General features: G+C 35.0%; 44 protein-coding genes, 2 tRNA genes and 2 riboswitches (1 of these 48 running past the window's edge). Of the genes, 16 read left to right on the plus strand and 30 right to left on the minus strand.

Annotated features, from left to right (window positions below; translation table 11 throughout):
- The 10 genes from GJV77_RS06210 to polA all read right to left on the minus strand — a co-directional run.
- On the minus strand, window positions 1-490 hold the 5' portion of the coding sequence (locus GJV77_RS06210) for a thiamine phosphate synthase (protein WP_155035517.1). It extends 167 nt beyond the left edge of the window; 490 of the gene's 657 nt are visible here — the first part of the coding sequence; it begins with the start codon at window positions 488-490; the stop codon falls past the left edge of the window.
- 9 nt (window positions 491-499) lie between these two features.
- Window positions 500-2,314, minus strand: a complete 1,815-nt coding sequence (thiC, locus tag GJV77_RS06215) for a phosphomethylpyrimidine synthase ThiC (protein ID WP_155035518.1) — start codon at window positions 2,312-2,314, stop codon at window positions 500-502.
- Window positions 2,315-2,355: 41 nt separating this feature from the next.
- The gene (gene thiS, locus GJV77_RS06220) at window positions 2,356-2,562 is read right to left on the minus strand and encodes a sulfur carrier protein ThiS (protein WP_155035519.1); all 207 of its coding nucleotides are present in this window, start codon (window positions 2,560-2,562) and stop codon (window positions 2,356-2,358) included.
- 67 nt (window positions 2,563-2,629) lie between these two features.
- Window positions 2,630-2,726, minus strand: a riboswitch (TPP riboswitch).
- 111 nt (window positions 2,727-2,837) lie between these two features.
- On the minus strand, window positions 2,838-4,010 hold the full coding sequence (locus GJV77_RS06225) for a dicarboxylate/amino acid:cation symporter (protein WP_155035520.1): 1,173 nt from the start codon (window positions 4,008-4,010) through the stop codon (window positions 2,838-2,840).
- Between the two features lie 89 nt (window positions 4,011-4,099).
- A complete protein-coding gene (tsf, locus tag GJV77_RS06230) occupies window positions 4,100-5,065 on the minus strand; it encodes a translation elongation factor Ts (RefSeq protein WP_155035521.1) in 966 nt (321 codons plus the stop codon).
- A 100-nt stretch (window positions 5,066-5,165) separates the two neighbouring features.
- The gene (gene rpsB / locus GJV77_RS06235; RefSeq protein WP_155035522.1) at window positions 5,166-5,903 is read right to left on the minus strand and encodes a 30S ribosomal protein S2; all 738 of its coding nucleotides are present in this window, start codon (window positions 5,901-5,903) and stop codon (window positions 5,166-5,168) included.
- Window positions 5,904-6,045: 142 nt separating this feature from the next.
- On the minus strand, window positions 6,046-6,432 hold the full coding sequence (gene rpsI / locus GJV77_RS06240; RefSeq protein ID WP_155035523.1) for a 30S ribosomal protein S9: 387 nt from the start codon (window positions 6,430-6,432) through the stop codon (window positions 6,046-6,048).
- Window positions 6,432-6,887 (minus strand): 50S ribosomal protein L13, encoded by a 456-nt coding sequence (gene rplM, locus GJV77_RS06245; protein WP_162521576.1) that lies wholly within the window; start codon window positions 6,885-6,887, stop codon window positions 6,432-6,434. Before rplM ends, rpsI begins: the two co-directional genes overlap by 1 nt.
- A gap of 488 nt (window positions 6,888-7,375) precedes the next feature.
- Window positions 7,376-7,939, minus strand: a complete 564-nt coding sequence (locus tag GJV77_RS06250) for a 1-acyl-sn-glycerol-3-phosphate acyltransferase (RefSeq protein ID WP_155035525.1) — start codon at window positions 7,937-7,939, stop codon at window positions 7,376-7,378.
- A 942-nt stretch (window positions 7,940-8,881) separates the two neighbouring features.
- Entirely contained in the window at window positions 8,882-11,716 is a 2,835-nt protein-coding gene (gene polA / locus GJV77_RS06255; protein ID WP_155035526.1) for a DNA polymerase I, read from the minus strand.
- Window positions 11,717-11,884: 168 nt separating this feature from the next.
- Between polA and GJV77_RS06260 the strand changes: the two genes are divergently transcribed.
- On the plus strand, window positions 11,885-13,156 hold the full coding sequence (locus GJV77_RS06260) for a metallophosphoesterase (RefSeq protein WP_155035527.1): 1,272 nt from the start codon (window positions 11,885-11,887) through the stop codon (window positions 13,154-13,156).
- A gap of 74 nt (window positions 13,157-13,230) precedes the next feature.
- Window positions 13,231-13,527: a thioredoxin family protein gene (locus GJV77_RS06265; RefSeq protein WP_155035528.1), complete on the plus strand. Its 297-nt coding sequence runs from the start codon at window positions 13,231-13,233 to the stop codon at window positions 13,525-13,527.
- On the opposite strand, the gene GJV77_RS06270 is transcribed toward GJV77_RS06265, so the two are convergent.
- The 5 genes from GJV77_RS06270 to GJV77_RS06290 form a co-directional block, all read right to left on the minus strand.
- Complete coding sequence (locus GJV77_RS06270; protein WP_155035529.1) at window positions 13,522-14,145, minus strand: polysaccharide deacetylase family protein; 624 nt, start codon at window positions 14,143-14,145, stop codon at window positions 13,522-13,524. The genes GJV77_RS06265 and GJV77_RS06270 overlap by 6 nt on opposite strands.
- Before the next feature lie 82 nt (window positions 14,146-14,227).
- On the minus strand, window positions 14,228-15,637 hold the full coding sequence (locus GJV77_RS06275; RefSeq protein WP_155035530.1) for an efflux transporter outer membrane subunit: 1,410 nt from the start codon (window positions 15,635-15,637) through the stop codon (window positions 14,228-14,230).
- 3 nt (window positions 15,638-15,640) lie between these two features.
- Entirely contained in the window at window positions 15,641-18,778 is a 3,138-nt protein-coding gene (locus GJV77_RS06280) for an efflux RND transporter permease subunit (RefSeq protein WP_155035531.1), read from the minus strand.
- 3 nt (window positions 18,779-18,781) lie between these two features.
- Window positions 18,782-19,933, minus strand: a complete 1,152-nt coding sequence (locus GJV77_RS06285) for an efflux RND transporter periplasmic adaptor subunit (RefSeq protein WP_155035532.1) — start codon at window positions 19,931-19,933, stop codon at window positions 18,782-18,784.
- A gap of 10 nt (window positions 19,934-19,943) precedes the next feature.
- Window positions 19,944-20,423 carry a transcriptional regulator gene (locus GJV77_RS06290; protein ID WP_155035533.1) on the minus strand — a complete coding sequence of 160 codons (480 nt, stop codon included), beginning with the start codon at window positions 20,421-20,423 and terminating at the stop codon, window positions 19,944-19,946.
- Window positions 20,424-20,670: 247 nt separating this feature from the next.
- Here GJV77_RS06290 and GJV77_RS06295 point away from each other — a divergent pair.
- Together GJV77_RS06295 and GJV77_RS06300 are read left to right on the plus strand one after the other, a co-directional pair.
- Window positions 20,671-20,743: transfer RNA gene (locus GJV77_RS06295), tRNA-Gly, on the plus strand.
- Window positions 20,744-20,780: 37 nt separating this feature from the next.
- A tRNA-Gly gene (locus tag GJV77_RS06300) sits at window positions 20,781-20,853 on the plus strand.
- Window positions 20,854-21,336: 483 nt separating this feature from the next.
- Here GJV77_RS06300 and GJV77_RS06305 read toward each other — a convergent pair.
- The 6 genes from GJV77_RS06305 to GJV77_RS06330 all read right to left on the minus strand — a co-directional run bounded on the left by GJV77_RS06305 (window position 21,337) and on the right by GJV77_RS06330 (window position 28,437).
- The gene (locus tag GJV77_RS06305; protein WP_155035534.1) at window positions 21,337-22,431 is read right to left on the minus strand and encodes a DUF4465 domain-containing protein; all 1,095 of its coding nucleotides are present in this window, start codon (window positions 22,429-22,431) and stop codon (window positions 21,337-21,339) included.
- A gap of 8 nt (window positions 22,432-22,439) precedes the next feature.
- Window positions 22,440-23,666 (minus strand): cell surface protein, encoded by a 1,227-nt coding sequence (locus tag GJV77_RS06310; protein ID WP_155035535.1) that lies wholly within the window; start codon window positions 23,664-23,666, stop codon window positions 22,440-22,442.
- A 15-nt stretch (window positions 23,667-23,681) separates the two neighbouring features.
- Window positions 23,682-24,818: a YncE family protein gene (locus GJV77_RS06315; RefSeq protein ID WP_155035536.1), complete on the minus strand. Its 1,137-nt coding sequence runs from the start codon at window positions 24,816-24,818 to the stop codon at window positions 23,682-23,684.
- Entirely contained in the window at window positions 24,815-26,884 is a 2,070-nt protein-coding gene (locus GJV77_RS06320; RefSeq protein WP_155035537.1) for a TonB-dependent receptor, read from the minus strand. Before GJV77_RS06320 ends, GJV77_RS06315 begins: the two co-directional genes overlap by 4 nt.
- 109 nt (window positions 26,885-26,993) lie before the next feature.
- Window positions 26,994-27,189, minus strand: a riboswitch (cobalamin riboswitch).
- Between the two features lie 184 nt (window positions 27,190-27,373).
- Window positions 27,374-27,577 (minus strand): PLDc N-terminal domain-containing protein, encoded by a 204-nt coding sequence (locus GJV77_RS15065; protein WP_155035538.1) that lies wholly within the window; start codon window positions 27,575-27,577, stop codon window positions 27,374-27,376.
- Window positions 27,578-27,984: 407 nt separating this feature from the next.
- Window positions 27,985-28,437 carry a MepB family protein gene (locus GJV77_RS06330; protein WP_155035539.1) on the minus strand — a complete coding sequence of 151 codons (453 nt, stop codon included), beginning with the start codon at window positions 28,435-28,437 and terminating at the stop codon, window positions 27,985-27,987.
- 102 nt (window positions 28,438-28,539) lie between these two features.
- On the opposite strand from GJV77_RS06330, the gene GJV77_RS06335 reads away from it, so the two are divergent.
- Window positions 28,540-29,412 carry a DMT family transporter gene (locus tag GJV77_RS06335; RefSeq protein ID WP_155035540.1) on the plus strand — a complete coding sequence of 291 codons (873 nt, stop codon included), beginning with the start codon at window positions 28,540-28,542 and terminating at the stop codon, window positions 29,410-29,412.
- A 49-nt stretch (window positions 29,413-29,461) separates the two neighbouring features.
- On the opposite strand, the gene GJV77_RS06340 is transcribed toward GJV77_RS06335, so the two are convergent.
- Complete coding sequence (locus GJV77_RS06340) at window positions 29,462-29,962, minus strand: DUF456 domain-containing protein (protein ID WP_155035541.1); 501 nt, start codon at window positions 29,960-29,962, stop codon at window positions 29,462-29,464.
- Window positions 29,963-30,013: 51 nt separating this feature from the next.
- On the opposite strand from GJV77_RS06340, the gene GJV77_RS06345 reads away from it, so the two are divergent.
- Window positions 30,014-30,496 (plus strand): hypothetical protein, encoded by a 483-nt coding sequence (locus GJV77_RS06345; RefSeq protein WP_155035542.1) that lies wholly within the window; start codon window positions 30,014-30,016, stop codon window positions 30,494-30,496.
- A gap of 6 nt (window positions 30,497-30,502) precedes the next feature.
- On the opposite strand, the gene GJV77_RS06350 is transcribed toward GJV77_RS06345, so the two are convergent.
- Window positions 30,503-31,444 (minus strand): hypothetical protein, encoded by a 942-nt coding sequence (locus tag GJV77_RS06350; RefSeq protein ID WP_155035543.1) that lies wholly within the window; start codon window positions 31,442-31,444, stop codon window positions 30,503-30,505.
- 117 nt (window positions 31,445-31,561) lie between these two features.
- Between GJV77_RS06350 and ruvC the strand changes: the two genes are divergently transcribed.
- The 6 genes from ruvC (at window position 31,562) to GJV77_RS14900 (ending at window position 35,221) form a co-directional block, all read left to right on the plus strand.
- The gene (gene ruvC / locus GJV77_RS06355) at window positions 31,562-32,122 is read left to right on the plus strand and encodes a crossover junction endodeoxyribonuclease RuvC (protein ID WP_155035544.1); all 561 of its coding nucleotides are present in this window, start codon (window positions 31,562-31,564) and stop codon (window positions 32,120-32,122) included.
- A complete protein-coding gene (gene hemW, locus GJV77_RS06360; RefSeq protein ID WP_155035545.1) occupies window positions 32,122-33,255 on the plus strand; it encodes a radical SAM family heme chaperone HemW in 1,134 nt (377 codons plus the stop codon). The genes ruvC and hemW overlap by 1 nt, the downstream gene beginning before the upstream one ends.
- A gap of 4 nt (window positions 33,256-33,259) precedes the next feature.
- A complete protein-coding gene (locus tag GJV77_RS06365) occupies window positions 33,260-34,033 on the plus strand; it encodes a cyclase family protein (RefSeq protein ID WP_162521577.1) in 774 nt (257 codons plus the stop codon).
- Window positions 34,033-34,395, plus strand: coding sequence for an MmcQ/YjbR family DNA-binding protein (locus GJV77_RS06370; protein WP_155035546.1), 363 nt, complete (start codon window positions 34,033-34,035; stop codon window positions 34,393-34,395). Before GJV77_RS06365 ends, GJV77_RS06370 begins: the two co-directional genes overlap by 1 nt.
- Window positions 34,396-34,405: 10 nt before the next feature.
- Window positions 34,406-34,768, plus strand: a complete 363-nt coding sequence (locus GJV77_RS06375) for an MmcQ/YjbR family DNA-binding protein (RefSeq protein ID WP_155035547.1) — start codon at window positions 34,406-34,408, stop codon at window positions 34,766-34,768.
- Between the two features lie 291 nt (window positions 34,769-35,059).
- Window positions 35,060-35,221, plus strand: a complete 162-nt coding sequence (locus GJV77_RS14900; RefSeq protein ID WP_240142828.1) for a GNAT family N-acetyltransferase — start codon at window positions 35,060-35,062, stop codon at window positions 35,219-35,221.
- On the opposite strand, the gene GJV77_RS06385 is transcribed toward GJV77_RS14900, so the two are convergent.
- The 4 genes from GJV77_RS06385 to GJV77_RS06400 form a co-directional block, all read right to left on the minus strand.
- On the minus strand, window positions 35,195-35,698 hold the full coding sequence (locus tag GJV77_RS06385; RefSeq protein ID WP_155035548.1) for a hypothetical protein: 504 nt from the start codon (window positions 35,696-35,698) through the stop codon (window positions 35,195-35,197). The two genes, GJV77_RS14900 and GJV77_RS06385, sit on opposite strands and share 27 nt — an antisense overlap.
- Window positions 35,699-35,777: 79 nt before the next feature.
- Window positions 35,778-36,815: a M56 family metallopeptidase gene (locus GJV77_RS06390; RefSeq protein WP_162521578.1), complete on the minus strand. Its 1,038-nt coding sequence runs from the start codon at window positions 36,813-36,815 to the stop codon at window positions 35,778-35,780.
- Between the two features lie 150 nt (window positions 36,816-36,965).
- Window positions 36,966-37,334 (minus strand): BlaI/MecI/CopY family transcriptional regulator, encoded by a 369-nt coding sequence (locus tag GJV77_RS06395; protein ID WP_155035550.1) that lies wholly within the window; start codon window positions 37,332-37,334, stop codon window positions 36,966-36,968.
- Window positions 37,331-37,753 carry a hypothetical protein gene (locus GJV77_RS06400; RefSeq protein ID WP_155035551.1) on the minus strand — a complete coding sequence of 141 codons (423 nt, stop codon included), beginning with the start codon at window positions 37,751-37,753 and terminating at the stop codon, window positions 37,331-37,333. Before GJV77_RS06400 ends, GJV77_RS06395 begins: the two co-directional genes overlap by 4 nt.
- 295 nt (window positions 37,754-38,048) lie before the next feature.
- On the opposite strand from GJV77_RS06400, the gene GJV77_RS06405 reads away from it, so the two are divergent.
- Both GJV77_RS06405 and GJV77_RS06410 read left to right on the plus strand, forming a co-directional pair.
- Complete coding sequence (locus GJV77_RS06405) at window positions 38,049-38,441, plus strand: hypothetical protein (RefSeq protein WP_155035552.1); 393 nt, start codon at window positions 38,049-38,051, stop codon at window positions 38,439-38,441.
- 55 nt (window positions 38,442-38,496) lie between these two features.
- On the plus strand, window positions 38,497-39,504 hold the full coding sequence (locus GJV77_RS06410) for a TQO small subunit DoxD (protein ID WP_155035553.1): 1,008 nt from the start codon (window positions 38,497-38,499) through the stop codon (window positions 39,502-39,504).
- Window positions 39,505-39,570: 66 nt separating this feature from the next.
- Here GJV77_RS06410 and miaE read toward each other — a convergent pair whose 3' ends face one another.
- A complete protein-coding gene (gene miaE / locus GJV77_RS06415) occupies window positions 39,571-40,152 on the minus strand; it encodes a tRNA-(ms[2]io[6]A)-hydroxylase (protein WP_155035554.1) in 582 nt (193 codons plus the stop codon).
- A gap of 77 nt (window positions 40,153-40,229) precedes the next feature.
- Here miaE and GJV77_RS06420 point away from each other — a divergent pair, with 77 nt between their 5' ends.
- Window positions 40,230-41,480: a glycosyltransferase gene (locus tag GJV77_RS06420; protein ID WP_155035555.1), complete on the plus strand. Its 1,251-nt coding sequence runs from the start codon at window positions 40,230-40,232 to the stop codon at window positions 41,478-41,480.
- Between the two features lie 21 nt (window positions 41,481-41,501).
- Here GJV77_RS06420 and GJV77_RS06425 read toward each other — a convergent pair whose 3' ends face one another.
- Entirely contained in the window at window positions 41,502-42,482 is a 981-nt protein-coding gene (locus GJV77_RS06425; RefSeq protein ID WP_155035556.1) for a helix-turn-helix domain-containing protein, read from the minus strand.
- 122 nt (window positions 42,483-42,604) lie between these two features.
- Between GJV77_RS06425 and GJV77_RS06430 the strand changes: the two genes are divergently transcribed.
- Window positions 42,605-42,931: a cupin domain-containing protein gene (locus tag GJV77_RS06430; protein WP_155035557.1), complete on the plus strand. Its 327-nt coding sequence runs from the start codon at window positions 42,605-42,607 to the stop codon at window positions 42,929-42,931.
- Window positions 42,932-43,046: 115 nt separating this feature from the next.
- Here GJV77_RS06430 and GJV77_RS06435 read toward each other — a convergent pair whose 3' ends face one another.
- A complete protein-coding gene (locus GJV77_RS06435; RefSeq protein ID WP_155035558.1) occupies window positions 43,047-44,435 on the minus strand; it encodes a dipeptidase in 1,389 nt (462 codons plus the stop codon).
- Window positions 44,436-44,602 lie beyond the last annotated feature (167 nt).

The raw sequence follows: 44,602 nt of genomic DNA on the forward strand, positions 1-44,602 counted from the left end.
CTAATGCAATTAAGATGAGTTGATCGTTTGTACGTTTGCGCAATTCAATTGTCCAATCAATTGACGATTGATATCCAGGCTTTGAGATACTCGGATAAATAGGACTGATGAATGATCTGCTTACTTGTGTTGGTAAGTTATTAGCCTCTGATATGTTATGCACAGATGTTGATAACTTTGGTATATAACTGGTAAACATATTTATAAATTCATCTTTCACTGTTGATAAGTGTATATAATCAAGGTTAAAGTTGTTGATAAGTGTTATATATTGTTGATAACTACCTTTTTTATTGTTGATAACCGATTTTGGTATATGGATAACTAATCGTTTCCTGTGGTGCGTTTCGATTGTTTCTATCCAGTGGAATAACTGGTCGATTGACATATCTGGTTTTCGAACATGCAATAAAGACAAGCCTTTATCAAACATTGTATTGATAAGGCTTGCTTCATTTTTGATATCATTTGGATAAGTTATGATAACCATTATTAACTGCTATAAATAGATTTCTTTTCCTGCATCTATAAACTCTTCTGATTTTTGACGCATTCCTTGTTCGGCGGTATCTCTAATTTCTTGGGAAATCTTCATCGAGCAGAATTTTGGTCCACACATCGAGCAGAAATGCGCTACTTTAGCTCCATCGGCCGGCAATGTTTCATCGTGGTACTCTCTTGCTGTATCTGGATCAAGAGAAAGGTTAAATTGGTCTTCCCATCTAAACTCAAAGCGTGCTTTGCTAAGTACATTGTCTCTGTATTGTGCACCAGGGTGTCCTTTTGCTAAGTCTGCTGCATGGGCAGCAAGCTTATAGGTGATCACGCCATCTTTTACATCTTTTTTATTTGGTAAACCTAAGTGTTCTTTTGGTGTAACATAACATAACATTGCTGTTCCGTACCACCCTATCATGGCTGCACCAATAGCAGAAGTGATATGATCATATCCAGGTGCAATGTCTGTAGTTAATGGGCCTAAGGTATAGAAAGGAGCTTCACCACAATCGCGTAATTGCTTTTCCATATTCTCTTTAATCATGTGCATAGGGACATGACCTGGTCCTTCTATCATTACTTGTATATCGTGTTTCCACGCTATTTTAGTTAATTCTCCTAGTGTTTCAAGTTCTGCAAATTGAGCTGCATCATTTGCGTCAGCTATTGATCCTGGTCTTAGTCCATCTCCTAGTGAGAACGCTACATCATATTTCTTCATGATTTCACAAATTTCTTCAAAGTGAGTATAAAGAAAGTTTTCTTTATGGTGAAACAAACACCATTTAGCCATTATTGACCCTCCGCGTGATACGATGCCTGTTACTCGATTAGCTGTTAAGTGGATGTAGCGCAATAGTACCCCTGCGTGAATGGTAAAATAAGAAACACCTTGTTCGGCTTGTTCAATAAGTGTATCTCTAAATATTTCCCAAGTAAGGTCTTCTGCTATTCCTTTTACTTTTTCTAATGCTTGATAGATCGGTACCGTTCCAATTGGTACTGGAGAGTTGCGTATAATCCACTCTCTAGTTTCATGTATATTTTTACCTGTTGATAAGTCCATAATTGTATCAGCTCCCCAGCGACAGGCCCAAACAGCTTTTTCTACTTCCTCTTCTATGGATGAGGTTACAGCACTGTTTCCAATGTTAGCGTTAATTTTAACTAAGAAGTTTCGTCCAATAATCATTGGCTCGCTTTCAGGGTGATTGATATTGTTAGGTATGATAGCACGCCCACTAGCTATTTCGTCTCTTACAAATTCAGGTGTGATATATTTTAATGGGGTATTTGCTCCGAAACTATTTCCGTGATGTTGTTGTCTCATAGCTTCAGGAGCATTGTTTAACTGTTCTATGCGTTGATTTTCACGTATTGCTACATATTCCATCTCTGGAGTAATAATCCCTTTTTTAGCGTAGTGTAGTTGTGTTACATTAGCACCTTGTTTGGCTTCTTTAGGTTTATGTCTAAATTCAAAGCGTAGATGATCGAGTTTTTCATCAGCTAGACGTGCTTTTCCATACTCCGATGTGATGGATGTTAATGTGTTACAATCATTGCGGTCTGTTATCCATTGCGCTCTAATACGAGGGATACCTTTTCGTATATCAATTTGAATATTTGCATCTGTATACGGACCTGAAGTATCATAGATCGTAATAGGAGGGTTTTTTTCTACTTGACCATTGCTTAGCTTGGTGTCACTTAACGTGATTTCTCGCATTGCTACTTTTATTGGAAAGAGTGTTCCTTCGATGTAAACTTTTTTTGAATTTGGAAAAGGCGTTTGTGAAATTTTCTGTTGTCCCATTGTTTTAATTAGTTATTAGAAGTATTAAGTAAAAAATGGAATCAACCACCCTGAGTTGCTGTGATTATAAGTATTGTGTCGTTTTCCTTTAATAGAAATGTAGACCAATTTTTTTTAGCAATAACGACTTGATTAATAGCTACAGCTATTCCGTTCTGCTTGTTTGGTTGTATACTGTCTAATAAGGATTGAATGTTAGTAACATTCGAATCTACATGTACTTGTTGATTGTTGATTTTTAGTTCCATTCCTTTTGTTTAAGTTGCAACTTTAGGAATGGCTACAATAAAGTAGGGTACGGAGGTACCTAACTAGTGAAGTCATCTTACTTTTCCCTACGCTAGTATGAACTAGATCAGGTTCAAAGGGTGAGTCTCAGCCTACAAATGTGTAGACACCCCTAAAGTGTGAGACAAATATAGATAAATATCTTATACTTAAATAGTATTAAGAGAAAAGAATTTGATTCAAAAAAAATGCCGAGTATTTACTCGGCATTATATATAGGTTGATTATAATTGTGTTATGAAGCAGCGACTTTGTTTTGTCCGATTCGATTGACAATTATGGCAATAGCTCCATCTCCCATTACATTACATGCTGTTCCAAAACTATCCATCGCAATGTATAGTGCAATCATTAAACTTTGTTGTTCTGTATTAAATCCTAGAATCGAGCTTAGTACACCTAATGAAGCCATAATGGCTCCTCCGGGAACACCTGGTGCTGCAACCATAGCTACACCTAACATACAAATAAACCCTATCATTTCCCCAAACTCTATAACTTCTCCTTGTACTAACATTAAAGCTATGGCACAGGCTACAATCTTTAATGTACTTCCTGATAGATGTATAGTTGCACATAAAGGAATTGTGAATCCAGCAATTTTAGGATCTACATTATTGGCTAATGTTTGTTTTAGGGTAACTGGAATTGTTGCGGCAGATGATTGTGTACCCAACGCAGTAAAATATGCAGGTAACATATTTTTCATCAGTTTAAAAGGATTCTGCTTTCCAATAATGCCTGCAATAACGTATTGAAAGACTAAAACAAAGATATGAAGGATAAATATAACCCCAATAATCTTGATAAAGGTGTCAAGTACTACGAATACTTGTCCATTATAAGTCATATTTAAAAAGATACCAAAAATAAAAAGTGGTAAGAAAGGTATGATTGCCTTGTTTATTAGTGCCATAATTACCTTTTGGAAATCATTAAATACTCCTTCTAGGTATTGAAGGTTGTTTTTAGAAATACCAATTCCTAAAACAAATGAGATAATTAAAGCACTCATCACATCAAATAATGGTGGCATTTCAATGGAGAAGTACGGTTTTAAGGTTCTTGTAGCTTCTTGTACCTGACTCATTTCTCCTGTATTTAATAAGTTGGGAAATGTGGAAATACTAACTCCATAAGAGATGAGACCTGCAAAAAGTGTAGAACCATAGGCTATGGCTGTTGTGATTAACAATAAACGACCTGCATTTTTGCCAATATTACCAATGGCAGGGACGATAAGCCCGATAATGATCAGAGGAATTGCAAATCCTAAGAAGTCACCAAATATACTATTGAAAGTACTGAATACTCTACCGATTTCTTCCGGTAGATAGTTACCTAACACGCTACCTAATCCGATAGCAATAATAATCTGTATTAACAGATTCTTTTTTAAGAAATTCATAATAAAAATAGTTGTGTTCGGTAAATGTAATAAAAAAAAGCCTCAGTTGGTACTGAGGCTTTAATAAATATTGCTAAATAGTTAGGTGATTATCCTAAGCTAGCTCTTTTGAATCCAGTGATTTCAACATTGAAACCTTTTACATAGTCACCAACTTTTTTAGCCTCATCTTTAATAAAGTTTTGGTCTAATAAAGCTTTTTCTTGATCTAATGTAGTGTTGTCACTGATGAAACGTTGAATTTTTCCAGGAATAATTCTTTCCCAAATATTTTCTGGTTTACCTTCAGCTTTTAATTCAGCTTTAGCATCTTCTTCTGCTTGTTTTAATACTTCGTCAGTGATTTGAGAATAAGAAATGAACTGAGGTACATTTTTAAGTGTTTTACCTAAACGTACTAATTCTTCATTTTCTTTAACGATAGCAGCGATACGAGCTTCAGTTTCTTTAGCTACGAATTCAGGATCAAAATCTTTGTAAGATAATGTCTCGGCACCCATAGAAGCAACTTGCATAGAAATATCTTTTGTTAATTCATCAGCTTTAGCAATAGCTTCTGAAATAGCAGTGATCGCAGCAATTTTATTTCCGTGGATATAAGTACCGATATAAGCTCCTTCTAATACTTCGAAAGAACCGATTTCGATTTTCTCACCAATTACACCTGTTTGCTCAACACATTTTTCAGCAACAGTTAAAGCATCGTTGAATTTAGAAGCTAAGAATTCTTCTTTAGAGTTGAAGTTGATAGCTTTTTGAGCTAATTCTTTTGCTAAAGCAACGAAATCCTCGTTTTTACCTACGAAGTCAGTCTCACAGTTTAATGTGATAACAACTCCTCTAGTTTTATCATCGTTTACGTAAGAAATTGCAACACCTTCACTTGACTCACGGTCAGAACGGTTAGCAGCAACTTTTTGTCCTTTTTTACGTAAAACTTCGATAGCTTTATCGAAATCACCTTCAGCCTCTACTAAAGCTTTTTTACAGTCCATCATTCCGGCACCTGTATGTTGTCTAAGCTTGTTTACTTCTGCAGCAGTAATATTTGCCATTGTTCGTTGTATTAAAAAATTAAAAAAAAAAGTCGTTATCGACAGCTAATACAAATGTAAAAAACTATGCGCATAACGACTTTATGATATTGTTAAAAAATTATGCTTTAGGAGCTTCTACTTTCGCAGTAGCGTCTTCTTTTTCAGACTTTCTTTCTGCATTACCTTCGATAATTGCAGAAGTAACTAAAGATAATATTTTTTCAATTGATTTAGAAGCATCGTCGTTTGATGGTATAACGAAATCAACTTGACGTGGGTCAGAGTTAGTATCTACCATAGCGAAGATCGGAATGTTTAATTTTTGAGCTTCTTTAATCGCAATGTGTTCAGCTTTGATATCAACTACAAATAGAGCTGCTGGTAGACGAGTCATATCAGCGATTGAACCTAAGTTCTTCTCTAATTTTGCACGTAAACGGTCAACTTGTAAACGTTCTTTCTTTGAAAGAGTTAAAAACGTACCGTCTTTTTTCATTCTATCGATTGAAGCCATTTTCTTAACAGCTTTACGAATAGTAACGAAGTTTGTTAACATACCACCTGGCCATCTTTCAGTGATGTAAGGCATGTTAGCTGCAGCTGCTTTTTCAGCTACGATGTCTTTCGCTTGCTTTTTAGTTGCAACGAAAAGAACTTTTCTTCCTGATGCAGCAATTTTTTTCAAAGCTTCATTAGCTTCTTCAATTTTAGCTGCAGTTTTATATAGATTGATAATGTGAATACCATTACGCTCCATATAGATGTAAGGAGCCATATTTGGGTCCCATTTTCTAGTCATGTGTCCGAAGTGAACACCTGCTTCTAGTAATTCTTTAACTTCTACTTTGTTTGCCATTTTTGTAATAGTTTACGTTCTGTTACTTTAGCAATGATAAGGTAGCGAATATATATTCGGTCCCGACCATTTAGATGCTAAACTACCTCTTGCCTCGACAAGTGGGCAACAAAAACTTAGATTTTTTAATAATATGTAAATATTAACGTTTAGAGAATTGGAATCTCTTACGAGCTTTCTTCTGACCGAATTTCTTACGCTCTACCATACGTGGGTCACGTGTTAGTAATCCTTCTGGTTTTAAGATTGCTCTGTTTTCAACTTCTACTTCACACATCGCTCTAGCAATTGCCATACGCACTGCCTCAGCTTGTCCTGTAGTTCCTCCTCCGTATACATTTACTTTGATATCAAAATTCTCAGCATTCTCAGTTAATGTAAGAGGCTGTAAAACTTTGTACTGTAATGTTCCAGTAGGGAAATAAGTTTTAAAATCTTTTTTGTTTACTGTGATGTTTCCTGTTCCTTCTGAAACATAAACACGAGCCACAGCAGTTTTTCTTCTTCCGATTTTGTGAATAACTCCCATTACTTAATTTCGTTTAAATTAACGGTTTTAGGTTGTTGAGCTTCGTGTTTGTGCTCAGCACCTACATTTACATTTAGATTACGGAATAATTGTGATCCTAATTTGTTTTTAGGCAACATTCCTTTTACTGCTTTCTCGATTAATAATGCAGGGTTTTTTTGTTGCATTTCTTTAGCAGTTAATGATCTTTGTCCTCCTGGGTAACCTGTGTGACGGATGTAAGTTTTCTCGTCTAATTTGTTACCTGTTAGGTTGATTTTTTCTGCGTTGATAACGATTACGTTGTCTCCACAGTCCACGTGAGGCGTGTAATTTGTTTTGTGTTTACCTCTTAAAAGTACTGCAACTTTTGAAGCAAGACGTCCCAAATTTTGGCCTTCAGCATCTACTACTAACCACTCTTTTTGAGAAGTTGCTTTGTTAGCCGATACTGTCTTGTAGCTTAAACTTTCCACAATAAATTTGTATTTAATTAAACATTCCATTCCCAATTAAGGGAGTGCAAAATTACATAAATTCTTTTACTATACAAATTTCTACTTTGTTTTTTCAAAAATATTGGTTCTCAATTATTTGAGCTACAACTGTCTCTGTTTTATTTTAGGTCGTTATTTGGGTATTTTTATCTGTATTTGGTTGTGTATTATTTAGTCGCCTTTTTTGGGTTTCAATTCACTAAAATTAAATTACTTAATACAAATTTTCGCTTTTTGTCTTTTGTGTGATTGTTTTCTTTTTTAATTGTACACCTGTCGGAATACGTTGTTGCGTTTGTTGATATTCTTCTTGTATCTCTATCCGTTGTTACTGAGCTATATTGCCCTAAATCGTCTATATTATTTAGTTTGTACAGTGTCTTAAAACAGTAAATGCTAAAGCAGTGAAGCTTTAGCATTTTTATCTTTCTGTTTAAATAATAGACATTGTCTAATAGTGATTTTACTTAATACAATTTTGGATTGTAGTTCTCGGGATACTTTGCCATCTCAGGATAGTAATAAGGACTGATTTTATCTAAAGCTTCTTCGAAACTTAAATCGCGTAAAGACATTAGTGCGAAGATCCCACACTCTTTCTTTCGATAGTCTGCATAACATAATGCGATTGGAACATCTGCTTGTTTTGCTATTTGATAAAATCCTTGTTTCCACTTCTCTGAAAAGGAACGGGTACCTTCTGGTGTATTGACAATTGCTATCTTGTCCGCCTCATTAATTATGTCCACGGCATAAGCCACTAGATTTTGTCTTTTTGTACGATCGACTCCTATGCAGCCTAATGCTTTGAAAAAAAATCCAAACCAAGATTTAGTATAGTAATCTTTTATAAACATTTTGAACGGTACTCCCATGATCCAAAAGCAAGCAAGGCTATAGTAAAAATCCCAATTTGATGTATGTGGGACACAGATTAAGACTGTTTTTTTTGCTTCATCTATAGAAATGCCATTTGTATTTAGTTTCCAACCGGTTACTCCTAACATTATTCGTCCCAGAAGTTTCTTCATTTTGTTTGCTTTACAATTTATACGTGACAAATATAGGATAAAATGATTGTTGTCTAGCTTTAGATGTTTTTTTCTAAAGAAGTGTTCACAATGAAATAACATTTTTTAAAAGATGAGATACTTAAAATCCTTTATGCAATCTGCTTGAGTACAGTGCGTGCTTGTTATTGTTATTTGTGTTTACGAGATTATTATTGAATTATCTTTTTGTTTTACACCATATTGTTTCATTGTGACTTTTTTTCTACATTGGACCATTGTCAAAATAAAGATTAGACAGTATATATGGGAGTATCGGTCTATATTCAACCAAGCTATATGTAGATAGTGACTGGATAATTTATTATCTAGCCTTTGTTTGAAGGTAATATGTAAACGCTATCGGCTATGATGTAAACATACAGCACCCCAAAGGGGTGTCTTAAAAAAGTGTACAGTAAATAGTCGGATTATAAACTAAAACTGTACAGCTATAGTAGGACGAAACATTATTGTTTTTGTATGGTCGGGATATGATCGGGGCTTTTTTTGTAAAAATATCCCGACCATATCCTAATCAATACTCATTCATTTTGAGATAATAGCAATACGGGGTTGGTTTTTACTAATAAGGCGATTGTAGACTATAAGTAGGTTTGTATTGATTTACTAGTGCGTATAAATAAAAAAAGGAGTAGCGAGAGCAACTCCTTTTTTTGGGAAAAGTTTAGGAATATCCTAATCAAACAATTAGGACTTTGGTTTTTTATTGGTGTAAAAATAGTTTTATCCTTATAGGAAATTATATTTTATTTGGTGAAGCCTTGTAAAATCTGAGTAAAGGTAAGTTTTTGATAGTTTTATAGTCAATTTTTGACGTTGATAAAGTAAGTCGGTTTTAAGTATCGAGATAAGTTGAAGTAACAAGGCAGCTTGTAAATTAATACAAACCGCCTTGTTGTTTTAATGGGCTTCTAGCCAATTTTCTCCTATGCCTAAATCAACGATTAAAGGAACACTCAGAGTGAAAGCACTTTCCATTTGCTCTTTGACCATCGTTTTTAAGTTGTCTAGTTCTTCTTTATGTGCGTCAAATACCAGCTCATCATGTACCTGAAGCAATAGTTTTGATTTCCAGTTTTCCGATGTTAGTTTTTTATGAATATTAATCATTGCAATTTTGATAATATCTGCAGCGCTACCTTGTATAGGAGCATTAACGGCATTTCGTTCGGCTGCACTTTTCACAACTGCATTGTGAGAGTTAATGTCTTTTAAATATCTCCTTCTTCCTAATATTGTTTGTACGTAACCATTTTCTCTAGCGAAGTCTATTTGCTTTGCAATATAATCTTTGAGTCTAGGGTATGTAGCATAATAGGTGTCAATTAATTCTTTACTTTCAGAGCGACTTAGATTGGTTTGATTGCTTAATCCAAAAGCAGATACACCATAGATAATTCCAAAGTTCACGGTCTTGGCGTGGCTACGTTGTTCTTTGGTTACCTCATTTAAAGGTACATTAAATACCTTGGCAGCTGTAGAGCGGTGGATATCCTCTCCGTTTTTAAATGATTCAATCATGTTTGGTTCTTGACTAAGTGCCGCGATAATTCTCAATTCAATTTGTGAGTAATCGGCAGCCATGATGACAAAATTTTCATCTCTAGCAATAAAAGCTTTTCTCACTGATCGACCACGTTCGGTGCGAATTGGTATGTTTTGTAAGTTTGGATTATTTGAACTCAGACGTCCAGTAGCAGCTACAGCCTGCATGTACTCTGTATGTACACGATTCGTCTTTGGGTCAACCTGTTTAGGTAATGCATCAACATAGGTATTTTGCAACTTGATCAGTTGTCTCCAATCTAAAATATCTTGTACTACTGTGTGTTTTGGCGCTAGGTCACTTAGGATTTCTTCGCCTGTTGCATATTGTCCTGTTTTTGTTTTTTTAGGTTTACTTCCTCCTATTTTAAGTTTTTCGAATAAAATATCACCTAATTGTTTTGGAGAGGCTAGGTTGAATTCTTCTCCGGCTTCAGTGTAGATATTTTTTTCTAATTGTTTGATGTCTTGATTTAATGTACTTGAAAGTGATGCTAAGAAGTCGATGTCTAAGCGAATACCTTCACTCTCCATATCAGCAAGTACAGATACTAGTGGAACTTCAATGTTTTTGAATAAATCAATTGTATTTGTTGCTTGGAGTTGTGGTTCGAAGCATTCTTTTAGTTGATATGTTATGTCGGCGTCTTCTCCTGCATATTCTTTTACAAGTGTAGGGTCGATATCACGCATACTTTTTTGATTCTTTCCTTTTTTGCCAATTAGTTCTTCAATTGGCTGAGGAGAGTACTTCAGGTAAGTTTCAGCTAGTATATCCATGTTGTGGCGCATATCTGGATTGATTAAGTAATGCGCAATCATGGTATCAAATAAAGGTCCTTTTACAGCAACATTATATTGCTTTAATACTTTGATATCGTATTTTAGGTTTTGGCCTATTTTTTCAATCTGTTCAGCTTCAAAGAAGGGTTTGAATAAGTCAATTACTTCTTGTGCTTCTGTTTTGTCTTCAGGGAAAGGTACGTAGAATGCAGCTCCTTTCTGATAAGAAAAAGCTATTCCTACTAGCTCTGCGTTAAGAGCATCTATTCCTGTAGTCTCTGTGTCAAAGCACACGCTGTGTTGTTGTAGTAAGTTTTGAATCAATAAACGGATACTCATTTTGCTATCGCAAATTTGATACACATGAGTGGTTGTATTCAAATTACAAAAATAGGGAGTCTCTGTGGAAATATCATTATTTGCCTCGCCAAATAACGAAAACTGATCGTCCGTACTGGTAGGTTTTGTAGGTGTAGCTGATACAGGTGTCGTACTTGTATTATTCCCAGGCGCAACATTGTCTACATTAAATATTTTGTCGAATTGCTCTTTCATACGTCTAAACTCTAATTCAATGAATAGAGCTTCTGACTTTTCGATATCAGGACGTTCTAGTTCAAATTGCTTAGCGTTAAATGTAACGGGGCAATCAAGCATGATCGTCGCTAATTGCTTAGATAGTAATCCTTGTGCTTTGTTTTCTTCTATCTTCTCCTTCATTTTTCCTTTAAGCTCATGTGTATTCGCTAAAAGATTTTCTAAACTACCATATTCTTTCAAGAATTTTTTGGCTGTTTTTTCTCCAACTCCAGGAAGTCCAGGAATGTTGTCCACTGAGTCTCCCATCATTCCAAGGAAATCAATTACTTGTAAGGGATCCTCTATCTCGAATTTTTCTTTAACCTCATTAACTCCCCATATTTCTACTCCATTACCCATACGTGCAGGTTTGTACATAAAGATGTTTTCTGATACTAATTGCGCGTAATCTTTATCAGGTGTAACCATGTATACGGTGAAGTTTTCTTTTTCAGCTTGTTTTGATAGTGTTCCAATTAAGTCATCTGCTTCATAACCACTTTCTTCAATAATAGGAATGTGCATAGCATTCAAAATCTCTTTGATATAGGGAACGGCTATTTTTATAGCCTCAGGTGTTTCATCGCGATTAGCTTTGTACGCAGGAAATAATTCCAATCGATCTTTACTTCCTCCTTTGTCAAAGGCAACGGCTAAATGATCTGGTTTCTCTTTTTTAATTACTTCTAAGAGTGAATTCATAAAACCTAATACTGCAGATGTGTCTAGACCTTTAGAGTTAATTCGAGGATTTTTAATAAAAGCGTAATACCCTCTAAAGATTAAGGCATAAGCATCTAGAAGAAATAGACGTTGTTTAGTTTCCATAGGAAGTTGATTTTATTTTTTTATTTTAAGAATTCAAAGATACATAATTTGCGCAAGGGTTTGAAAATTGTATTCTAATAAGTCCGTGGTAAAAAGGGTATTAAATTGTGTTAAAGGTCTTTATTAGACTATTTCAAAAAGCTACATTTGAAGTAAATGCACGAACAGATGTTGAGATTTTTACTATTAGGAATTGTATTATTATTTATTGAATTTTATAGCTATCAGGCATTCAAGTTATATTTTAAGCGATTTTCTACACGACTGATTTATATTATCGTTTCCGTACTACTTGTTGTTTTCATCGCGTATGGCTTCTCAACATTTGATCCCAAGACACCAGATATGCATTGGTCTCTGTGGTCAGGAGCACTGGTTTTACTATTGTATTTACCTAAGTTGATAATCACAGTTTTACTGCTATGTGAGGATATCGTACGCATTGTGCTAGGGGTGAGTAGTTATCTTAAGCGAGAGTATATCAATTGGAATATAAAGGATCCTTCAAAAAAGCTAAAGAGTGATGAAGACGGCTTCTTGCCGAGTAGAAGAAAGTTTGTATCTAATATAGCTTTAGGGATTGCTTCTATACCTTTTATTTCCGTGTTACATGGAATTACTATTGGTCGTTATCGCTTTCAGGTTTATGAGCATATCATTGAGTTTGAAGACTTACCAGTAGCTTTTGATGGTTTTCGATTTACTCAGTTATCCGATATTCACTGCGGAAGTTTTGATAATTTAGAAAAGCTACAGCATGCTGTTGACCTGATAAATAGCCAGCGATCAGATGCTCTTTTGTTTACAGGAGACCTGGTTAATAGCGTAGCAAGTGAAATGAATCCTTGGTTATCAACATTTCAAAATATACGACCTCATACATTTGGTAAATTCTCTATATTGGGCAATCACGATTATGGAACTTATGCTCGTTGGGAAACGAAAGAATTAGAAGAGGAAAACTTTAAGGCGATTTGTAATTTAAGCGATCAGATGGGCTTTCAATTACTCAGAAATGAACATGTTCGCTTAACTAAAGAAGGTCAAAGTATTTGTATTGTCGGTGTTGAAAACTGGGGAACTAATGGTAAGTTTATGAAATATGGTAATCTAGATGCTGCAACAGAAGGGGTAGGAGCTTCAGACTTTAAGATTTTAATGAGCCATGACCCTTCTCATTGGGAAGCAAAAGTATTAGAACATCCTAAGCAATTTCAGTTGACTTTATCAGGGCATACTCATGGTTCTCAGTTTGGTATCGAGATTCCAGGCTTTTTGCGTTGGAGTCCAGTACAATACATCTATAAGCAGTGGGCTGGACTATATGAGCAAATGGGAAAATATTTATATGTGAACAGAGGTTTTGGTTATCATGCTTATAAGGGACGTACAGGTATATGGCCTGAAATTACGGTTATAGAATTACGATTAAAAAAGTAATTTTTCGCAATAAAAAATATATTTTTGTATATCTAGATAAATTAAAAACAGACAAATAATAAAAACAGAAGTTTATGTCAAAATTTGGGGATTTAGTTGAAAAAGAGGTGCCGGTACTCATTTACTTTCATGCTAAATGGAATGAAGGATGTGATAAAATGGAACCAGTGTTGTATGATGTTGCTGCTGCGATGGGAGACCGTATCCAGATAGTGAAAATAGCTGTAGAGAAGAATGTAGAACTAGTAGAAGCGTTGCGTATTAAACAAGTTCCAACGATGTTATTGTATAAGAATAGTACAATGATTTGGAGACAAGCAGATGTAATGGATGCTAATTCATTAATTAATGTAATGCATTCTTTGTTATAGAATATCGAAATGATATCCTTTAGCTAATATTGATTCGATTAATTGAGGCAAACTAGTTTGTAGATTTTTTTGCGCTTTAATGCTATCGTGAAAAACGATAATACTTCCCTTTTTAATATTTTTTAATCCACGTACAAGGCATTGTTTGGGTGTGATTGTTTGATCATAATCTTTTGTAACATTGTGCCACATAATTATTTCATAGCCTTTGTGTTGTAATTCTTTTGCTTGCTTTCTGGTTATCTTACCATAAGGAGGTCTAAGTAAAAAGGTCTTAGTAGGAGAATGGAGTGCTATTTGTTCTTCGCATAGCATAATATTATCTAAGTACACCTCTGTAGGAGTTTTCCATCCATTTAAATGATTGAAAGTATGGTTGCCAATTTGGTGTCCTTCCTTTACGATGCGTTGAAATATTGTAGGATGTTTTCGAATATTATCACCTATACAAAAAAACGTTGCTTTTATTTGATATTGAGCTAGTGTATCTAATACCCATTCTGTTATTTCGGGAATGGGACCATCATCAAAAGTTAGATAAACTTTTTTGTCTTTTGTTTTTCTCAGCCAAGTATAAGTTGGGAAAAGAAAGGGTAGTATGTGGTGAGATAAATTCATAAAAACAAAGATAAAAAAAGAGTGGTTGATAAATTTTCAACCACTCTAAAATAATTATCGAATAAACAATTAACTATAGGCGTTATTTAACTCCACCACCAACAGCTCTATATAAAGAAACTAAGGCATTCAGTTGTGCTACTTCAGTATTGATATAGACAATCTCTGCCGCTAAGGCTCTTTCTCTTGCTGTAAGAACATCAAGATAAGTTGCTAAACCTTGTACTAGTAGTTCTTCTGAATAATCAGTAGCTAGTTGGTATGATTTATATTCTTGTTCTTTAAGCACTAATTTTTCTTTAGCACTCTCATAGTTGTATAAAGCATCTGAAACTTCTTTAGAAGCGTTTAATACAGATTTTTTATAGTTTAAATAAGCTTTCTCTTGATTTGCTTGTGCAACTTGATGTTGAGTTCTTATTTGTCTTCCATTTAATAGAGGTTGCGTTAATCCACCAATAATATTAGCGAATAAAGAGTTTGTATTAAACAAATCGTCAAATTGTAAGCTTTGTAGACCTCCATTAGCTGTAATTCTGAAAGAAGGGTAGAAGTTACTACGTGCTACATTAGTCATTTCAAATGCATTAACTAATCCATATTCAGCTGCTCTTACATCTGGTCTATTGCTCAATAGTTGATAAGGAACACCAATTGTTAATTCTGCATTGATGTTTTGCCCTGCAAGTTTACCTCTTTCAATTTCTGTAGGCGAATCACCTAGTAAAATACTAAAAGTATTTTCTGTAAGTTTAATACTATTATTGATATCAACTAATAAGGCTTGTGCATTGTACAATTGTGCTTGTGTTTGCTTTACAGCAACTTCATTTACTTGCCCTGCTTCTTTTAAAGCTTCGATAGTTTCTACACTTTTTTCTCTGTTGGCAATGGTTTGCTCAGTAATTGCTTTTTGTTGATCAAGTGCTAATAATTGAAAATAGGTACTTGCAACAGTTGAGATTAACTGTGTTTTTACTGTTTGATGAGCGGCAACAGATTGTAAATAACTAGCCGAGCTAGCGCGTTTTCCACTTCTGATTTTCCCCCAGACATCTAACTCCCATGAGAATTGTCCAGTCACATCGTATAAGTCAGTTTTCACACGAGTATTTCCAGCCATGATGCCTTGTGGTCCGTTTTTAGAAACAACTGAATGTGTGTAGTTAGTTCCTAAATTTAATGTAGGAGCATATCCCCATTTCCCTTGCTGCATATATGCTTGTGCAGCATTCATGTTCTCTAAAGCTATACGGATATCTAAGTTGTTCTCTAAAGCTTTGTCAATGTATTGTTTTAAAATATCATCAGAGAATAGCTCTTTCCATGACACGTTGGCCATAGAAAGAGTATCTTGAGATATATTGTCTGTTCTGAAGTATTGCTCGTCGATTACCTCTGGTCTATCGTACTTTTTAGCGACAAAACAAGATTGCATTGTCAATCCTAAAATAGCAATAGGTATAACTCTATATAAAATTTGTCTTTTCATTTCTTAATGCGTTTTTTCTTCAAACTTAATAGGTTTCACTTTTTCTTGAAGATACTGGAAGATTGCATATAAAACTGGTATTACGAACACACCGATAATTGTACCGATTAATAAACCAAATGCTGCTCCTGTACCGATAGAACGGTTACCTACGTCTCCAACACCTTGTGCAAAGACTAATGGCATAAGTCCTAAAATGAAGGCAAATGATGTCATTAAAATAGGTCTTAAACGTGCTTTCGCTCCATTAATTGCTGAATCTATAATCGACTCACCGTGATGTCTTCTTTGTACAGCGAACTCTACAATCAGAATGGCATTTTTCGCGAGTAGTCCAACGAGCATCACCAGGGCAATCTGGAAGTAGATGTTGTTTTCCAACCCCGCTATATTCTGAGCAAAGAAAGCTCCCATTACTCCAGTTGGTAAAGATAGAATTACTGCTAAAGGCAATAAGTAGCTTTCGTATTGTGCTGAAAGTAAGAAGTAAACGAAGATTACACAAAGTGCAAAAATCATTACTGTTTGATTACCTGCATTAATTTCCTCACGTGATAAACCAGTAAAGTCGATACTGTGACTTGTAGTCAATTTTTCTTTAGCTACTTCTTGTACTGCGCGAATTGCATCACCTGAACTATATCCAGGTTTTGGTGCTCCTTGAATGTTAGAAGAAGTAAATAGGTTGTATCTGTTTACAGATTGTGGTCCATATACTTTTTTCAAATCAACAAACTGTGTTACAGGTGTCATTTCTCCAGAAGCGGTTCTTACATAAATTTCATTTAAGCTATTTTTGTCTGAGCGGTATTCTGGAAGAGCCTGAACCATTACACGGTATTGTTTACCAAAACGCGTGAAGTCGGCTGCGTAAATACCTCCAATGTATCCTTGTAATGCAGAGAAAATATCTCCTACTAATACACCAGATTCTTTTGCGCGTGGTATATTTAACTCTAATTCATACTGAGCGAAGTTTGTGTTGAATGATGACTGAGCATACATAATCTCAGGACGTTTCATTAATTCTCCTACAAATTCTTTTGACTTTTGATCAAAATCAGTAAGTGCCCCACCACTTCGGTCTAATAACTTCATTTCAAAACCTGAAGACATACCAAAACCTGGTATACTTGGTGGTTGGAAGAAGATCATACGAGCATCTTGAAATTGAGTTGCTGCTAGACCAAATAATTTACCAATAATAGCATCAGTTGCTAATTCATCTGTTTTTCTTTCTTCAAAGTCTTTCAATTTAATCATGGCCATACCGTAGTTTGATCCTTGTCCATTGATGAATGAGAATCCTGAAACTACAGTAACTGCATCAACACCTGGGATTTGCTCCACAATGGTAGAGAATTCTTTTTGTAAGCTTGTTACACGATCTTGAGAAGCTCCTGCAGGTAACTCAATATTACCCATGATGAATCCACGGTCTTCGTTTGGTACGAAACCTGTTGGCATTGTTTTAGCTGAATAATAAGTAATTCCTAAACATCCAAGTAAGATTATAAAAGTTACCCATTTGTGCTTTAATAAGAATTTAAACGAGTTACCGTAACGGTGTGTTAGGTTGTTGAAAGCAACGTTAAAAGCATCAAAGAAGCGTTGAACAAAGTTGCGTTTCTTACCTTCATGGCTATCGTGTTGTTTCAAGAAAATAGCACATAAAGCTGGACTCAACGTTAAGGCGTTAATTGCTGAAATTAAGATTGCAACAATTAAGGTAATACCAAACTGCTTATAGAATACTCCAGTAGGTCCACTAATAAATGTAACTGGAATAAACACAGCTGCCATTACTAAAGTAATCGATATAATGGCACCAGAGATTTCTCCCATAGTACTAATACTTGCTTGCTTCGCGTCTTCTCCTGTTTCCTCCATCTTGGCGTGTACTGCCTCTACAACTACGATGGCATCATCTACCACAATACCGATGGCGAGTACGAGGGCAAATAGTGTAAGTAAGTTCAATGAGAATCCGAAGACACTCAAGAAGAAGAACGTACCAATAATAGCAACTGGTACCGCAATTAATGGAATTAATGTTGATCTAAAGTCTTGTAAGAAGATATAAACCACTACGAATACTAAGATGAATGCTTCAATCAATGTATGCACTACTTTGCTGATAGACGCATCTAGGAATTCGTTTGTATCCATCAATACTTTATAGTGCATTCCTTCTGGAAGACTAGTACTCATCTTTTCTAAAATCTCGTGTAGGTTTTGAATGATTTCCTGAGCGTTTGATCCAGGAGTTTGGTATACTGCCATAGCTACAGCAGGGTTTCCATTTAATTCTGAATTACCTACATAAGACATTGATCCTAATTCAATTTTAGCAACGTCTTTTAATCTTAATATTTGTCCATTACCCAAAGATTTTACGACAATATTATCGTATTGTTCTTTGGTTTTATATTTACCACTATACTTAATTACGTATTGGAATGCTTGTGCATTATTCTCACCAAGCTGACCCGCAGCAGCTTCCATACTTTGTTCATTTAGTACGCGTACTACGTCAGAAGGTACTAATCCATACGCTTTCATTTTTGCGGGATCAATCCATATACGCATTGAATATGTTCTAGAACCAAAAGCTTGAGCATCTCCAACTCCTGTTACACGTTTAAGTTCTGGAATGATGTTGATATTCATGTAGTTTTGAATGAATATAGCATCATAGTCAGGGTTTGTCGAATAAAATGACAAGAACATTAAAGCACTAGTTTGTTGCTTTTGTGTTGTTACCCCTGAGCGCGTTACTTCGGCAGGAAGTAGGGGAGTAGCACGAGCCACACGGTTTTGCACGTTTACAGCGGCAATGTCTGGGTCAACTCCTTGTTTAAAAATGACTTGGATACTAGCACTACCATCGTTACTAGCCGTAGAAGTAATGTAGTCCATGTTCTCTACCCCATTCACTTGTTCTTCAATAGGGATAATAACTGATTGCATTACTGTCTCAGCATTCGCTCCAGGGTAGCTTGCCGCGATTTGTACCGTCGGCGGTGCAATATCAGGGTATTGCGTTACTGGGAGTGCTGATAGCCCAAGCACTCCAAGTATAACTATAAGGATAGAAATTACTGTAGATAATACAGGTCTTTCAATAAATGTCTTTAACATATTTTAGAATGTTGTTTTGATTGCGTCATTAATTGCGTTGAAATCAACTTTAGCAGGTGTGATGGCAGAGCCATTACGTAGTGTTCCTAATCCAGTACCTACGATAGTTTCACCTTTTTCAACACCGTCTTTTACAATTGCTAGTTTATTAACTCGGTCAACTACTTCGATTTTAGCTGCTTTGGCAGTATCGTTTACTACGCGATAAACGTATACTTGACCTTGTTGTTCGAAGGTTGCTGACTCGGGTACAACTACAACGTCTTTGTATTCTACTGGCAATTGGATTGTTCCACTGTTTCCATTGCTTAAAATACTTTCAGCATTTGGAAAAGAAGCTCTTACTTGGATTGTACCCGTAGCTTGGTTTACTTGTCCTGTCATTGTTTCTATAGTACCTGCGTTTGCATATGTTTTACCATTAGCCAATACTAATTTTACTTCAGGTAGGTGTTTTAGTTTTTCACTAATTGTTTTGCCTTCTATTTTCTCTAAGAAATTGAAATATTCTTTTTCATTCATCGAGAAATAGGCAAACATCTCACTGTTGTCTGAAACAACTGTTAAAGGTTGTGGATCACTTGGGCTAACTAAAGAACCAATACGGAAAGGAATCGCACCTACGATACCATCTATCGGACTTTTAATCACCGCATAATTGATGTTGGCTATGATGCTTTGGTGTTGTGCTTTAGCATTAGCTAATTGACTTTTTGCGCTATTCAATGTCGCTTCTGCTGTGTCTAATTGAATTTTACTGATAATTCCTTTATTTACCAAGGGAACTAACTTGTCGTAGTTTACTTGAGCTACATTCACTTGAGCTTCTGCAGCTTTGACACCAGCAGCAGCAGCAGCAGCATTCTCGTTGAGTGAATTTGTTTCTAGGCGAAACAATGGCTGCCCTTTTCTAACGATAGAGCCTTCATCTACATATTGTTCTTGGATATAACCAGCTATTTTAGCACGTACATTACTAGTTACTTTTCCTTGTAGGGTAGTAGGATAGTTTGTGTGTCCAATTACTGTTTGTGTAGGAATTTGTACTACCTTATAAGGTAGTGGTCCATGAGCTGCTTGCTGTTCTTTTTTACCACAAGAACCAACTGTGATTGCAAGCGATGCTAGGACGATTGTATGGAAATAACGTTTCATATTGAATTACTTAATTTGTACTTTTTAATTTTTCTATAGTATCTGTTAACTGATTTTTGCTCTTATATAGATGGTCTAAATATAGTTTCATCTTCTGTTCGCAGTTCTGTGCGTTTAGCTCTCCCGACTCTAAAAAGTCCTCCATGCGAAGGTTTAAATTGTATTCTCTCTCTAATAAATCTCTAATCAATTGTAATCGAATAGTTAGAAAGTTTGAATTAAGACGAAAGAATCTTTTTCTTTCGTCAATTTTATTGAAGTGTTCAATTTGGTTATTTGAAATCAATAAATTCAAACTAGTTGATACTGAACTTTTACTGGCACTTAGTTTTTCAACTAATTCATCAAAAGTCACACCATCTCTATTATTATTAAACATGATATAAGTATATATCTGCGCGGTCAACGGAGAAAAGTGATATACTAACTCATGATGTGCACAATAGTCTTGAAATAGGTCTATTAGCGCTGGATTGTATTTATGTTGCATAGCTATTTTTAGTAAAAGGATATGCACAAAGATAAAGTTAGTTCGGTTAATACAAAACTAAAGGAACTTAAATGTTCGTTTAATTATTTATACGCCGTCTACATAAAGACGAATAACATTAAACTTTTAAATTAGCTATTTTATTGATTATCTGTGTGTATTAGGAAAGAGGTATAAAAAACTATATTTTTTTTAAAAAAATCTTGCATTGATTCTGAAAATAGCATTATATTTGCCCTCACAAAATGCGGAAGTAGCTCAGTTGGTAGAGCTCCAGCCTTCCAAGCTGGTTGTCGCGAGTTCGAGCCTCGTCTTCCGCTCAAAAAACTAGGTGTAAGTTTTAAAATCGCATCATTTGCGGAAGTAGCTCAGTTGGTAGAGCTCCAGCCTTCCAAGCTGGTTGTCGCGAGTTCGAGCCTCGTCTTCCGCTCAAGTAAAAGAGCTTAGTTAATAGAACTGAGCTCTTTTTTTTTGTATGCTAATTTTAGTATATGACGCACACTATTACAAAAGTGTTGTATCTACATAAAGCTGTATAGTTGACTCCAAAAGATTTTTTATGTATTCTGCTCTGTGCTTATCATGAGTTGAATTTCATTTTATGAATACTATAAGTTGAAACTCTTTTCACTATTGGCAGGGGGGGATGTGTTAGCGTGTTTTTATTAACAATGAGGCATAGGATAGATGGCTTACTTATATGTATCTTTTGTCCTAGCTTTCTTGACCTTTGCTTGCAGTATGCTTGAGGTTTCCTTGCCAAGAAGCTGCCTCTGGGCTAGTAAACTGCACGAATACTGCACGTATATCACTAGCTTGGCAACAGAAAGCGCTTTTTTGTGAAAAAATGGATCAAAAAAAAGCAGCAAGTGCTTTGTTATTATTGCACTTGCTGCTTTGTATAGTGGGTAGTTTACTCTACTTTATCAACAGTTAATTGATCCATTGTGAAATATAGAGCTGTATTCGCACCCCAGTCACCTACATCTGTAGTTTCTAAGAAAAAAACTAAATGTTTTACTTCTCCTAAAGATGACAAGTCAACTTTAGACCAGTCTGTGTTAATCTCATTTACTCCATTTCTGAAATCGACAAAATAATGAGTAACTGGTGTATCTGAAGTTAGCATATTATCAGCATCTACTCCATAGATATGTAGGGCAAAGTAATCTCCTTTTTCAAATTTACGAGCAAAAGCGTCTCCTTTTAAGATACCGTAATATGGCCAAGGGCTAATAGCTACTTGTGTACTAACAGCTTTATAGGTATTTGCCTGATCGTCGATTGTAATCACTGAAGAGAACCTGTCTAAAGGTACTGGTTTAGTAGGGTCAAGTAAATTAGGGTGTGGCTTATGGTCAGCAAATGAAACTAAAAATGGTTTACCCGCTCCATTTACAGCACCTCCTGCCATTGTTCCCCATTGATTTTTCACCCAACCACCTTCTGAGTTAATGTGGTCTGCACTGTCTGTACTATTAGATACAGTAAAGCCCATCCATGTGTGCCACTCATTAATAGCGATGTGTTTTATATTGAAGATACCTGTTTTTAGTTCTGCATCATCCGTAAAGGTGTCTTTCCATATTTTACCACCAGCTGTTGATATGCCATCACTAAGATTAATCTCTGTAAGGTCTGTAACTACGTAATTGTAATCATAATTTTTGTCTACAGTTACAGTATAAGTGTATATATCTAGCGCTCCAGCTTCTTCTACTTTTAACGATAGGTTATATTTACCGGGTTTTGCAAATGTGTGTTTTAGGATCTCCTGATCGCCAATTGTTTTTGATTCACGATGATTATACCAGGTATAGGTAGCTCCGGCTCTACCAATTTTTGGATCAATAGTTACTTCTTCACCTGTTAAGGATTGATAGTCTTCTTTGGCAACAGCGATGTTTGTTACGCCATTGTCGTCACTTGAACAACTTGTAAATGTTGTTCCTAAAATCCCAATACCTAAGAATAGGTAAAAACCAAGTTTGTGTAATTTGTTTTTCATTATAAAAATTATTTTCTCGTTTCTATATTTATTCCTTTTTCGTGTAGATCCCATGCTCCAACAACTTCCGTTGAAGTTTCTCCAAACCAGCCTGCTTCTTGATCCATCGCATTATAAACTTTGATAAAGTCAATACCAGGTAGTTTTACACTATTTCCTTGTTTATCTATTGCCCAAGCTATATCAAAAGCCGATTCATCGTGATATTTTGGGTGATTATCGACATAGCCATACTCATAGGCAGGTAATTTCCAATTGTTACCGTTTCCACCAATATCAGTTGCGTTATTTGGAAGTTTGCTTCCTTTGAAAGTAATGCTTTCTTCATTTATCCAAAGAGGATAGTAACTTTGATTATGATAAGAGTTTTTCGCTTTGTATCCTTCTTCTCCTTGATTGTTTTTATACTTAATGTATTCATCAAAACCTTTGTTTATAGCATCTAACTTAGCAGATGGTTTGTAGAAAGTGATTTCATAGTTGTGAATAGTTTTTGGATTTGCATATTCACTACCTTTTATCTCGTACCACTCATCATCATCAGGTTTTCCGTTTTGATTTTTGTCATAAGCTAACATTACGATACCCGGTTCAGAACTATTTGGAAAAGCATTTCCTAAGACTCTAAAATCTCTTTTACCAGGTACATTGACAATCGTGTGATCGAAGCCGAAAATAACATAGCCTCCAAATCCTCCAAGAGTGATCATTTTATCATTAACTAAATTATCTTCTGCCTTTTGGTTCATTGTTTCTTGTGTATCACCTTCTTCATATTTAGGCAATTTATTTACATATTGACCGTATGAGGGTCTGTATTCAAAGACTTTGGTTATTTTTGAACTATAAGGTTGACTTTCTTTTTGAACTATAATATCAAATTCTTGATTAACAGTTGTTTTATTGTCTTTAGCTTCAACGGCAATAGTGTACTTTCCGTCTTTTAAAGCGACAAAGTCTAATTGTGTATCTTGACTAATCAAAGAGTCTTTTACTACATTCTTTTGTTCTATGACCTTCCATTGTAAATTAGGATTAGTAAAGTGTTTTAAGTCTGGCTTTATGAATACTAGTTTACTTCTATCGACCGTGTAGTTAGGCGCTAGATTTAATGGGTTTTCTGTTGGTATTGGATCACTAGTATCTGAGTTGTCGTCACTTGAACAGCTATAGAATGCCACAGTAGAGAAGCATAGTAGAGCGAATGTACTTAATCGAAATTTGTAATTCTTCATTTTTATAATAGTTAGTTATTTTTTTATAAATGCAATATGTGCTGGAATGTTTCCTCCAGTAGTCTTCCATTTAAGATATCCATCGGGACTATAGCAATAGACAAAGCCAGTTCCTATATAATCTTGTGCATCTGTCATGAAAATCTCCTTAGTCTCTGGGTTAACTGCTATACCATAAGGAATAAGAATACCTTTTTCCGTACCATCTTTGATAATATTGTTAGTGATTACCTGCTTAGTATCAGTATTTAAGATTCCATAGGTAACGGTGGTTTGCCCAGTACCGTAATTAAAAGGGGAAGCGTAGTAGTACAGCCTATCCTCATCTATCGTCATATTAGAAACAGGGACATTTAAGTTTTTAATCACTTGGTCAGTTTCGGAATCTATTACAAATAGATTAGGAGCTATGTCTTTGTGATTACCTCTAGAAGAAACGTAGATATCTCCTGCTTGATCTATAGCCATGCGGTGTAGATTGATAGCTACGTCAATTTTTTTGATTTCTTCAAAACTTGGGAGGTCAATGACAGACACTGTAGTATCGTAGTTAGGGTCGCGATATCCACCTGAATTGGCTACATAAAGTTTATTGTTTTTTACAACCATTTCTTCGGGTTGATAGCCGACAACTACTTTACGGGTAATCTCTAGAGATAAAGTGTCAATTTCAGCGACAAAACCACGTTCTGCATTAGGGTCCATTTCTACTTTTCCTGCATAAGAACTAACGTATGCTTTACCGTCTTTAAAAGCTAGGTATCGACAGTTAGGTACGTGTATTTGTTTGATATGTTTTCCAGTTTCGACATTGAATACTTCTACGAAGTTAGAGACATTGATAGTTGCATATACTTTACTTCCATAGATTTGTATGTCATTACCCACATCGCCTAGTTCTTTGGTGATACTCGGGTTGCGTTCAGAGAAAATATCGCGTGTATAAAGTCCTTTTTCATATTCAAATAGGTCAATAGAAGCTCTATTCATACCCATATTCCCTTCATTCAAAAGATAGAAACCGTTGTATTGTTCTGTAGAAATAGGGATAGATACTTCAGAACTATCTGATAGGAAAATCATTTCGTCTTTTCTACAGCTAATGAAGAGTAGTATAAAGGATGAAAGGATTAGAATATTTTTTATTTTCATAGTTCAAAACTTAAAGTGAAACGGAAATTACGACCAGGCATTGGGAAATTGCTAACTACTTCGTAATATTGATTAGCAAGGTTGTTAGCTTCGATGCTTCCTTTAAATTTGTACTCACGCCAAGTAAATCCTTTTTGTAGGGACAAGTCATGTGTGTACCACGGTTGTATTTCATTTCTAGGGATATTGTTTTTGTTGCCATTATAGCGTTTTCCGACATAAATAAAGCTATAGTTCATTGACCAGTCTTTGTAATCTAGGTTAATAATAGCAGAGCCTGAATGCCAAGGAGCGTATGGAATTTGATCACCATAATATGAAGGCTGTCCATATATTGTGGTACTTTTATCTTTTGCAATTGTGTATTCATAAGTCGCATTGGTTGATAGTTGCCAGTTGTCTGCAAGTGCTATGTTAGTACCAATAGCAGCCTCTAATCCGTAGTTTTGCACTTTACCAAGGTTTGTCATCATCCATCTCATCATACTCGATGTTGGAGTGGCAATTATTTTATCGGTTATGTGTGCGTAGTAACTTTCGACATTCAAGTGTATTTCTTTCCAGAAAGTATGTTCAAAGTGTTTGTTGTAAGTAAAACCTAGGTTCAGTTGTCTTGCGTTTTCAGGTTTTAGGTTTGCGGTTCCTATCTGCGTATAATACAAATCGTTAAAAGTAGGAAGTCTATACGTTTGTTTATAATACGTATGAATATTTAAGTTTTCATTTTCGAAGGGGTGGTAACTTAAAAAGATCGAAGGTGTAAAAACTGAGCGATTTGGAGCTTGGTAGTTTACACGTACTTTTTCTTTAGTAAAAGTACCTAATACATTAGCCTGTGCTTTGAATTTCCCTAAGTTCAGACTAGTAGCTAATGCTGTATAAAAAGTATAGCGCTCTGGATAGGAAAAGGGGGTGCCTTGTCCTTTTCGCGTAGCATTTAATTTGTTGTATTGTAAATCAGTTGCTAAGGAAACCTCCCATATTGAGTTGATTTTATATAAGTGGGCTGCAGATAAAAAGTATTCTTGTTGATAAAAAGTATTGTCAAACTGAGGGTTGTAGGTTACTTCTTCTCCTTGAAAACCAACTGTTTTTCGAGATAAATAATGCAGTTGATCATAAGCATATTTACCCTTTATTTGAAATTGGTAGTGGTCTGAAACAAAGCGAGTCCATTCTCCTTGTGCCATAACGTTTTTATCCGCTTGGCGCTCGTTGATATTTTCCGTTTCAAGGGTAGTATCACTTTTTTTGATTACAGCGCCAGGTAGGCCTCTATCTGATTGGTAATAGTAAAGACTGGCTTGCCAAGTATCTTTGTCTGTTTGGCCAAACCAATTATTCTCAATGCGGTAGGCTTCAATATCCGAATTCAAACGGTAACCTATTGTATCATAGGCAATACTTCCGTCAATATTGTTTTTTTTCTGTCTAAATCTATACTTTCCATTCGAGGATATATACTCTGCACTAATTGTCGTACTGATGTTTTCATTAACTTTAAAATCAGTTCGAATAGAAGGGTTAACAAGCTGAATAGTACCGGCTTTGTATTTTCCTGCAATATTTACTTGTTTATCGTCTTTAAAGACTGGTTTTTTAGTTTGAATATAAACAGTAGATCCAGAGGCGTATTCTTTTGCAGATTGAAAGATTGAGCTGCGCTGTCCGTTATATAATTTGATAGCTTGTACATTATCTAGAGAGAATTTTCCTAAATCAACAATACCATTTTGAGCATTACCTATTTGAGCACCATTATAAAAGACGCCGACATGGTGTGTGCCCATATTTCTCACATCAATGGTTTTAAGACCTCCCATTCCTCCATAATCTTTTATTTTAGCTCCAGAGAAGTAGCGTAGAGCATCGGCAACAGTAAAACTATTGAGTTTTTCTAATTTTTCACCTTCTAGAGTTTGTACGGGAATGAGATCTTTATATACTTCTTTCTGAATGACAATTTCATTTAGTGTAGTAATCGAATCATTCGAAGTTTGACTCCACAAAGAAAGATTTCCCCAACAGAAAAAGAAAATAATTAATAGGTAGTGTTTTGTATTCATTTTTTTGGATATGGTATTAGTCTATGTTTTTGGGGAGTCATAGACATATTCAAACACCTATCCGCAGTAGTGTTGTCCTATGTTTAGTGTCTTATACCCGAAAACAGTAAACGATGTATCATGTTTGGCAGGTATTCTGACTTACTCTTTTAAGCAAACGTCCTTCCCATAATCAAATAATCTTACAGTGGAACACAAGGTTTGTTAAATTTATATTGAGCTTACAGCAGCGGGTCTGTTTAGGATTTACACCTAATTCCCTCTTCGTTATTACGTTAATAATAAACCAATATGATAATTACAAATATAGATAAAAAAATATCTTAAAAAATAGTATCTAGGAATGAGTAAAGATTAAAAGAAGAAAGGTAAACTTATTTGTACGAAAAACTGCTCTAATACCATTGTATTTAAGAAAAGCTATTTATGAGTATATTCTATGGTATCTTATATGTAAAGCCAGTGTTGAGGCGTATTGTTATTAAAAAATTATAATACATCTGTTTTTTCTATGATTAAGAATGAAAATGCACCGAAAAAAGGGATTAATACTATTAAAAAGATCCAACTGATTTTTTGTTCATTATTCAATGATATTTTTCTAAGTCTAAATATACAGTAAATTAATAGGAATAAGTAGGCAAGAGGTATACAAAGTAAAAAAAACTGCCAGAAGAAGAGTAAGTTAAGCATAATAATACGTTTTTGGTTGTATCTTAAATTTAGTGTAAAAAGTTGAATTGTAGGTAATTAAATGTTTTTTTATTTGAAAATTTTTTTAAAATAGAGTAAGATGTTTGAAAAGTATTGGTCTGAATAGAAATTGAGTTTTTTATAGTAGATATAGTTATTAGATACAGAATTTGAGCGTATATTAAAAGTAGACCTTCCCTCATAGAAAGTATAGTATTCAAAGAAGGCGTTATAGAAGTTACAACTACTGGGTATGGTGAGCATGAAAATGAGGTGAATCTGTATCACAATGCATGAGATAAACCAATAGATACTCTGTTTATGCTCCTTTGTGAAAACACAAAGCTAAGTAATCAACTTGTAATTGGTTGTGAGAAGGTTTTTAGGCATGTATGTTTATTGTTAACCTATTTTACCACGTGAAAAAAGGATATTTGACTGTGGTAGGTCTTTAAGGCTTGCTTGTTCATGTCAGTTTCTAGTGTCGGATATACACGCATCCCTCTTTTTCCTTCTTTATTGTTTGTCGAGATAATTCCAAGGGAACCTAAAACTTCTTTTGGGAATAGAAAATAACCATTGCATTTGTCTGTTTGTACGCTGATCATCATAAAGTCAAAAGCATCGTCAGTTTGATAGGGTTGAGTAATACCTTGTTTATTTCTTTTCCAAATAGCAACAAATAGTCCAATCTTTTTTGGGGTGATTTTTGCCTGTCTATAGATGACTTTCTTTTCTCCAATTTTAAAAGTATGAGCATTGTATTCATTTTTCTCATGGATAGGAGACAATTCAGTAAGGGGTGTCATTGGATTTGAAATGGATACATTTGCTTGTAAATGGTTTAGATAAATTTGCATTTTCTTTGTTGTGGAGAAATGATTGTATACAAATATATTTAAATCGTCGGTATTGTGGAAAATGATTGTTACTTTGTAATTTACAATTTAATCTAGATAGATATGCTTTCTAAGCCAAGAATAGCACTTATTATAGGGATATTATGTATTTCTATTTTTCCTGTTATCGTAAAGATGAGTTTGACGCCGAGTTTGATCTCTGCGTTTTATCGCATGGCAATTGCCTTAGTCTTTGTACTCCCATACGCCTTATTGACTAAACAATTCAAAGTGTACAATAAAAATACGATGCTTCTAATTGTGTTGAGTGGAGTGTTTTTTGGTTCCGATATTGCTGTTTGGAATCAAGCAATACAAGGATCAACAGCAACACAAGCTACTTTATTGACTAATCTTGCACCAGTATGGGTAGGGGTAGGAAGTTATTTCTTTTTAACCAATAAGCCTAGCTTAAATTTTTGGATAGGAACAGTCGTTGCACTTGTTGGTATGGTTGTTTTGGTGGGGGCAGATGTCTTTATGAGTTTATCATTTGATTTACCTTTTGGGTTAGGAGTACTATCTGGGATTTTGTATGCATGTTATATATTGGTTAGTAAACGAATATTAGAAGAAGTTGCCGTTGTACCTTTTATGACGTATAGTTTATTAGTGTCATCTGTTTTTTTAGGGGTAATTAATTGGTTAGGAGGTTCAAGTTTTACAGGCTTTAGTACAGCGGGTTGGGCTACTTTATTTGTACAAGGAATCGTTTGTCAGTTACTTGCATGGTTGTTGTTGAGTTATGCGACTAAATATATGCGTGCAACACGTGTATCCTTGAGTTTATTAAGTCAGGCCTTGTTAGCAGCTTTATTGGCATGGGGGATATTAGATGAAGAAGTTACTCGTCAGATGGTCTTGGGAGGTTTTATCATTTTGTGTGGTATTGCAATAACTTTTGTAGAGCGACCACTATGGTATAAACGAAAATAGATAAGAGTCCTGATAAACACATTCGCTTATCAGTACTCTTTTTGTTATATTAGAACCAAATTGCATAGTTCTTTATAATGAGATACAATCCAATACCAAAGAATATGAACCCTACGATTACCTTCATTACTGTAGAAGCTAAAAAGCCTAGGAAAGAACCTACAGCTGCTTTGAAGGCACGTTCAATATCACTGCTTTGATAAATTAGTTCACCAATAAATGCGCCTAAAAATGGACCTAAGATGAAACCGAAGGGTATTGGTGTAAGTAATCCGACTACCAATCCAATATTTGTCCCCCAAACCCCATATTTGGTACCTCCTAGTTTTTTTGTCCCCATAGAAGGAATGACGTAGTCAAGAATGGTGATCGCAATTGTGACAATGGCTGTTGCCCAAAGTAAATAGCCACTAACTACTACTCCGTCTACAAAGTATAAAGCTAATATACCGAACCAGCTAAATGGTAGTCCTGGTAGTCCTGGCAGAACACTTCCGATTAGTCCTACTATAAGTAAGACAAGACTTAATATTAACAGAAAATATTCCATTGTTTTTTTTTGTATTTTTGATTATTAAACGTTTTACCTTAGTAATTAAGTATGTATAGATTGTTTTTTCTTGTCGCACTATCATTTACTTTTACCACTTGTAATTTTTCAAGTTCTAAGATAGGAAAAGAAGGTGAATTATTGCAAAAAGAGTTGGATAAAATAGATTGGTCCAAAGTAGATACGTATCCTAGTTTCGAAGGTTGTGATACTCTAGAAGAAATTGCACAGCGCAAAGCTTGTTTTTTCGATAGTATGACGAAAGAGTTGCAATTGCGATTTTCCCAAGACACCTTGTATGGGAAGTTTAAAGATATGAATGAAATTCAAATACTCGTTACAGTTAATGCAGATTCAAAACTCGAATTAGTCGCATACAATTTGCCTGATAGCTTGGCTGTACAAGCTAAGTTAATAGATAGTTTGCTCGTTAGTAAGAAAAGAGATTTCCCTGCGATTTACCCTGCTACAAAGCGTGGAGTACCAGTGACAAGTCAATTTATTGTTCCTGTTGTTTTGACTAGAAATCCATAAATACTATTAATCTTTCTTTAAGCGAAAGGTGAGAACGAAAATACTCCCGATACTTACTGGTAGTACAATATTGAGTAGCCAAATTAAAGTAGCGACTAAGGCAACTATCCATTGACTAACGCCTAAGGTACTGAAGATAAACATAGCAATACTACCTTTAACGGCAAATTCTAAGAATTGGAAATTGGGTAGTGAAGAGGCTAGCAAATAGATTGCAGAGACTGCACACAGTAATTCAAAATAGGGGAGTTCCACGCCAAATAAGTAGTATAAGATCACGTATTGATGGGTGAATGAGGCATAACGTAAAAATGCAAGTCCAATGTTTAAGTGATGTTTCTTTTTTGGGATTTCATTGATTAATTTTATAATTGTCTGAATAGAATAGCCTTTGATTGCAAAGTTGCGTACAAAGAAAAGTAATGTGACTACTACCGCAATGACAGCATAAGTGATGTAGAGATAGTGGTTGGGTACAATGGGGTGAAATAAATTCAGAATACTCAGACCTAATAGACCAAATACAATAGCATAAATGACCTGTATTCCATTGCAGACCATATTTAGGAAGATGACACGAGGGGTGTCTTTTTTATCAAAATAGAGTGCTTTTCCTGCGTATTCTCCAATGCCATTTGGTGTAAAAATTCCAAGTGTTAATGCGCTAAGTACTTGTTTGGTCGATTGGGCAATGGTGACAGGTTTTATTGTAGAACTAAGGTTTCTCCATTTGAGTATTTCTACAAAGCGATTGGAGAACGTCAGTAATAAAAGTAAGATAACTGACAGACTATTCTCTGGTTTACTAATGATAGAAGTCAATAGTTCGAGGTCAAGTGTATCGTCTTTGGATAGCTGATTGTATATATAATAAAAAGCACCACTAACCACTAGAATTTTGATTAGAAGTACGAGATATTGCTTAGTTTTGTCGTATGGAATTTTCATTGCTGCAAAGTAAATGATTATTTCTTTTCAACGACTACATTGTGAAAAATTTGACAATGAAAAGACCGTTGGTTTTGAGTAATAGTAATCGCTATAACAGTAGTTAAATTTAGGAGTTTGGAAATAGATAGAGTGATATTGGGAATAGACCCGGGAACGAATATTATGGGATTTGGTGTAATCCGTATTGTGAAGAAGAAGATGGAGTTTTTACAATTAAATGAGTTGATTTTGTCAAAGTATCCTGATAAATATACGCGCTTGCGTTTAATCTTTGAACGAACAATAGAACTAATTGAGACGCATCATCCGGATGAGATTGCAATTGAGGCCCCTTTTTACGGAAATAATAATCCTAAAGTTTTACTGACCTTAGGTCGAGCACAAGGAGTCGCTATGGCCGCTGCCTTGTCGCGTGATATACCAGTAACTGAATATGAGCCTAAGAAAATTAAGAAGTCTATAACTGGTAAAGGAAATGCGAGTAAGGAACAGGTGGCAAAGATGTTGCAACAGTTATTGCCAGGTTTTAATGAATTGCCTAAGCATTTGGATAGTACAGATGGTTTAGCAGCGGCTGTTTGTCATTATTACAATAGTGGAACTACAATTGTCGGAAAGAGTTATAGTGGTTGGGACGCATTTGTCAAACAGAATCAAGATAGAGTGAAAAAGTAATGGCAGGTATATATATTCATATCCCTTTTTGTAAACAAGCATGTCACTATTGCGATTTTCACTTTTCTACTTCTTTGAAAAAGAAAGAAGAGCTAATAGGCTGTTTAAAGCGCGAATTAGTTTTGCGCAAAGAGGAGTTACAAGGCGAACAAATTGAAACGATTTATTTTGGAGGAGGAACACCTAGTATTCTTACTGTAGAGGAGATTAATGATTTAATCGCTACAGTCTACTTGCACTATGAAGTAGTTGACCAACCAGAGGTTACGTTAGAAGCTAATCCTGATGATTTAGACTTAGAGACAATAAAGCGACTCAGTATGTCAAAAGTTAATCGACTCAGTATAGGAGTTCAATCGTTTGATGAATCTGACCTACAGATGATGAATAGGGCGCACAATGCAACTGAAGCGATAGATTGTTTGCGTCATGCTACACAGTATTTTGACAATATATCTATAGATCTAATTTATGGTATCCCTGACTTATCAAATGCACAATGGTTAGATAATATACAGCGTGTATTGGATTTGGGTATTCCACATATTTCTTGTTATGCTTTGACAGTAGAAGAGCGTACGGCTTTGAATAAATTAATACAAAAAGGCGTGATACCTAGTCCCAAAGAGGAAGTAGCACACCAACATTTTATGCTGTTAATCGAAACTTTAAAAGCGAATGGATATATCCATTATGAACTGTCAAACTTTGCTAAGCCAGGATATTATTCAAAAAATAATTCAGCCTATTGGTTAGGAAAGAAGTATTTGGGTATTGGACCTTCAGCACATAGTTTTGACGGAATACATCGCAGTTGGAATGTAGCGAATAATACGTTGTATATTAAAGCTATAGAAGAAGGGAATCAACCGAGAGAAATTGAAACTTTGACAGTAGATGATCGCTATAATGAATACATTATGACAGGACTTAGAACAATATGGGGGGTAGATATCACTCGTGTCACTCGTGAGATGGGGGCAAAATACGGTTGTTATCTAGAAAAGGAGTCTGCTCGATTTATTGCTGATGGATTAATGCACCGAGAAGGTGAGGTGTTGACTATAACTGATCAAGGTAAATTTTTAAGTGATGGTATCGCATCTAATTTATTTTGGGTAGATTTGAAATAAAACTGTGAAAGCAACATTAACTTATCAAGGTGTTAATTATACAATAGACTTTAGTCAACCTATTGATCTTTCTATTCCATTGGTTAATTCTGATGCAAACCCGATAGCATGGTACTTAGCTGCACCTGTCATAGCTCCTGTTACGATTGGAGATTGGGTAGGGAAGGTTGATTCAGGTCATTCTTCAACTAACTTTAATACAGTTGTATTCAATCCACATGCACATGGTACACATACAGAGTGTTTAGGGCATATTACTAAGGAATTTTACTCTGTCTCAGAATCATTGAAGTCCTATATGTTTTTAGCTCAAGTTATCTCAGTAGATCCTGAAGTGCAAATGGATGGTGATAGGATAATTACGCGGAAGCAACTTGAAGCACTGTGGGTAGACTATGGTCAGAATGCCATTGTAATTCGCACGTTACCTAATACGATAGATAAAAAAAGCAGAAAGTATTCACATACAAATCCTCCTTATTTAGTGTCTGAAGCAGCAGTCTTTTTACGTGAGAAAGGTATTGAACATCTATTAATAGATTTGCCTAGTGTGGATAAAGAGAAGGACGATGGAAGACTTTTGGCTCACAAGGCATTTTGGAATGTAAAGGACGTGAACGACCTGAATGAAGATGCACGCTTAAATGCTACAATCACAGAAATGATTTATGTAGCTGATGAGGTAGTTGATGGTTTATATATTTTAAATTTACAAATAACAGCTTTAGTAAATGATGCTAGCCCAAGTAAACCAATCTTATATAAAATTGTAAAGTAATGGAATTAGATGAGTTATACGCGTATTGTAATGCTAAACAACAAGTGATAAGTGGCTTTCCTTTTGATGAACATCTGTTAACTTTTCGAATAGGAGGAAAGATATTTGCGATGATTGCAATGCACTTTTGGGAGGCAGGAAATCAAAACATTATTCTTAAGTGTGATCCAGATCTGGCAATTGAATTGAGAGAAAAATATTCTTCGATTACTCACGGTTATACGATGAATAAGAAGCATTGGAATACTATTTATCTGAAAGGAGGTTTTTCAACTGATCAGTTAATGGAATGGATAGACCACTCCTATGATTTGGTTGTTGCAACTTTACCGCTAAAGGAAAGGCTAAGTTTAATTAAATAAACAATGTGTTATGGATATTCATGTGATTTACGATTATTGTTTGGCTAAAATGGGGACGATTGAGGCTTTCCCTTTTGATGAAGAAACGCTTACTTTTAAAGTGGGAGGTAAGATGTATTTATTGTTGAATTTGAGAAAATGGGAGCAGGGAGATTGCTTTGTTAATTTAAAATGTGATCCTGAGCGTGCTGAGGAATTGCGAGGAGATTACAGTGAAATAACTCCAGGATATCACATGAGTAAAAAGCATTGGAACTCTATTCAATTAGGAGGTGCCGTACAATGGCCATTATTAAAAGATTTAATTGATCATTCGTATGATTTGGTGTATAACAGTTTGACAAAAAAAGTAAAAGAAGAATTAGAGAAATAATTAGTTCTAATGCATATTTAGAAACAGAACGATTCTTACTTCGTCAATATAAAGAAGAAGATTTATCAACATATATCGCGATGAATAGTAGTGAGGAGGTTATGGAGTTTTTTTATCGACACGTACTGCTGAAGAGTCGAGGAAAGCGTTTTTATATATGAAGTAGCAAATAGCAAAAGATGGTTATGGTTTTTTTGCAGTAGAAGAGAAAAGCAGTAGATCGTTTATTGGTTTTGTAGGGCTGTCAAACATTACTTTTGATGTTGATTTTGCACCTAGTGTGGAGATAGGATGGCATATGCTTCCACACAGTATTGGGGTAAGGGATATGCTATAGAGGCAGCGAAAGCCTGCTTGGTATTCACTAAAGACGAATTAAAACTCAGACGTGTATATTCATTTACAACGACTTATAATATCCAGCGTTTAGTTATCTCTATTATTACTTTTTAGCTTTTGTGTTTTTGGGAGTATTTTAATAGGAAGTACAACTTGACCGTCTAGTTTTTTATTTTTATATACGGCAGGTTCCCAAGTTCCTGTTGTTACTTCTTCAATTAGTGTAATTAATTTGTCATCTGTATCCTCAGGAAGTAAACTTCTTAGAATTTGTACTGAATTAATCTCTCCACGATCAGAGATTGTTAGCTCAAACACGATGATGATTGGAACTTTAATCTGTACTTGTGGAAAGGCAGAATAATAAGCATTTGAAAAATTAAGAGATAATTGATTTGAGCTAATACGTGAATGAGCAGGCTTGTATCCTTTGTGATTTGAAAACTCTAACGTATCTGTATTTGTCCTTGTACATAGTTGACCACTGCTTATGATCATTGGTGTAGACGTGTCTTTCTTTTGAGCAGCGCTATTCGTGCTAGTTAGACTAAAGAGTAATAGAAATATTATTGTTGATAAATACTTTAACATTGTTTATTTTTATTAGAAAGGTACGAAGAATTAAAAAAAGAAAAACCTAGAAAGTCTAGTTTCTAGGTTTTTGTTAATATTATTTATTATTAACTGTAATAGGTAAGGTGAATTGGCTTCGTATAGGGATACCATCTTGTTGGGCTGGCACCCATTTCTTCATTTTTTTTAAGACATCAATGGCTGGATAACCGATATTGTAAACGTCTTTTAGAATATTAATTTCTGAAATACTCCCATCTGTCTCAATCATAAATTGTACAATAAATAGTCCTTTCCCTTCAAATTTACTTCCTTCTGGGATTTTGTACTCTTTGATGAAATCTTGATTAAAAGTTGAGAAACCACCAGGATAAGATGCGAATTGATAGTTTTGTGTTGTATTAACTTTATTTTCTTGCTGAGGCTTAGGTTCTGCTTTCGCTTGTACAGCATAGGTACAAAAAGTTAAAAATGTAAAGCACGATATTACAATGGTTGCATACTTTTTTCTTGTGTTACTTTTTTTTGTAATCATAATAAAACGTTTTTTGGTTAGTCTATAGTTAAAAGCACTACTAAGTATGTTATAGTGCTCTAAATAGGTTTGTTGTAAGAGTAATTGTAAGTAATCTTTGGCTTGGTCTTGATTTTCAATACAATGCTGATCAGCTAAGAATTCATGGTTTAGTGCAATAGCTTTTTTATAAGTGTATATAAGAGGATTGAACCAAAAAATTATTTTTAAAAGCTCTAGAAATAGTATATCCACACTATGTCTCTGTTTAATATGAACTAGTTCGTGGAGATATACTTTGTTAGTTGTGTTTAGGTCTAAACTTAATGGGACAAACATTGTTGAACAAAAACTAAATGGCGTTTTAATATCAGTTAATAAAACAACAGTATGATTTTTTTTCGGTACTATGGTTCCCCGTTTTTTTAAGTTGAGTATGTGTACTATGGAATACATGAACTTTATGGTCATTACTATTACACCAAGTCCATAGATGATATATAATAGACTACTATAGTTCCACCTTTTACTTTGTGTAGTTCCACTTATTTCAGTCGTTAATGTATCTAATTCTACTATAGTGTGATTAAATGATTCAGCAGAACTATGAACATTAATCATAACCAATGGTAATAACAAGGATAGTATCAAGGAGCCTATTAAAAATAGACGCTTAAATAAATGAGCAGTTGTATTTTCTAGTAATAGTTTATAGATTACTATTCCTATGAAAAGGGTGAGTGTAGTTTTGATTAGGTAGATTAGCATAGATTATTGTTTGTTTAGTTCATCATCTACTATTTTTTTTAATTGTTCAAGTTCACTTTTATTCATCTTACTTTTCTTTGTAAAGAAAGAGGCAAAATTGAGCGCTGAATTATTAAAGTAGGTTTCTATAAGTGTATTAATATGTGTGGCAAAATAATCTTCCTTTTGGATTAAAGGATAGTATTCTCTTGTAGTACCATATGTTTTAAAGTCGATAAACTTTTTTTCTGTAAGCCGTTTTAGTAAGGTGGATAGAGTCGTCTGAGCTGGTTTAGGATCAGAGTATTTATCCATAATCTCTTTAGAGAAAGCTTTTTTTAATTCCCAGATATATTCCATTAATTGCTCTTCTGTTTGAGGTAGTTTTATCATTTTTCGATTATTTGTGTATTGATTAGTATTCCGTATTCATAGTGTTTATTAGCTTCCTTTTTTCCTTTGATATCATAGATCTTCCAAAGACCATTATAATAAAAGTGTAAGGAGTTGTTCTCTTCTATATAGTGTGCTTTGCCTTGTCCACTCCTTTTGCCATTCGGGTGATAAAGGGTGATAGTTACAATTGAGTCTCGATATTTCTCCTTCCTATATAATTTTCCATTTTGTCTATATCTCCACGTACCTTTCTGTTGTCCTTTATTGTTGTACCTTCCTTTTTGAATATTCACTTCATCTGAGCTTACACTTTTGTATATCCACAGTCCCACAGGTAGGTCTTGTTTTTTTTGATTGATTTTACAAGAGGTAAAAGCTAATAGGATAAGTGTCAAGAAGTAAATATTGCATTTCATCTGTTCTACATTTGTAGTTTGTTCTACGAAAGTAGAATTAATAAGTTGAATATACAAGTTTTTTTATTTTTTAAATGCAGAATATCAGGTTGTTATGGTTTGTTTTTTCTGTGTTTTCAAGGGGTGAGCAATAGAAAATATTTTCTAGGAAGTCGTTAGAATCTTTATATGCGTGCCCAAAAAATGGACATTAATAGATAATGAACGTAGTTGTTTAACAATAGTTTGTGTTTTAACTTTCGCCTGATGCTGTTATAATCTCTATTTTTGGACTTCAAGTGTGTAAATTCAGTTTATGCTTAGTTTTGCAAATAAGATAACTTTTAAGCTCCAGTGCTATTTTTGTATAGCAATTATTGCCTTTGCGACGCTAGGGTGTTCAGTCAAACAAACCATGTTTGAAGCCATGAATGTCTCTATAGAGAAGCCTTTGTCTGGTAGTAAGGTACTGGTTGGTAATTCTTTTGTTTTTTGTGATGCAGAAGTAACTGCTAAGTCTTCCCTAAAGCAAATAAAAACTGAGCAACAGCGTATACTTCCCTTCGTTTCTTTTGACCTGGTGACTAAAGATTTTTCAAGTCAATCGCGTCATTTGAAGGTAGTATCATATGAAGAATTGCGCATTTCTGGTAATTCTCCTCCTTTATATGTTTTGTTTAAAAGAATGAAAATAGCACTGCTTGCTTAATGATTTTGATCATGAAGTAAAACAGACTATTACATTTTAAACAAATAAAATATATATGCAAACTTTTAATAAACAGTCGTATACTACGGCTGGTTTTTTTACACTAGCTATTCGTTTAGTAGTTGGTTGGACATACTTTTCTGCCTTTTGGAGAAGGCTTATCTTAGACAATAAATTAATAGAAACGGAAGCTGGATATATTGGTGTGAAGTTCAATCACTTTTTGCCCAATGCATTAGGGATTAAGCCTCTGATAGAATACTTAGTAACTAACCCAGATGTCTTGTGGTGGGCTATGGCTATTTTTACCATTGTAGAGGCTATAGTAGGCTTATTTATTATGTTAGGATTATTTACTCGCTTGATGTCTATTGGGGTCATTTCATTAGCCATGGGAATACTATTAGGGTCTGGTTGGATTGGAACAACTTGTCTTGATGAATGGCAAATAGGTGTACTTGGTGTAGCTACTGGATTTATCTTATTCTTGTCAGGTGGGGGGTACGGATCATTGGATTATTATCTAGAGAAAAAAAATATTCGCTTTATACAAATGAAATGGTTTGGCTTTTTAGGGTCGGGTATATTGCCTATTACAAACCTTAAACCAATTGTTTTTGTGGGTTCTTTTGCTATTTTGTTATTGACATTATATACAAATCAAGTTTTTCATGGAGGTGTGTTTGGTACCTTACACAACAAATCTGTAAAACCTAAGGTTGAACTAACTGATGTTGAGATTAGTCCTGACGGAGTGTCCTTTCAAGTCTATCGCGTTGAGGGAGCTGATGTGTATGGTTCTTTTTTAATTGGTGTTCAATTAGAAAAAGCAGATGGTGAAGTTATTGCCCAGTGGGACGGTTCTGCCTTGTCTAAAATAAGTGATGAAGCTATTGATAATGCGTATGTGGCAAAGGTCAAATCGGGTAAACACAGTATGATTATTCCGTTGGGAGCAAAGGCTGTTGTGAAGCTACCTCTGTCTATAGGGCAAGTGGAAGGGGCAAAACAACTACGCTTAATTGATGTAAGTGGTATTGAGTGGATAGCTGAAGTAAAGTAAATGAAGTTATATAATACAAAAGAAAGAGGGAGTCAAACAAATGACTCCCTCTTTCTTTTAATGGATTTAACCGTGTATATGTTCTTTGTTTCCATAGGACTGGATGAGCTCTCCTTCGAAGGCTAACCATTCTTTCCAGCGTTTGTCTACATCTACTTTTTCCGTATATTTCTTAGCAAATTTTAAAAAGGTAGTATAGTGATTTGCTTCAGAGACCATTAACTCATGATAGAATTTAGCCAGCTCTTCGTCTTTTATATTTTGAGAGAGTACTCTAAAGCGTTCGCAGCTTCTTGCTTCAATCATAGCGGCAAATAGTAGACGGTCAATAAAAGCATCGTTTCGGCTACCGTCTTTTCGACAGAATTTATATAGTTTGTTTACATAATCGTCTTTTCGCTCTCTACCTAAAGTGTATCCTCTATCTTTGATAATTTGGTGTACCATCTTAAAGTGCTCCATTTCTTCAATGGCGATATCTGTTAATTCAGTAACCAAATCTTCGTGTTCTGAATTATAGGTAATTAGAGTAATAGCGTTTGTTGCTGCTTTTTGTTCGCACCAACAGTGATCTGTTAATATCTCTTCTAAGTTAGACTCAGCGATATTTGCCCATCTAGGGTCTGTTAATAATTTTAATCCTAACATAATACCGTTTCTTTTGTGCAAAAATAGCAATTATAAAAGAGTTTAAAAATGATAATTAGAAAGCTTATTTTTGCTATATGAAGGAATCATTAGAAGGAAAGCGTATTTTAATTATTGGTCAAGTATGGCCAGAGTCTCGATCATCAGCTGCTGGTAAGCGTATGTTGCAATTACTGGATTGCTTTCGACAATGGGGCATGGATATTTATTTTGGTAGTACAGCTCATAAATCAGCTTATAGTGATGATTTGTCTATGTATGATGTACAAGAAGTAACGCTTTGGCTGAATGATCAGCGTTCTGATGAGGTAATCGCTACGCTTAATCCTCAAGTGGTGATGTATGATCGCTTTATGATGGAAGAACAGTTTGGTTGGCGTGTCACAGAGCAATGTCCTCAAGCGATGACTATTTTAGATACTGAGGACCTTCATTTTTTGCGTTATGCACGTGAAGAAATGATTAAAAAAGGCGAAAAGGACGTAAATCCGTTTCTATATTCTGTTCGTGCTAAGCGTGAATTAGCGAGTATTATGCGCTGTGACTTATCCTTGTTAATTTCTAAATATGAATATGACCTTCTAACACATAAATTTAAGATACCTGCTTCTATCTTGTATTATTTACCCTTTATGGAAGAGCGTGTTTCTCGAGAGTCAGTTGAACAGTGGTTGCCTTTTGATCGTAGAGAAGGATTTGTGTTTATTGGCAACTTCATACATGAACCAAATTATCAAACAGTACTGAAGTTAAAAAAAGAGATATGGCCTTTGTTGCGAAAGAAATTGCCGAAGGTAAGTATGCATATTTATGGTGCTTATCCGACGCAAAAGGTTTTACAATTACACAATGAGAATGAGCGTTTCCTTATCCACGGTAGGGCTGATGACGCTTTAGAGGTCATTGCTCAAGCTAAGGTTATGCTTGCCCCTATACCTTTTGGAGCTGGTATCAAAGGAAAGTTTATTGATGCAATTCATGTAGGAACTCCTTCTGTTGTTTCGTCAGTAGGTGTAGAGTCTATGAAAAGAGATTTAGCTTGGGGTGGTTTTGTCACTGATGAGGTGTCAACATTCGTGGAAAATGCTATAGCATTATATACCGATGCGGCTTTGTGGAAAGAGAAGCAATTATTAGGTGTTTCTGTTTTGAATGACCAATTTGATCAATCTTACTATAGCAGTGATTATAAAAATGTATTAACTACCATTTTTATTAATTTACAATCACATCGACAAGATAACTTTCTCTGTGAAGTATTTAAACATCAAAGTGCTCAGAGCACTAAATATATGGGACTTTGGATTGAAGAGAAGAATAAAAGTTAGTGTGAATCTCAGTGTAGTGATCTAGTTATTCTTTTTTAATAAGGTACTTGGAGTAATGCCAAAATGCTTTTTAAAAGCATTGCTAAAATGGTTGTAATGACTATAACCAATGTGTTTAGCTACTTCTGCTATGTTCATGTCATAAATATTCGTATGCGCTAGTAAGTGATAAGCTTTGTTCATGCGCGTTTGTATGATATAGTCGTGTACGGTACAATTAAATAATTGTCTAAAGCCAGTTTGTAGTTTGGTTCTGTTCATGTTGGCTATTAAAGCTAACTCTTCAATAGTGTAATGATGCTGGTAATTGTTTGTTAGCTCCTCTTTGATATTATAGATGTTTGTTTTGTCGTATTTAGATAGTGCAATTGCTTCTTTTTTGTTTGTGTCTTGTGTAGTTTGCTGTAATATTAGCCCAAGTAGTGTCATTATACTTCCTTCTACGACAAGCTTTTTTGTTGTTCCTTCGAAGGGACAATGGTACAGATCGTGGATTATTCGCTGCATAGCAGGACTTATTTCATAAGATTGATTTCCTAATAATGCAGGTGTATTGGTTGTTATGTTTTTTAAAAAGGAGTAGATTACCTTTGATGAATCTGCGGCATGTTGTATAATCCAATCTTTGGAAAGTTGTATTTCTAGGCTTTTTAAATCTTTTCCTTTTGGATCGTATAAGTGTCCATCTATGTTGGGCAAGTGGAACAGCGAATATTTACCTTGAGTCGTCTCTATTGATAGTCCTTTTTTTAAGCGTGGTATGTATTGTGTTTGTCCACTGGATAGCTCAAAATGCATTTGTATGTACGGTTTTTCAATATTGACATAGGTTTTAGTGTCACTATTTCGCGTAGTGTGGTAGAAGTCTAAATTTATTTTATCTAGTGTTATCTGTTTGTGTTGCTGGGTAATAGACTTTTCATGTATACAGTGGTTTGTTTCCACGAGTAAGGGCGGTGTATTTTTATCTATTTGCTCTTTCAAGTTGAAATCATTCGTCATAAAATTGTTTTTAACAGCGGTAGTTATCTACTAAATGTGTATATAATGTTGCTTTTACCGTACACAAATATACATATTTTTGTTCAATAATTTTTAATGATTATAAATAACTGTATAGTATTATGAGAAATGTAATCCTAGATAAAGTGAATATAGCTGACGAAGCCGATAAAGTAAAAGAGTTCTTGACGATTAAAACGCTGATGCGCCTAAATGATCACGAAGTAAATTTAATTAAACTAAAAGGAGAGTACGAGTGGCATAAGCACGAGGATGAGGATAAAGTATTTATGGTAGTAGAAGGTACGCTAGAGCTTCAGTTTAGAGATAGAGTAGTGACTTTAGAAAAAAATGAATGTATTGTTGTTCCCAAGGGCGAAGAGAATAAGCCTATTGGGAAAGAAGAAGTTACACTATTAATTTTTGAGCCAATACGCGATAGGTATTAAAAGTTGATGGATGTGCTAGAAGCGGATATATGTACCTTTTGCTATCTATAGCAAAGAAAGACGGCTAATGAATTTTCATTAGCCGTTTTGTCTTTTTATAATTTGTCTCTGAAGATTATTTCATCATCTCAGTATAGTATTGATAGAATAATGGAATGGTCTCAATACCTTTTAGGTAGTTGAATACTCCGAAATGCTCATTAGGAGAGTGGATTGCATCTGTATCTAATCCGAATCCCATCATTACCGATTTCGAACCTAATTCTTCTTCGAATAGAGCTACAATAGGAATACTTCCTCCTGAACGCACAGGAATTGGCGCTACTCCAAATGTATCTTCGTATGCTTTAGCTGCTGCTTGGTATCCGATAGAGTCGATAGGAGTCACATATCCTTGACCTCCGTGATGAGGTTTTACTTCTACGCGTACTCCTGCTGGAGCAATGCTTTCAAAGTGTTTTTTGAATAGTTCAGTGATTTCCTCCCACTCTTGGTTTGGTACAAGGCGCATAGATATCTTAGCAAAGGCTTTACTAGCGATAACAGTTTTTGCTCCTTCTCCTGTGTATCCACCCCAGATTCCATTAACATCTAAAGTAGGGCGGATAGAGTTGCGCTCATTTGTCGTGTAGCCTGCTTCTCCGTACACATCGTCGATATCTAGTTTTTCTTTATAGTCTTCTAAAGAGAAAGGACGTTTAGCCATTTCATCTCTTTCCTCACGAGACAATTCTTCTACTTTGTCGTAAAAACCAGGTACAGTTATATGATTGTTTTCATCATGTAAAGAAGCAATCATTTTAGTCAGTACATTGATTGGGTTAGCTACAGCTCCTCCGTATAATCCTGAGTGTAAATCTCTATTTGGACCAGTTACTTCAACCTCTACATAGCTTAAACCTCTTAATCCTGTCGTGATTGAAGGTTGTTCATTAGAGATCATTCCAGTATCGGAAATTAAAATAACATCATTTTTCAATCTATCGTGGTTGCGTTTTACGAACCATCCAAGACTTACAGATCCTACTTCTTCTTCTCCTTCGATCATGAATTTCACGTTACAAGGTAGAGTGTTAGTAGATATCATATATTCAAATGCTTTCACGTGCATAAACATCTGTCCTTTATCGTCACATGCTCCACGTGCAAAAATAGCTCCTTCTGGGTGTATATCTGTTGTTTTGATAACTGGTTCGAATGGTGGCGAAGTCCATAATTCAATTGGATCAGCTGGTTGCACGTCATAGTGACCATATACTAAAACAGTTGGAAGTGTTGGGTCAATGATTTTCTCACCATATACAATAGGGTAACCCGGTGTTTCACATAGCTCTACTACATCACATCCAGCTTTTTCTAAACTTTCTTTTACTGCTTCAGCAGTGTTGATTACATCTTGAGAATAGGCACTATCAGCACTGATTGAAGGTTTTTTTAATAGTTCAATAAGCTCATCTAAAAGGCGTTGCTTATTTTCTTGAACAAATTGTTTTGAATCTTTCATAATATAAAAGGGTACATTGATTTCGTTACAGACAAAGCTAAGAATAAAAAAATAGATTTTTTTCTTGCACATAAAAAATCCTGTTGTATATTTGCAACGTCTTAAAGGAACAGGAAGTTCCACAAGTTTCGCGGGTATGGTGAAATTGGTAGACACGCCAGACTTAG

Source organism: Myroides pelagicus (genome assembly GCF_009711055.1).
Taxonomy (GTDB): Bacteria; Bacteroidota; Bacteroidia; order Flavobacteriales; family Flavobacteriaceae; genus Flavobacterium; species Flavobacterium pelagicum.

Excerpts from the sequence above, each read along its gene's own strand:
- thiC (WP_155035518.1), bottom strand. The coding sequence starts at position 2,314 with ATGGGACAACAGAAAATTTCACAAACGCCTTTTCCAAATTCAAAAAAA.
- thiS (WP_155035519.1), bottom strand. The coding sequence starts at position 2,562 with ATGGAACTAAAAATCAACAATCAACAAGTACATGTAGATTCGAATGTT.
- GJV77_RS06225 (WP_155035520.1), bottom strand. The coding sequence starts at position 4,010 with ATGAATTTCTTAAAAAAGAATCTGTTAATACAGATTATTATTGCTATC.
- tsf (WP_155035521.1), bottom strand. The coding sequence starts at position 5,065 with ATGGCAAATATTACTGCTGCAGAAGTAAACAAGCTTAGACAACATACA.
- rpsB (WP_155035522.1), bottom strand. The coding sequence starts at position 5,903 with ATGGCAAACAAAGTAGAAGTTAAAGAATTACTAGAAGCAGGTGTTCAC.
- rpsI (WP_155035523.1), bottom strand. The coding sequence starts at position 6,432 with ATGGGAGTTATTCACAAAATCGGAAGAAGAAAAACTGCTGTGGCTCGT.
- GJV77_RS06250 (WP_155035525.1), bottom strand. The coding sequence starts at position 7,939 with ATGAAGAAACTTCTGGGACGAATAATGTTAGGAGTAACCGGTTGGAAA.
- polA (WP_155035526.1), bottom strand. The coding sequence starts at position 11,716 with ATGGAAACTAAACAACGTCTATTTCTTCTAGATGCTTATGCCTTAATC.
- GJV77_RS06260 (WP_155035527.1), top strand. The coding sequence starts at position 11,885 with ATGTTGAGATTTTTACTATTAGGAATTGTATTATTATTTATTGAATTT.
- GJV77_RS06265 (WP_155035528.1), top strand. The coding sequence starts at position 13,231 with ATGTCAAAATTTGGGGATTTAGTTGAAAAAGAGGTGCCGGTACTCATT.
- GJV77_RS06270 (WP_155035529.1), bottom strand. The coding sequence starts at position 14,145 with ATGAATTTATCTCACCACATACTACCCTTTCTTTTCCCAACTTATACT.
- GJV77_RS06275 (WP_155035530.1), bottom strand. The coding sequence starts at position 15,637 with ATGAAAAGACAAATTTTATATAGAGTTATACCTATTGCTATTTTAGGA.
- GJV77_RS06280 (WP_155035531.1), bottom strand. The coding sequence starts at position 18,778 with ATGTTAAAGACATTTATTGAAAGACCTGTATTATCTACAGTAATTTCT.
- GJV77_RS06285 (WP_155035532.1), bottom strand. The coding sequence starts at position 19,933 with ATGAAACGTTATTTCCATACAATCGTCCTAGCATCGCTTGCAATCACA.
- GJV77_RS06290 (WP_155035533.1), bottom strand. The coding sequence starts at position 20,423 with ATGCAACATAAATACAATCCAGCGCTAATAGACCTATTTCAAGACTAT.
- GJV77_RS06305 (WP_155035534.1), bottom strand. The coding sequence starts at position 22,431 with ATGAAAAACAAATTACACAAACTTGGTTTTTACCTATTCTTAGGTATT.
- GJV77_RS06310 (WP_155035535.1), bottom strand. The coding sequence starts at position 23,666 with ATGAAGAATTACAAATTTCGATTAAGTACATTCGCTCTACTATGCTTC.
- GJV77_RS06315 (WP_155035536.1), bottom strand. The coding sequence starts at position 24,818 with ATGAAAATAAAAAATATTCTAATCCTTTCATCCTTTATACTACTCTTC.
- GJV77_RS06320 (WP_155035537.1), bottom strand. The coding sequence starts at position 26,884 with ATGAATACAAAACACTACCTATTAATTATTTTCTTTTTCTGTTGGGGA.
- GJV77_RS15065 (WP_155035538.1), bottom strand. The coding sequence starts at position 27,577 with ATGCTTAACTTACTCTTCTTCTGGCAGTTTTTTTTACTTTGTATACCT.
- GJV77_RS06330 (WP_155035539.1), bottom strand. The coding sequence starts at position 28,437 with ATGCAAATTTATCTAAACCATTTACAAGCAAATGTATCCATTTCAAAT.
- GJV77_RS06335 (WP_155035540.1), top strand. The coding sequence starts at position 28,540 with ATGCTTTCTAAGCCAAGAATAGCACTTATTATAGGGATATTATGTATT.
- GJV77_RS06340 (WP_155035541.1), bottom strand. The coding sequence starts at position 29,962 with ATGGAATATTTTCTGTTAATATTAAGTCTTGTCTTACTTATAGTAGGA.
- GJV77_RS06345 (WP_155035542.1), top strand. The coding sequence starts at position 30,014 with ATGTATAGATTGTTTTTTCTTGTCGCACTATCATTTACTTTTACCACT.
- GJV77_RS06350 (WP_155035543.1), bottom strand. The coding sequence starts at position 31,444 with ATGAAAATTCCATACGACAAAACTAAGCAATATCTCGTACTTCTAATC.
- hemW (WP_155035545.1), top strand. The coding sequence starts at position 32,122 with ATGGCAGGTATATATATTCATATCCCTTTTTGTAAACAAGCATGTCAC.
- GJV77_RS06370 (WP_155035546.1), top strand. The coding sequence starts at position 34,033 with ATGGAATTAGATGAGTTATACGCGTATTGTAATGCTAAACAACAAGTG.
- GJV77_RS06375 (WP_155035547.1), top strand. The coding sequence starts at position 34,406 with ATGGATATTCATGTGATTTACGATTATTGTTTGGCTAAAATGGGGACG.
- GJV77_RS14900 (WP_240142828.1), top strand. The coding sequence starts at position 35,060 with ATGGCATATGCTTCCACACAGTATTGGGGTAAGGGATATGCTATAGAG.
- GJV77_RS06385 (WP_155035548.1), bottom strand. The coding sequence starts at position 35,698 with ATGTTAAAGTATTTATCAACAATAATATTTCTATTACTCTTTAGTCTA.
- GJV77_RS06390 (WP_162521578.1), bottom strand. The coding sequence starts at position 36,815 with ATGATTAATGTTCATAGTTCTGCTGAATCATTTAATCACACTATAGTA.
- GJV77_RS06395 (WP_155035550.1), bottom strand. The coding sequence starts at position 37,334 with ATGATAAAACTACCTCAAACAGAAGAGCAATTAATGGAATATATCTGG.
- GJV77_RS06400 (WP_155035551.1), bottom strand. The coding sequence starts at position 37,753 with ATGAAATGCAATATTTACTTCTTGACACTTATCCTATTAGCTTTTACC.
- GJV77_RS06405 (WP_155035552.1), top strand. The coding sequence starts at position 38,049 with ATGCTTAGTTTTGCAAATAAGATAACTTTTAAGCTCCAGTGCTATTTT.
- GJV77_RS06410 (WP_155035553.1), top strand. The coding sequence starts at position 38,497 with ATGCAAACTTTTAATAAACAGTCGTATACTACGGCTGGTTTTTTTACA.
- miaE (WP_155035554.1), bottom strand. The coding sequence starts at position 40,152 with ATGTTAGGATTAAAATTATTAACAGACCCTAGATGGGCAAATATCGCT.
- GJV77_RS06420 (WP_155035555.1), top strand. The coding sequence starts at position 40,230 with ATGAAGGAATCATTAGAAGGAAAGCGTATTTTAATTATTGGTCAAGTA.
- GJV77_RS06425 (WP_155035556.1), bottom strand. The coding sequence starts at position 42,482 with ATGACGAATGATTTCAACTTGAAAGAGCAAATAGATAAAAATACACCG.
- GJV77_RS06430 (WP_155035557.1), top strand. The coding sequence starts at position 42,605 with ATGAGAAATGTAATCCTAGATAAAGTGAATATAGCTGACGAAGCCGAT.
- GJV77_RS06435 (WP_155035558.1), bottom strand. The coding sequence starts at position 44,435 with ATGAAAGATTCAAAACAATTTGTTCAAGAAAATAAGCAACGCCTTTTA.